This window comes from Pseudomonas sp. NY15374 (assembly GCF_048068255.1).
Taxonomy (GTDB): Bacteria; Pseudomonadota; Gammaproteobacteria; order Pseudomonadales; family Pseudomonadaceae; genus Aquipseudomonas; species Aquipseudomonas machongensis.
This window is the reverse complement of the sequence record NZ_JBLUPZ010000012.1, coordinates 56,747-114,417: the sequence shown is the minus strand read 5'-3', so window position 1 is coordinate 114,417 and position 57,671 is coordinate 56,747. Positions and strand designations below refer to the sequence as shown.

40 protein-coding genes (2 of these 40 running past the window's edge) are annotated in these 57,671 nt (G+C 63.8%); 12 read left to right on the top strand and 28 right to left on the bottom strand.

The annotated features are described in order from the left end of the window. The 24 genes from ACNFHO_RS22680 to hmpA all read right to left on the bottom strand — a co-directional run. On the bottom strand, positions 1-1,264 hold the 5' portion of the coding sequence (locus tag ACNFHO_RS22680; protein WP_416767414.1) for a pyridoxal phosphate-dependent decarboxylase family protein. 116 nt of this gene lie to the left of the window's left edge; the window shows 1,264 of its 1,380 coding nt (coding positions 1-1,264); the start codon lies at positions 1,262-1,264; its stop codon lies beyond the left edge, outside the window. 2 nt (positions 1,265-1,266) lie between these two features. Further along, on the bottom strand, positions 1,267-2,082 hold the full coding sequence (locus ACNFHO_RS22675) for an ABC transporter substrate-binding protein (protein WP_416767412.1): 816 nt from the start codon (positions 2,080-2,082) through the stop codon (positions 1,267-1,269). Continuing rightward, positions 2,083-4,086, bottom strand: a complete 2,004-nt coding sequence (locus ACNFHO_RS22670; RefSeq protein WP_416767411.1) for a class I tRNA ligase family protein — start codon at positions 4,084-4,086, stop codon at positions 2,083-2,085. Positions 4,087-4,096: 10 nt separating this feature from the next. Beyond that, positions 4,097-5,161 (bottom strand): NAD(P)/FAD-dependent oxidoreductase, encoded by a 1,065-nt coding sequence (locus ACNFHO_RS22665; RefSeq protein ID WP_063546089.1) that lies wholly within the window; start codon positions 5,159-5,161, stop codon positions 4,097-4,099. Beyond that, positions 5,145-6,464: a lysine N(6)-hydroxylase/L-ornithine N(5)-oxygenase family protein gene (locus ACNFHO_RS22660; protein WP_112899149.1), complete on the bottom strand. Its 1,320-nt coding sequence runs from the start codon at positions 6,462-6,464 to the stop codon at positions 5,145-5,147. The genes ACNFHO_RS22665 and ACNFHO_RS22660 overlap by 17 nt, the downstream gene beginning before the upstream one ends. Positions 6,465-6,568: 104 nt before the next feature. Then, on the bottom strand, positions 6,569-7,564 hold the full coding sequence (locus ACNFHO_RS22655) for a hypothetical protein (protein WP_416767409.1): 996 nt from the start codon (positions 7,562-7,564) through the stop codon (positions 6,569-6,571). Further along, positions 7,561-8,289, bottom strand: a complete 729-nt coding sequence (locus tag ACNFHO_RS22650; protein WP_414154244.1) for an SDR family oxidoreductase — start codon at positions 8,287-8,289, stop codon at positions 7,561-7,563. The genes ACNFHO_RS22655 and ACNFHO_RS22650 overlap by 4 nt, the downstream gene beginning before the upstream one ends. Before the next feature lie 14 nt (positions 8,290-8,303). Then, positions 8,304-9,005 carry an SDR family oxidoreductase gene (locus ACNFHO_RS22645; RefSeq protein WP_063546093.1) on the bottom strand — a complete coding sequence of 234 codons (702 nt, stop codon included), beginning with the start codon at positions 9,003-9,005 and terminating at the stop codon, positions 8,304-8,306. Then, positions 9,002-9,736, bottom strand: coding sequence for an HAD family hydrolase (locus ACNFHO_RS22640; RefSeq protein WP_112899151.1), 735 nt, complete (start codon positions 9,734-9,736; stop codon positions 9,002-9,004). Before ACNFHO_RS22640 ends, ACNFHO_RS22645 begins: the two co-directional genes overlap by 4 nt. A gap of 9 nt (positions 9,737-9,745) precedes the next feature. Further along, entirely contained in the window at positions 9,746-10,768 is a 1,023-nt protein-coding gene (locus ACNFHO_RS22635; protein ID WP_112899152.1) for a homocitrate synthase, read from the bottom strand. Next, positions 10,765-11,145 (bottom strand): L-rhamnose mutarotase, encoded by a 381-nt coding sequence (locus ACNFHO_RS22630; protein ID WP_416767407.1) that lies wholly within the window; start codon positions 11,143-11,145, stop codon positions 10,765-10,767. The genes ACNFHO_RS22635 and ACNFHO_RS22630 overlap by 4 nt, the downstream gene beginning before the upstream one ends. A gap of 14 nt (positions 11,146-11,159) precedes the next feature. Continuing rightward, positions 11,160-12,071 carry a dihydrodipicolinate synthase family protein gene (locus tag ACNFHO_RS22625; protein WP_063546097.1) on the bottom strand — a complete coding sequence of 304 codons (912 nt, stop codon included), beginning with the start codon at positions 12,069-12,071 and terminating at the stop codon, positions 11,160-11,162. A gap of 15 nt (positions 12,072-12,086) precedes the next feature. Continuing rightward, on the bottom strand, positions 12,087-12,236 hold the full coding sequence (locus ACNFHO_RS22620; RefSeq protein WP_162714425.1) for a hypothetical protein: 150 nt from the start codon (positions 12,234-12,236) through the stop codon (positions 12,087-12,089). Positions 12,237-12,717: 481 nt separating this feature from the next. After that, a complete protein-coding gene (locus ACNFHO_RS22615; RefSeq protein ID WP_416767406.1) occupies positions 12,718-26,703 on the bottom strand; it encodes an autotransporter-associated beta strand repeat-containing protein in 13,986 nt (4,661 codons plus the stop codon). A gap of 311 nt (positions 26,704-27,014) precedes the next feature. Further along, positions 27,015-27,398: a YkgJ family cysteine cluster protein gene (locus ACNFHO_RS22610; RefSeq protein WP_054892519.1), complete on the bottom strand. Its 384-nt coding sequence runs from the start codon at positions 27,396-27,398 to the stop codon at positions 27,015-27,017. A gap of 197 nt (positions 27,399-27,595) precedes the next feature. Then, positions 27,596-28,804 (bottom strand): alanine transaminase, encoded by a 1,209-nt coding sequence (gene alaC / locus ACNFHO_RS22605; RefSeq protein ID WP_054892518.1) that lies wholly within the window; start codon positions 28,802-28,804, stop codon positions 27,596-27,598. A 163-nt stretch (positions 28,805-28,967) separates the two neighbouring features. Next, positions 28,968-30,095 (bottom strand): hypothetical protein, encoded by a 1,128-nt coding sequence (locus tag ACNFHO_RS22600; protein ID WP_153774772.1) that lies wholly within the window; start codon positions 30,093-30,095, stop codon positions 28,968-28,970. Between the two features lie 120 nt (positions 30,096-30,215). After that, entirely contained in the window at positions 30,216-31,103 is an 888-nt protein-coding gene (gene cyoE, locus ACNFHO_RS22595) for a heme o synthase (RefSeq protein WP_054892516.1), read from the bottom strand. An 11-nt stretch (positions 31,104-31,114) separates the two neighbouring features. Beyond that, a complete protein-coding gene (cyoD, locus tag ACNFHO_RS22590; protein WP_054892515.1) occupies positions 31,115-31,447 on the bottom strand; it encodes a cytochrome o ubiquinol oxidase subunit IV in 333 nt (110 codons plus the stop codon). Beyond that, positions 31,447-32,070 (bottom strand): cytochrome o ubiquinol oxidase subunit III, encoded by a 624-nt coding sequence (locus ACNFHO_RS22585; RefSeq protein WP_054892514.1) that lies wholly within the window; start codon positions 32,068-32,070, stop codon positions 31,447-31,449. Before ACNFHO_RS22585 ends, cyoD begins: the two co-directional genes overlap by 1 nt. A gap of 3 nt (positions 32,071-32,073) precedes the next feature. Then, positions 32,074-34,092, bottom strand: a complete 2,019-nt coding sequence (cyoB, locus tag ACNFHO_RS22580; RefSeq protein WP_063546100.1) for a cytochrome o ubiquinol oxidase subunit I — start codon at positions 34,090-34,092, stop codon at positions 32,074-32,076. Positions 34,093-34,095: 3 nt separating this feature from the next. After that, a complete protein-coding gene (gene cyoA / locus ACNFHO_RS22575; protein ID WP_054892512.1) occupies positions 34,096-35,040 on the bottom strand; it encodes a ubiquinol oxidase subunit II in 945 nt (314 codons plus the stop codon). 556 nt (positions 35,041-35,596) lie between these two features. Beyond that, on the bottom strand, positions 35,597-36,103 hold the full coding sequence (locus ACNFHO_RS22570; protein WP_054892511.1) for a disulfide bond formation protein B: 507 nt from the start codon (positions 36,101-36,103) through the stop codon (positions 35,597-35,599). Positions 36,104-36,455: 352 nt separating this feature from the next. Next, positions 36,456-37,634 (bottom strand): NO-inducible flavohemoprotein, encoded by a 1,179-nt coding sequence (gene hmpA / locus ACNFHO_RS22565; RefSeq protein ID WP_416767404.1) that lies wholly within the window; start codon positions 37,632-37,634, stop codon positions 36,456-36,458. A 155-nt stretch (positions 37,635-37,789) separates the two neighbouring features. Here hmpA and norR point away from each other — a divergent pair, with 155 nt between their 5' ends. From norR to ACNFHO_RS22510, 11 genes are all read left to right on the top strand, one after another. Then, entirely contained in the window at positions 37,790-39,334 is a 1,545-nt protein-coding gene (gene norR / locus ACNFHO_RS22560) for a nitric oxide reductase transcriptional regulator NorR (protein ID WP_414154248.1), read from the top strand. A gap of 110 nt (positions 39,335-39,444) precedes the next feature. Next, a complete protein-coding gene (locus ACNFHO_RS22555; RefSeq protein WP_416767403.1) occupies positions 39,445-40,344 on the top strand; it encodes a chemotaxis protein in 900 nt (299 codons plus the stop codon). Positions 40,345-40,434: 90 nt separating this feature from the next. Then, on the top strand, positions 40,435-40,746 hold the full coding sequence (locus ACNFHO_RS22550; protein ID WP_112899157.1) for a hypothetical protein: 312 nt from the start codon (positions 40,435-40,437) through the stop codon (positions 40,744-40,746). Further along, positions 40,743-41,477, top strand: a complete 735-nt coding sequence (locus ACNFHO_RS22545) for a YkgJ family cysteine cluster protein (RefSeq protein ID WP_416767402.1) — start codon at positions 40,743-40,745, stop codon at positions 41,475-41,477. The genes ACNFHO_RS22550 and ACNFHO_RS22545 overlap by 4 nt, the downstream gene beginning before the upstream one ends. Positions 41,478-41,924: 447 nt before the next feature. Next, positions 41,925-43,088 carry an efflux RND transporter periplasmic adaptor subunit gene (locus ACNFHO_RS22540; RefSeq protein WP_416767400.1) on the top strand — a complete coding sequence of 388 codons (1,164 nt, stop codon included), beginning with the start codon at positions 41,925-41,927 and terminating at the stop codon, positions 43,086-43,088. Then, positions 43,085-46,174 (top strand): multidrug efflux RND transporter permease subunit, encoded by a 3,090-nt coding sequence (locus tag ACNFHO_RS22535; protein WP_416767398.1) that lies wholly within the window; start codon positions 43,085-43,087, stop codon positions 46,172-46,174. Before ACNFHO_RS22540 ends, ACNFHO_RS22535 begins: the two co-directional genes overlap by 4 nt. Positions 46,175-46,183: 9 nt before the next feature. Continuing rightward, positions 46,184-46,858 carry a heavy metal response regulator transcription factor gene (locus tag ACNFHO_RS22530; protein WP_416767397.1) on the top strand — a complete coding sequence of 225 codons (675 nt, stop codon included), beginning with the start codon at positions 46,184-46,186 and terminating at the stop codon, positions 46,856-46,858. After that, positions 46,833-48,245, top strand: coding sequence for a heavy metal sensor histidine kinase (locus ACNFHO_RS22525; RefSeq protein WP_416767396.1), 1,413 nt, complete (start codon positions 46,833-46,835; stop codon positions 48,243-48,245). Before ACNFHO_RS22530 ends, ACNFHO_RS22525 begins: the two co-directional genes overlap by 26 nt. Positions 48,246-48,374: 129 nt before the next feature. Next, positions 48,375-48,599, top strand: coding sequence for a hypothetical protein (locus ACNFHO_RS22520; RefSeq protein WP_054892501.1), 225 nt, complete (start codon positions 48,375-48,377; stop codon positions 48,597-48,599). A 204-nt stretch (positions 48,600-48,803) separates the two neighbouring features. Further along, positions 48,804-50,135 carry an OprD family porin gene (locus ACNFHO_RS22515; RefSeq protein ID WP_416767394.1) on the top strand — a complete coding sequence of 444 codons (1,332 nt, stop codon included), beginning with the start codon at positions 48,804-48,806 and terminating at the stop codon, positions 50,133-50,135. 215 nt (positions 50,136-50,350) lie between these two features. After that, on the top strand, positions 50,351-51,856 hold the full coding sequence (locus tag ACNFHO_RS22510; protein WP_112899619.1) for a diguanylate cyclase: 1,506 nt from the start codon (positions 50,351-50,353) through the stop codon (positions 51,854-51,856). Here ACNFHO_RS22510 and ACNFHO_RS22505 read toward each other — a convergent pair. After that, positions 51,853-52,329 (bottom strand): ferritin-like domain-containing protein, encoded by a 477-nt coding sequence (locus ACNFHO_RS22505; RefSeq protein WP_416767393.1) that lies wholly within the window; start codon positions 52,327-52,329, stop codon positions 51,853-51,855. The two genes, ACNFHO_RS22510 and ACNFHO_RS22505, sit on opposite strands and share 4 nt — an antisense overlap. 224 nt (positions 52,330-52,553) lie before the next feature. Here ACNFHO_RS22505 and ACNFHO_RS22500 point away from each other — a divergent pair, with 224 nt between their 5' ends. Then, positions 52,554-52,769, top strand: coding sequence for a DUF3820 family protein (locus ACNFHO_RS22500; protein WP_054892498.1), 216 nt, complete (start codon positions 52,554-52,556; stop codon positions 52,767-52,769). A 61-nt stretch (positions 52,770-52,830) separates the two neighbouring features. On the opposite strand, the gene ACNFHO_RS22495 is transcribed toward ACNFHO_RS22500, so the two are convergent. The 3 genes in view from ACNFHO_RS22495 to ptsP are tightly spaced (at most 1 nt apart) and all read right to left on the bottom strand, a layout consistent with a single transcriptional unit that may run on beyond the window. Beyond that, positions 52,831-54,558, bottom strand: a complete 1,728-nt coding sequence (locus ACNFHO_RS22495) for a fructose-specific PTS transporter subunit EIIC (RefSeq protein ID WP_416767392.1) — start codon at positions 54,556-54,558, stop codon at positions 52,831-52,833. Continuing rightward, positions 54,555-55,505 (bottom strand): 1-phosphofructokinase, encoded by a 951-nt coding sequence (gene pfkB, locus ACNFHO_RS22490; protein WP_416767391.1) that lies wholly within the window; start codon positions 55,503-55,505, stop codon positions 54,555-54,557. Before pfkB ends, ACNFHO_RS22495 begins: the two co-directional genes overlap by 4 nt. A 1-nt stretch (position 55,506) precedes the next feature. Then, on the bottom strand, positions 55,507-57,671 hold the 3' portion of the coding sequence (ptsP, locus tag ACNFHO_RS22485; RefSeq protein ID WP_416767389.1) for a phosphoenolpyruvate--protein phosphotransferase. Its footprint extends 688 nt past the window's final position; only the last 2,165 of its 2,853 coding nucleotides appear in the window; its start codon lies off the right edge, out of view; it ends in the stop codon at positions 55,507-55,509.

Genomic DNA, 57,671 nt, shown 5'->3' with positions numbered 1-57,671 from the left:
CCTGCAAGCACCGTTGCGCCCAATCGTCGTAGTCCGGTGCCTGCCAGCCCAGACGCCTAAACAGGATGACACTCAGCCCTGACGCCTCGATCAACTCCAGTCGTGGATGCTCGGCGATACACGCCCGCAACCGCTCGGTGAGGGCCAGGACCTGCTCCAGGGTGTCCTGATAAGCACGGGTACCATGTACCGCCAACGAAAACCAAAGCGGTACCCCCCGGGCGCGCCGGGACAGATGAAACGCGTAGTGCATCGGGTTGCAGGCTTGCGAGGCGTTGATCCGATCAAGGTACACGGCATCCTGGGTGAAGGCGGCGGGCACTTCCTCGGGCGCGGCGTACAGCAACGCACAACAGTCGTAGGGGACGAACAGGCCCTTGTGCGGATCGATGATCAGCGAGTCGGCGAGCTCGATCCCCTGAAAGCGATCTCGCACACTCGCAGCGCAGAGAAATGCTCCGCCGTAGGCCGCATCCACATGCAACCATATCTGCTGCTGGCGTGCGATGCGCCCAATCCCTGACAGCTCGTCGATCTGCCCGGTATTGGTCGAGCCCGCCACCGCCACCACCGCCACCACGTGTTCAGAACGCCCCTCGGCGGCCAGTGCGGCCAAGGACTGCGCCAAGTTCGCGGCAGTCATCCGGCCAAGCGCATCGGCGGCCACTGTCACCACCTCGAGGTCCAGCAGGCCGGCACTCACGACGATGGAAGAATGCGCTCCCTCGGTGGCCAGCAACACTCCGTCACGCCCTCCTCCCCGTGCCCGATAGCGTTGCCGAGCCGCAACCAGCGCAGAGAAGTTGCCAGCCGTTCCGCCACTGACGAAGCAGCCTGCGGCCTGGGCAGGCAAACCGGCAAGATCGGCCAGCCAGCGCAGGGCCTGGTTCTCGGCCCAGATCAAACCCGCCCCGCCCAGCCAGCCCGAGCCAATCATGCCGCTGGCCGACAGCAGCCCATCCATCAATGCCGCTTCCGGTGTCGGCGCCGAGCCGATGTAGGCCAGATAACCTGGGTGATCAGTGGGCACACCCTGACGGCTGAGCACTTCAGTGAAGAGCTTCAGCGATGCCTGCAAGCCGAGGCCCTGTGCCGTGATGCAGGCACCGACCTGGGTTTGCAGGGTCGCAGCCGAGGCGGGTGCCGCCATCGGCGCACGCTGGCCGAGCAGCGCCTGACGCATCGCCTCCAGCATCAGCTCAAGCGATTCATGCGTCAGGCCGGCGTCGCCGATGCCGGGCAGTGCGGGGGTTGGTGCGCGCATGTTCAGGACATCCTTGTAAGCAGAGAGGCGACGCTTCGATAATCGCGCCGCACCAGGGTAAAACCGGCATGCCGGTGCTCGCCGCCCTGGAAGTCGGGGTGGCTGCGCAGGTACTCGGCAACGCTTCGTCCCTGGGCGATGGCGGTCTCGACGTGACCGAGCGCCAGGCGTACGCACGTGCCGAAGTCCGGAGTAGCGTGTGGGCACAGCGTCGACAACTCGTAGCCCTCGAGCAGCACATCGAACTCATCGATCACACAGTCGTCAGGCAGCAGGTACAGAGTGTCGGAGCGGCCATGTAGGCGGATCTGCTGTGCAACCTTGACGTGTGAGCCCATCAACGCATGGATCGGCGGCCCGGCGCGCGGCTGCGGCACCTGACCAACGCCAGCCCGCAGCGACTGTGCCAGGCGCTCGCCGTAGACCGAGCCATCCGACCAGACCTCTTCGAGGTACCCTGATGCACTGGCAAGGTACTCCAGCATCGCTGCGACCTGCTGCCTCTCGCTTGCACACAGCCGGTACGCACCGACGGCCTGACACAGGTCTGGCGCCGTGGCGGCGGGCAGCAACAAGGGCACGCCCGCCGCCTGATACAAAGCACCCGCGACACGCGCGCACTCGCTGTTGAAATGCCCGACCACCGCACTCACACCGGCCTCCAGCAAACGCCGGGCAGCGACCAACGCCAAGGCCGGATCGGCGCCATCGTCCGCCCAGCACACTCGCAGCGTCGTGCCACTGGCGGCCCGGCGCAACCACCGACCATAGGCCGCACGCGGGCCGGTGAATGGACCTACTATGCCGACCTGTTCCACTCAGGCACGCTCCGGCATCAACCGTTCCAGCGTCTTGGCGCACATCGTCGGTAGCCGCAAGCCACCTTGGCAGGGGAGCACCTGGGTTGCATCGAAGAATGCGCAAGCCTTGGCGGCATCCTGCTCAGGGGCTTCCAGGCCGAGCCATTCGGCCAACTGCTGGGCGAGGTCAGGTGCCAACGGCGCCAGCGCATGGGCCAGCCAACGTGCAGTCAAGGCCTGAAGCGCCACAGCAGTGCGGGCATGATTGGACCAAGGCCCCTGCCCTGTATCCACCAGGTAGACCTGGGCCAGGCCGAAACGCGCCACACGGTCGATCACCTGGGCCACTTGCTCGGCCATGCGCCGTGGCGAGAAGCTATCGAGCGACGCCGCCTGGCGATAGCTCTGCATCCATTGGCACAGTTCGTCGTAGTAGGCCTTGTGGTCTGCCAACCAAGCGCCCGGCTCCGGCACCTTGCCTGCCTGTCGCGCCAGGCTGCGCTGCAGGCTCTCGGTCCAGCCGGACAACTGCTGGGCGAACAAGGTGTTGATCCGCTCGCTGATCCGGGCCACGGTGAAGTCGCTGCGAACACCCTCGGGACGGGTCAGCATCAGCGCCATGCGGGCGTAGTCGCGTCCCGCCTCGGCCAGGAAGTCCTTGCCCCAGATCAGGTGGCGACGGCTGGTAGAGAACTTGCTGCCATCGAGGTCAAGCAGTTCGTTGACCACGTGATGACCCGGCGGTGTGAGCCCCAGCGCCAGATACACCGCGGGGAACAACAGCGTGTGGTAGTAGGCGTTGTCGAAGCCATAGCAGTGAACGATATCCATCGCCCCCGAATAGCACTGGGCGGCTCGCGCCAAACGATCCTGGCCGGCGACCGGCAACTCGCCGGCAGCCCACAGGTAACCGAAGGCCATTTCGAACCACACATACAGGATCTGGTCCTGGAACCCTGGCAGGCGGTGCCGTATACCCCAGTCGCTGCGGTGGCTGATGCAGATATCGGGCAGGCCCTGGACAAGCATGGAATGGCACAGCTGATAGACATGTGCCGGCATGCTCGCCGTCTGTACATACTGGGCCAGTTCATCGGCCAGCGCGCTCAGGCGGAAGAACAGGCGCGGCTCGATCTTCAGCTGGGGCTGGCGGCCATCGCGCTTGATCCGTGGCTGGGACAGGTCGATGCACTGGTTAGGCCGGCCACAGGCTTCGCAGGCGTTGCCATCGCTGCTCTCGCCGCAATGCGGGCAGCCGCCATGAATGAACGCCTCGTGCAAGGCATCACCGCGGTCGTCGACGAATACCGGGGTGTCCTTGGCATAGATCAGGCCTTTGTCATGCAGGCGTTGCAGGTACCGATGCACGAAATCGGCATAGGCACCCTGGTTGTCCGGGGTGATGAAAAGGTCCATGTCGATGCCGAACATGCCCCAGGTGTGGCGGATCGCTTCGGCATAGTGCTCGGCGCAGTCGACGGCTGTGCGGCCTTCCTTCGCCGCGCAGGTGACCACATAGGTCTGGTTGTCATCCCGGCCACTGCCATAGAACGCCTTTGCCCCTGCACCTGCCAGAACGCGCTTGAGCACGTCGCCCGCAACATAGGGGCCGCTGAGATGGCCAAGATGCAGGTCGCCATTGGGCGTGGGAGGAGTGGCGAAAATCAGTGTGTCGCGCACAGGCTGCACGGCCACCGGGTTCGCGGTACCGGCATCCCAGTACAGCGAGTGAAACTGCAGGGGTGCGTCTTCACTGAGGTTGTGCACGGTGTGCGATTCGAAGCGCTGGCAATGAACGGCGTCACCCGCGGTTACTTGCAGCGATTCGTTCGCGGTACGCACAACGCCATGCCCGGCGGTGAACACGAAGATTTCATCTTCGAAATGATTGTGCGCCTGGCTCTGCTCGCCTGGCGCCAAGGTACAACCCATCAGGTTGAGGTTCGAGCCTGGCAACTCGACGGCACGGGCGTGGACATTGTAGAAGCGCTTGGCAGGGGAAAACATGTTGATCTTCTTCACGGTCGTCTCTCTATCCTTGAGTGATTTCACGAGCGAGGGTCATGGCAGCGTAAGGCGCCATCTTGAAGCCACCGCCGCTGAAGCCTGAGGCCAGCAATACCCCATCCGGCAGGCCAGGCTGCTGGCCGAGCACGGCGATCGGTTGGGTGCTGTAGCAGTCGCTGTGGCACAACGCGCCATCCATCTGGGCATGGCGTAACCACGGGAAACGCAGTTGGCCGCGCTCGCGGGTACGCTGCACATGCGCAGGATCGGCCGGGGCGTAGGCGTGGCTGGCCGGTACCCGCTGCCCAGTAGGATGGCCCACATAGAACCCCTGGGTCAGCGGGCACCAACGGCCGTTCAGATCGTGCTCGTCGTCGATAAAGCACGGCGCCGTCAGCAATGCTGCCTCACCTTTGAAACGGGTGACCTGGATGTGCTGGTTCCACAGGCCAAACGCCTGCCCGAACTGCGTCTGCACAAATTCTGCAGTCGCGTTCCCCATCGCCAGCACCACATGCGTGGCTGCATGCTCGCCGGCAGTGGTCTGCACGCCGACTACCCGTCCCCCGGCGCCATCGAGGTTCAGGCCCTGCACGCGCACGGCATCACGGTAGACACCACCGTTGGCAATCCCCGCGCCGACCAGGTATTCCAGGGTAGGACGTGCCTGCATATAGCCCGAGCCCGGTTCAAACAGCGCTTGCTCGGCGCTGATCGCAAAGCCTGGATAATGCGCCGCCAGTTGCTCTGGCCCGACCAGCTCGGCAGGCACGTCGTGCTCGGTGAGCCAGTCGTGCATGCGCGCCAGGGCTGCGGGCTCGGCGAAATGCAGGTAGCCGGTGCGGGCGAATGGCACCTGCGCCGTGTCCGCCAACTGCCGGTAGAAGTGATACCCCTGCGCCGCAGCAGCAGTGGCTGCTGCGTGACTGTGAGCGACCCGCACGATACACCCGGAAGCGCCGGTGATGCCGCACCCCAGCGGCTTCTCGTCGATCAGAAGGCAGCGCTTGCCCATATCGCCGAAGATCTTGAAACAGGTGGCGCCGATGATCCCGGCGCCGACGATGATCACGTCAAACGGCTTGCTCATACTGCCTCCGCGTCAGGCTGGCACAAAGGTCGTCGACAATTTCGCCCGCGCGAATGGCCATGTTGGAGATCAATGTGGCGCTCAGGCCATGCGAAGACTCGGCAATGCCAGTGGAGTAAAGCAGCGGCGCCGCTTCACCCTTGAAGGTCAGCCGATAGTGGCGCGACAGCCAGGCGCCGCCTTCGTCCTTGATCAATCGCGCGGCAAGCCCGCTGCACAGCAGGTCGGCGATGTTGCGTGGGCGAAATCCCGTTGCGCAGATCAGGTAGTCGCAGGCGATGCTCTGCACCTCACCACTGAGCTGTCGGCTGAACGTCACTTGCAGCTCATTCCCATGAGTGCTCGCCATCTGGAAACGACTCAGACGCTCCAGCACCAGGCGTTGCTGGCCGGTGACTTCATCGTCATACCACTGCCGGTAGAGCTTCTCGATCAGCGCCAGGTCCACGGCGGCGTAATTGGTAGAGGCGTGGACTCGCAGGACATGCTGGCGCACGTGGGGTGGCGCGGCATGGAAATCGTCGACGGCGTCGGCGTCGAAGATCTGGTTGACGAAGGGGCTGTCGTCGGCAGGCGTATAGCCGTAGCGACCGAGGATTGCTGTCACCCGCAACGATGGGTAGGTCTCCAGCAGGTACTCCACCGCCTCGGCGGCGCTTTGCCCTCCTCCGACTACTACACAATGCCCGTCAGCCTTGGGCGGGGTTTCCTGCAAGTGCTTCAGCAAATGATGAACATGGGTAATGCGTGCGTCGGCGTGCAGGCCTTCCGGCAAGCGCGGCTCCAACCCCAGAGAGTGCACCACGGACCGGGTCAGCAGCGAGGTGGTGGTATCACCTACGCGCATCTCGATGCGCAACAGTGCTGCACCGTCGTCGCTGACACCGCCTTCGACGATGCGTATCACCTGGTGCCCGTAGTACACCTGATCACTGAACTCGGCCGCGCACCAGCTCAGATAGTCATGGAACTCCACGCGGGCAGGGAAGAAGTCCTTGCGGTTGCAGAACGCTGCAATCCTGCCCTTGCTGTGCAGGTAATTGACAAAGGTGAAGTGGCTGCGCGGGTTGCGGAAGCTGACCAGATCCTTGAGGAAGGACACCTGCATCGTCGCATTCTTGAACAGCATGCCCTTGTGCCAGGCAAAGCCGGGGGCGCTGTCGACGAACGCGACATCCAGTTGCGGTGCCATTTCCTGGAGTGCGATGGCGAGTGCGATGTTCGAAGGGCCGAACCCGATGCCCACCACATCGTGAACCTTGCGCTCGCAAGGGCTTCTGGCCAAGTCTGTTGCAAAACTCATGTGAACTCCCTGTCTACAGAATTTCGGGCTGAGCGAGGCCACGGGAAGGTCATTACGCGATGACAGTCCCGGGGGCCGGTTGGTTTTGCCTGAACGGTTGAGGGCTAGCCGAAGACGAAGGCGTCCGTCAGGTTGAGCGCCTGAAGCTGCGCGATATCTGCCTCCAATGCCTCGGCGCTGCTGTTACGCAGGAACACCGTGCAGCCATAGGTGGTACCGTCGGTGGTGGTCTGCACCCACTGGCCTGTCGGCGGCGCCAGGAAATAGTGGCTGAAGCTCGACAGCGCCCGCACCTGTTGATCGAAACGCATCGCCAGGACACGCCCAGGCCGGGTGATCACGAACGAGTAGTCGGCCACCGCCTGCGCAGCGCTCGCGACGTCAACTACCGGGCGCTTCTGCCAGAGATCCTGCTGGCTGGGCCAACCGCCAAGCTGGCATAGCTCAGGTAGTGGCGTACTGGCCAGCCGTGGCGCCAGCTTGACCAGACGCGACCCCTGCGCAGTGATCACCACTTCAGCGTGCAGTGGCCCGTACAGCAGGCCCAGGCCAGAGGCCAGCCGCGCTAGACGCGGCACCAGATCAGCAGGCAAGGCAGCGGGGGGCAAACTGGTTACCGCGGTGAGAATGCGCCGCGCCAGCCAGTCCTGGGTGTGGCAACGCCACGCGTCACTGACCTGGAATTGCCCTTCCTCCAGTACCCCATTGATGAACACCGTGTAACCGGCTTCATGGCGGTGGACCAGCAAAGGCCCTGGCATAACCTGCAACACCGCTTCGGCAGCCGCGATGCCGTGCTCGCCCAGCAACACGGCGCAGCCCCGAGAGTGCGGTGAAATCGCCGGACGCACGACCCAATCGCCTTGCGTATATCCCGACAGCTCGGCGCAGGAGCCAAGCACCTGAGCGCTGAACGCCAGCCCTGGGTCGAGACGACTGAGCGCGCGATACTGCTCGCACTTGTCGTAGAACACCGCAGGGTCGCAATCGGCGCGAAAGTACCCGGCTTCGATATTTTCCGGCATCACCTCACGCAGTTGCAGGTCATCGCTGGCCAGCCGGTACGCGGCGCGCGCAGGCGAATCGTAGGCCGGTTTCATTCGCCCAGTTCCGCACGGGTCGGGCCGCGAAAGTGCACGGCGTCGATATGGCAGTTGCGCGGCTGGGTCAGCACGAAGCGCATGGTTTCCCAGATGGAGCGGCCATTGAGCAACCGACCGGCAGGATCAACCGTTTCCTCGAGTCCGGTCACCTCGAAGTCTGGCGGATAGAATCCGGTGACGCGGATGTTCTCGGCAGCCAGATGGTGGGTCATGTTCAGGCAGAAGCCGCTCAGGCCATGCTTGGCGGCAAAGAACGCCGGATGCGCCACCGAATTGGTGAACTGTGGCACACCGCACACCGATACCATGGCCACGATATCTGCCGCAGCAGAACGTCGCAGGCTTGGCAGCAACGCACGCGTCAGGGTGATCGAGCCGGTGAGCCCGGAATTGATGGTGCTGACAATGTCCTCGTCGCTGTCATCCTCGCCGAGCGGGCCTTCAAGCCACTGCGCAGCGCTGAGCACCAGGATATCCACAGGTCGCGCATCGGCTTGCAGCGCTTGGACGAAGTCCCGTACCGAGGCAGGATCGGCGATATCACAGGCATACGCACGCGCCGAGCCACCCTCGCCCTGGATGATCTCGCAGGTGGCCTGAGCGCTTTGCAACTGGCGCGCGCACAGGTCGACATGGGCGCCCTCGCGGGACAGCCAGACCGACACGGCCTGTCCAAAGTCACGGCCACCACCGGTGACCACCACACGTTTGTCTTTCAGCATCGTTGCGACTCCTGTCAAAGGCCCGGATGTGGAACCGTGCGGCTACCTGAGGCATTTTCCTGGTAAAGCTGCCCGACGATGTAGTCGGCAGCATGTTCGGCCCACAACTGCGGTGCGATATAGTTTTGGTGTTCATCAGGCAAGCACACCGAGAGCATCTGGGTATTGACCCCGTTACCCGGATCCAGAGCGATGGCGTTCACACCGTTGGGCAGGTCTGCAGCGAGTGAACCGATCAACCCTTCTACAGCGAACTTGCTCGCGCAATACGGCCCCAACCCCCAAGAGGCCGAACGCCCCCAGCCGGAGCTGATGGCGATGAACAAGCCCTGGCCGCGGTCGAGCATCATCGGCAGGAAGGCATGCATCGTATTGACCACACCCAGCACGTTCACATCCAGTACCCGTGCCCATTCCTGCTCGGCGATTTCCCAGGCCGGTTGCCGTGGGTTGATGACCCCGGCGTTGCACACCACGATGTCCACCCCGCCGTCACGCATGACAGTCCTGGCGAACTCGCGCATCTCGTGAGCCTCGGTCACCGAGGCGTTGAACAGCGCCGGATTGTCAGTGGATGCAGACTGCGCCTCGGCCGACAGCTGACAGCCGAAGACCTGGTGTCCACGGGACGCCAGCGCCTGGCTGAGAGCTTTGCCCAGCCCACGGCTGACGCCAGTGACGACGATGCGTAATGGCCGATGTCGATGGTCGCTCATGAGTCCTCCTGGATAGTCTGTGCGACAAGATTGAAGCGCGTGATCGGTGCATCCGGCTGCAGGTTCTCGACCTCCCCCGCCCAATGCCCGACGGGCCAGCACTGGCTCAGGGCATCACGCTTGACCAGGGCGTGGCCACTGACAAACAGAAACGGCACATTGCAGACGATGGCAGCTTCGGCATCGGCGATCGCGTCACCGAGAAACACCGTTTCGCCGGGTGTGCAGTCGTACTGTTCAAGCAATGTGCGGATCGCTGCTGCCTTGGCCACCGGGGAGCCGATGATGCGCGCCAGATAGTGGTCCATGCCGTTGGCTGCCAGGGCCAGGTTGATTTCCTTTTCATTGCCACCGCTGATCACCACGCATTTCACCGCGCAGTCCGCCAGTTGCTGCAACAGCGTTGCGGCACCGGCCACCGGTGGCGCCGCGCTGTAGTGTTGTTGCAGGTAGTGCTCGTAACGGGCAATGCTGGCGCTGACGAAGTCCGCTTCGGCGGCCGTGCCGGCCAACGACTCGAAAGCCTCGAAGTGCCAACGCCGGGAACGCCCGAAGTTGAGCTTGAAACTGACCTTGCAGCGCTCGCGCAGTGCCGACGGATAGGCGGCCAGGGCGTGTTCGACGGCTGCCAGCTTCACACCGTTGGAGTCCAGCAACACACCATCGCAGTCGAAGAACACGAGTTTGCTGCCTGCCAGCCTGTCACCCAGCCTGGCCTGATTGATTCGCATGGCCCGCACTCACATGTAGTGGTTGAGAATACTCGGGTCGTACTTCCCTGCCCCCGCGTGCCCGGCGATGCGCCCGAGAATATCGATGCGCTCGAGTGCCGAAAGCGGCGCACCTTCGAACAACTTCTGCGCATAGGTCGGGTGCACGTTGTGTTTTGCCTGGCAGCGGTAGGTCGGCGAGTAGCCCCAGCTGGCCTCTTGTCGCAGCGGCTCGATGTGCTCGGCGAGAAACCGCTCGCAGGACGCCATTTCCTGCTGGCCGGGCTTGAGCAAGGCCAAGGTCTCGGTCGGCGCATTGCCCGCACCGCGACCGATGCCGGCGAAGGTTCCGTCGACGTAACGAGCTCCGGCTTGCAATGCCGCATGTGTGTTGGCAACTGCCAGCCCATAATTGTCATGGGCATGAAAACCGAGCGGCAGGTCAGTCAGTTCGCCGGCCTGGCGCAGCACGCGGTGCACCTGCTCCGGCAGCATGCGTCCGAAGCTGTCGGCAAAGTAGAACGCCTGTATCGGTACCTGGCCGAGGCCGCGCAGATCGTGCGCCAGTTGCTCGGGCGAAAGCTCGGCGACCTGCATCAGATTGATCATCACGGCAAGGTCGCTTTCAGCCAGTACCTGGGCGAGTGCGAAGCTGGCATCCAACTGACTGCTCATCGCGGCGATGCGCAAGACCTCGATGCGAAACGGCGCACGAGCCACTGCCGAGAGAATGACCTGGGCGACCTCATGGGTCGGCAGATCGAGGATACGCCACGCATCGATCATCACCGCTGCACGCAGCGTCCCCGGCTTGACCAGTTCGCGCTGCTGCTCGCTCAGCGACTCGGGGAGCGCCTTGTAAGACCCCATAGCTACCGGAGTGCCCGGTGCGGCGAGGTTCAGATAGCCCAGTTCGACCATGTCCACGCCCATGGCGTGACAGGTATCGAAGTACTGTCGCGCCATGGCATCGGAAAACCGCCAATCGGTCTGGAAGCCGCCGTCACGCAAGGTGCAATCCATCAGCACGAATGACTGTTTTCGCCCGGTCATTTCTGCCCACTCACCTGTTCGATCGCCCAGTCGTACACCTGCTCCAGACGCCACCAGTTCAGCCCGGTCTGGTTGCCGGCGATGCGTTTGAGAAGCGGGCTTTCGGCGCCATGCATGCGGTCGTCCCAGGCCTGGATGACCGGGTGGACCGACAAGGCGTGGGTGAAATCGCGCAGCGGATCGAACGCCTCGTGCGCCTCGACCTGCATGAACAAGGTATTGGGTGGCAGCAGGTAGATCGACATACGTTGCAGGCCGATTTCACGCAGCACGCCGTGTTCGCCAGCAATTTGCGACGGCACATCCTGGTGCAGCATCTTGTAGGCCTCAACGGCTTGTTCGCTGCTCAGTTGAATCGAAAAACCAAAACGCTTCATGAGTAATATCCTTATTACTGGCTGACGAATTCGAGAAGTTGGTCGTAGACTTTCTCGACTTCCCGAAGAGTTTCCGGGTCCATGGTGAAGTCCACCGGTGGGCGGATCAAAGTGTTGCTCATCAATTGACGGCGTTTGAGCAAGTGCTTGGACAACTGCAGGTAGCAGTCGATGCTTGCCATCATGTGGCACATCAGGTAGGAGAGCGGATAGCCGATGGCTCGGGCCAGACGTTCGTCACCTGCTTGCAGGGCGCGCCACAAGGCCACGGTGATCTCGGCGATCTCGGTGGCCGGGATCACCCCGGCCAAGCCGCGTCGATAAGTGTCGACCAGCATCATGCCGCCATCACCTTCGAAAATCCGCGCCTGCCCTGCAGTGGCATCACGAAGCAGCGAGACCTTCGGTGCAGTCGGCGCCGACTCGGGTTTGAACTGGACCTTCTCGGGGCCGAACGCCTTGAGCAGGCGTGCCTGCACATCGATCGACAGCGGGCGTTTGGCCAGGGACTTGGCATGATGCACCAGCACCGGCACCTGTACGCTCTCGATGACGTTGGCGAAGTACGTATACATCTGCTCGTCATCCAGCGCCCACATCGACGGGTGCATCACCAGCAAGGCATCACAGCCGGCGCGCTCAGCTTGACGCGAATACTCCACAGCCTGGGCAATGCTTTCGCCGCCCGTACTCATGATCGACAGGCCCCTGCCCGCGGTCTGCTCGGCAATCAGTTCCGCAAGGCTGAAACGCTCGGCGGTGGTCAGTCGGGAAACTTCGGAAATCTGCCCGATCACCACACCATCGCAGCCGGTATGCAGAATGTGCTCGATCTGCAGGCGCAGGGCGGAGGTGTCCAGGGACAGGTCGCTGTTGTAAGGCAGGATGGCGACCGGAAGGACGCCTTGAAGAGGGCGTTGCGTCATGTTTGATACTCCTTATCAAATGTTGACGTAGACAACAGAAACAGCACAGCGAAGTACCTGAAGGGCAACTTCGAAAGCCTCACGACAGGCCTTCACCCATCGATAAAGTGCATGTTCAACGCCAGAAAACCGCGCCGAAAGTTTCAATACGTTGTCGATTTCCATGGCGACATACCGACGACTACCTAATAAAGGTGCAACATCCAAAAAGTTGCAAATCGGCATGACTGGAAGTCGGTGGCAATTAAATGGCTCGTCCTGAATATTGTCGAATTGGTATTTGTATCAACCTGTTACCGACGCTGGAAAAAGAAAAAAATGCATATTAATACGCGGTGCATCTGTTTCTACTTATTACAAAAATGTAACAAGAGTTAATAAATCCTCGCCCTGGCAAAGTGGCGCGCCAGTGGGGTCAACGACCCTCTTGGCGTGACCATCCACCCAATTAAAGCAGCGTAATAATCGGCACACACCAACTGGATAGCTCTATTTGAATGCCCGGCCCGCCCGAATCAATTCAAACAGGACATGTAAAATTCGCCTGTGATTTTTCGCCTCTTGACGCCCTGCACAGTTTCGCTCTGACAAAAAAAAGCGCCGTTCTTGCGAACGGCGCCTGTAGTACCCCAACTGCAATGTCGCGTCAGAAGCCCATGCTGAAGCTCAACACCACACCGTGGTCGCGGTTCTCGCTGGACAGTTGCCCGGAGTACCCCACCCCCAGCTTGCCGCTCTGGCCGACAGCCAGGTCGACACCCGCCTCGACCACCGCAGCGTCGCGGGCGATCGGTACGCCTTCGGTGCTGAAGCCAGCGCCACCGGCGATGAAGCGAGCATCGGCATCGGGCTTGGTGTCGCCGAAGGCATGCCGCCAGCCAACCGACAGCCGTGGTGTGATCTCGCTGCCGCTGTCCAGCTTGATGCGCTTGCCGGCGCGCACCCCGACGGTGGAGAAGGTCACATCCTGATCGACGCTGGCCTTCAGGCGGCCGTCGCCCCCCTTCTCACGGGCACTGTCGCTGTCGTAGTTGACATAGGCCAGACCTGCGAACGGTTCCAGGGCGATACCGCCAGCGTCGATGGCGTAACCCACCTCGCCGAACACCTGGGCGCTGCGAGCCTTGTACTTGGCTTTCAGGCGGTCGTCGTAGCTGCCCACCTGGACATCGCGCTTGGTGTCGATGTCATGCCAGGTGTAGCTGGCGCCCAGGCGTGCGGCGAAGGCATCCATCTGGTAACCCAGGTAGGTGGCCAGGTGGTAGCTGTCGACGCTGGCGTCCGACTGACGACGGTGAGCATCGATGCTGCTGCGGGTGTATCCGGCAGCGATACCGACTTTCCACTGATCGTCCAGGGCGCGGTCGACACCGAGCATGAAGCCCGACAGGTCACGGTCGACGCTGGCATGGCTGCTGCTGCCGTCGTAGTCACCCCAGCCGCCAATGGCGCGGATCCAGCCCACGGCCTGGCCCTGGCAACCTTCGCTGGTCAGTTGCTGGTTGGCGGTTGGCGCCAGGGTACGGCGTGGATCGTCCTCGCGGCTGCAATCCGGTTGACGCATACGGTCGTTGACCGCGTCGCGGATGTAGCGCGAATCCTCGATCAGCACGGTCGCGGTGCTGGCGTGGATTTCCCCGGACAGGCTGTCGAACGCCGACTGCGCGGCCTGACGGTCCAGCGGCAGGATGTTGTCGCGCAGGCTGGTCGGCGCACCGGCGCTTTCCAGGGCCGTGGCGACACCACGTTGGTTGCTGGAGGCCGCGACATCGGCGAACGCGTTGCCGTTGCGGCTGACCGATAGGGTCACCTGGTTGGCACCGTAGTCGAGCGAGCTGTTGAGGAATGCCGAGTTCATCAGGTTGTTGCTGGCGAAGGTGCCGTTGATGCCGCCAGTTGCACTGACCACGGTGTACTGCCCGTTGCCACCGGCGAGGTTGGCCACCGTCAGGCTGCCGCCCAGGTTGGCCGTGCCGCCGACATTCAGGTAGTTCACCGGCGCGGTGCCCAGGTCGATGACGAGGTTGCCGTCGCTGGCGTTGGTGAAGTTGCCGCTGACATTGAGGTTGCCCGCAGGCCCTGGCAGCACAGTGCCGTGGTTGGTCAGGCTGGCGACAGTACCGTTGCCGGTGAGCGCCGCGCCGTTGGCCACGGTGACCTGGGCGCCAAGGTTGGTGCCTGGGTTGTCGGCATTGCCGACTTGAAGCGTGCCCTGGTTGACGTTGAAGGCCCCGCTGAACGGCTGGTTGCCAGTCAGCAACAGGCTGCCCGCCCCTTGTTTGGTGGTGGTGCCGGTACCGCTGAGGGTGCCGTTGAAGGTGCCGTTGGTGCCCTGCGCGAACACCAGGTTGGCGTTGTTGGTGATGCTGCCCTGCAGGCTGGTGGTGTTACCGGCCAAGGTACCGCCGCTGACAATGGTGCCACCGGTGTAGGTGTTGGCTCCGGTCAGCAACAGCGTGCCAGCGTCGAGTTTTTCGATACCGCCAGTGCCTACCAGTGGCGCGCTGATCACGGCGCTGGCACCTGCGTTGACCCGTACCGGGGCCAGGCTGCCATCGGCACCGTTGACCGGGGTCAGGCTGCCGCCTGTGCCCGGCACCACCTGGTAGCCGTCGCTGAGGAACTGCATGCCGCTGAACGCCTGGTTGCCGACCACGGTGACGGTGCCAGGCTGGCCACCGAATACAGCGAAGGCATCGCTCCAGGTTTCGCCGGTGGTGCCGTTGGAGTTGGTCCAGTTGGTACCAGGGCCCCAGGTGCCGCTGCCGCCACCGATGCTGCCATCCGGGTTGGTCTTGCCACCGTTCCAGAACTGCAACTGGTCGCCCGCGCCTTGCACCACCAGGTTGATCTGGTTGGCGATGGCGGTCTGCAGGCTCAGGTCGCCCAGCGCCACGCTGCCGGGGATGGCGCCGAAGACCAGACCGTTGTTGGTCAGTGCGCCGCCATAGTTGAACAGCTGGTAGACGCCGGTGCCGAAGCCGCCGGCATTGGTGATGTTCAGCGTACCGTCGAGCACCAGGTTGCCGTCGACCTTGACTACCGTAGTGGACGCCGCTGGCGCCCCGAGCGAGAAGTCCAGGGCGCTGCCGGAGCTCAGGTTCAGGCTGCCTACCGTCAGCGGTGTGCTGCTCTGGCCCGCGGCCAGGGTGGCACCGTCGGCGATCTGCACAGCCCCGGCATAGGTGCCGCTGCCGCCCAGGCGAGCGCCGGTAGCGACCTGTACCGTGGCGCTGTCCAGGCGTCCGTTGACCAGCAGGCTGCCGGCATTGACGGTGGTGGCGCCGGTCAAGCCGTTGACACCGGTCAGCAGCAGTTCACCACTGCCGTTCTTGGTCAGCGTACCGCTACCAGTGAGGTTGCCGGTGTAGCTGCCGTTGGCGTTCTGCTCGAAGGTCAGCGCCGCGTTGTTGAGGATCGCACCCTGCAGGCTGGTGGTGTTGCCGACCACGCTGCCCGCGTTGATCTGGGTGCCGCCGCTGTAGCTGTTGCTGCCGCCCAGGGTCAGCAGGCCTGCGCCATTCTTGACCAGCCCGCCAGCACCGCTGATATCGCCGTTGAGGGTCAGCGCGTTGCTGCCGCCGATGGCCAGTGCGCCGTTGAGGACTGCGGCGTTGGCCAGGGTGACAGCAGTGTTGCTGTCCAGGGTGGTGCCCGCTGCGGCGGTCAGCGTGCCGCTACCCAGCGCACTGTCGTTGCCGACCACCAGGGTGCCGCCGTTGAGCGCGGTGCCGCCGCTGTAGCCGTTGGCAGCATTGAGCACCAGCGTGCCGGCATCGTACTTGGCGACGTTGCCGGTGCCGTTGAGGGCAACGTTGAGGGTTGCCGTGACGCCGCTATCGACCCGCAGGTTGGTAGTGCCGCTGGTGCTGGTGAGCAGTTCGCCGCCTGCGCCTGCGTTGAGCACGTAGCCATCGGTGATGAATTGCAGGCCAGTGATGCTGTGGCTGCCGTTGACGGTGACGGTCCCGGCAGTGCCTTGGAACACTGCGAAGGTGTCGTTCCAGGTGCTGTTGAGTACGCCGTTGGCATCGGTCCAGTTGCTGTTGGTGGCATCCCAGACACCGCTGCCACCCTCGATCACACCGTTTGCGACAGTGTTGCTACCGTCCCAGAACAGCACGTTGCTGGCACCACCAACCACCAGGTTGACCTGATTGGCCACGGCGGTCTGCACGGTGAGGTCGGTCACTGGAACGGGCGTGGTGCCAAAGGCCAGGCCGTTGTTGATCAGACTGCCGCCGTAGGCGAACAGGCGGTAGACGCCTGCACCGAAGCCGCCGATGTCGGTGACGTTGAGCGTGCCACCGAGGGTCAGGTTGTTGGCGACGTTGACCAGCGGCGAATTGCCGCCGGTCGGCGTGCCAAGCGCTGCATTGAAGTTCGAACCGGCATCCAGCGCCAGATTGCTCGCGTTCAGGGTCGCGCCGCTGGCAGCAGCGAGGCTACCGCCGCTGGCGACCGTCACCGCCCCACCGAGGTTGCCCGCACCCGACAGCGTCGCACCACTGGCAACGTTGACCGCGCTGCTGGCGAGCGAACCATCCACCTTCAAGCCACCGGCCTGCACGTTGGTATTGCCGGTATGGCTGTTGCTGCTGCTCAGGGCCAGGGTGGCGGCGCCGAGTTTGTTGAGCGTGCCGGTGCCGCTGATGTTGCCATCGAACACGCCGCCTTCGACGTTGAGGCTGTTGCCTGCAGCAATCTGGATCGCGCCGGTGCCACCGATCTCGCCCAGGGTTGTGTTGCCGTCAAGGTTGAGGCTCGCGCCGGTACTGACGTTCAACTCGCTCTGGGTACCCAGCGCGGTGGTGCCGATAGTGCTCAGGCTGCCAGAAAGGATGTTGAGGATACCGCTGAAGGTGTTGTTGCCCGACAGGGTGAGATCGGCCAGGCCGTTCTTGTTCAGCACGCCGTTGCCACTGAGCACACCGGCCAGTTGCAGGTCGTTGCTGCCCAGCACGTTGAGGACGCCGCTGACATTGACCGGATTGGCCAGCGTCACCGCAGTGCTGCTGTCGAGGTTGGCATTGCCGGTCACGTCCAGGCCACCTGTGCCGAGCGCGCCGTTGTTGCCGACCACCAGAGTGCCGGCCTGCAGCTCGGTGCCGCCGCTGAAGGTATTGGCGCCCAGCAGGCTGAACCGCGCGATGCCGGACTTGACCAGACGGCCAGCGCCAGCGACGGTGCCGCCGAGGCTCAAGTCATTGCTGCCGAGCACGTTGAGGTTGCCGGCGACGTTGACGTTGTTGGCCAGCGTCACAGCCTGGCTGCTGTCCAGGCTGGTGCCTGCCGCCGCACTAAGCACGCCGGTACCCAGTGCGGTGTTGGAGCCTACCACCAGGGTGCCGCCGTTCAGTGCGGTGCCGCCGCTGTAGCTGTTGTTGCCGGACAACGCCAGGTGCGCATTACCGTCCTTGACCAGGCTGCCGGCGCCACCGACGTTGCCAGTGAGCGCCAGGTCGTTGTTGCCGGTCAGGTTCAGCGGGCCGGCGAGGGTGATCGCATTGGCCAGGCTCACGCTCTTGTTGGTGTCCAGGGTGGTACCGCTGGCAGTGTCCAGCAGGCCGGTGCCGAGCGCGGTGTTGCTGCCCAGCACCAGGGTGCCACCACTGAGCTGGGTGCCGCCGCTGTAGCTGTTGTTGCCGTTGAGCACCAGGGTGCCGGTGTCGAGCTTGTTCAGTTTGCCGACACCGCCCAGGCCAACCTCGAGAGTCGCGATCACGCCGGGATCGACCCGCACGCTGGTATCGCCACCGCTGCCGTTGACCAGGTCGAGCAGGCCGGCGGTCCCGGCCAGCAGGCGATAGCCGTTGCTGACGAACTGCATGCCATTGACGCTCTGGCTGCCGTCGACGGTGACGTCACCTGCCGTGCCCTGGAACACCGCGAAGGTGCTGCCCCAGGTGGTGTTGACGGTGCCGTTGAGGTCGGTCCAGTTGGTGTTGCCGGCGTTCCACACGCCGGTGCCACCATCGACCTGGCCGTTCGGGGCAGTCTGGCTGCCGTCCCAGAACTGGATGTTCAGGCCGCTGGAGCTGACGAGCAGGTTGATCTGGTTGGCCAGCGCGGTCTGCAGCGACACATCGCCAAGGCTCACGCCCAGCGGCAGGGTGCCGAAGTCCAGGCCGTTGTCGGTCAGCGCACCGGCGTAGTCGAACAAGCGGTACACGCCGTTGCCGAAGCCACCGATATTGCTGACGTTGAGGGTGCCGTCGAGGGTCAGGTTGCCGCCGACATTGAACAGCGCGGTGCCGCCAGTGCTTGGCGAAGCCAGGCCGACATCGACGATCGATCCGCTGTTGAGCACCAGCGAACCGAGGCCCAGGGTGGCGCCGCTCTGGCCTGCCAGGTGGCCGCCGTTGTCGATCACCACCGAGGCATTGGCAGAGCCGCTGCCGGTGAGGGTTGCGCCGCTGGCGACGGTCAGCAGGTTACTGCCCAGGCTGCCATCGACTTTCAGGGTGCCAGCGTTGACCTGCGTGTTGTCAGCCAGATTGCTGGTACCGGTGAGGGTCAGGGTACCGGTGCCATCTTTGGCCAGGCCGCCCGAGCCATTGAGGGCACCCGCGAAGGTCGTACTGACGTTGTTGCTGCCCAGGCTCAGGGTGCTGCCAACGCCGACATCGACGTTGCCGCTGCCGGTGAGGGCACCAAGGCTGGTGTTGCCATTGAGGTTGAGCTGGCCACTGGCACCGATGTTGAGGGTGTCGACGTTGGCCAGCACGCCGCTGCCGAGCGTAGTGAGCGAGCCGGCCTGGATATCGACGTTGCCGGTGAAGGTCTTGACGCCGACCAGGGTCAGATCGTCGGCACCGGCCTTGACCAGGTTACCTGTGCCGCCCAGGTCGCCACTGAGGATCAGGGCATTGGCGGCGTCGACGGTCAGGTTGGCGCCGTTGCTCAGGGCGATGGTATTGCCCAGTGCCATCGGCGCGCTGTTGGCAAGGGTGGCGTCGGCGGTCACGTCGAGGGTGCCGGTGCCCAGGGCGCCGCTGCTGCCGAGGGTCAGGCGCCCGGCATTGAGCTGGGTGCCGCCTTGGTAGCCGTTGTTACCGTTGAGCGTGAGGTTGCCGCTGCCGTTCTTGGTCAGCCCGGCGGCCCCGTTGATCACTCCGTTGAGGGTCAGGTCGTTGGTGCCGGCGACGGTGAGGCCAGCGTTGAGGGTGACGTTATTGGCCAATGTGGTACTGGCGACGCCGCTGCTCAGGGTGGAGGCCCCCGCGACGGTGAGGCCGCCCTGCCCCAGCGCGTTGTCGTTACCCACCACCAGTTGCCCGGCGCCCAGGGTGGTGCCGCCCAGGTAGCTGTTGGCGCCATTGAGGGTCAGGGTACTGGCACCAGCCTTGTTCAGGCCACCGACACCGTCGACCACGCCGTTGAGAGTCAGGTCGGCGGTGCCTGGCAGGTTGAGCGCGCCGCCCAGGTGCACATTGTTGGCCAATGCGACGTTCACGCTGGCATCGAGGGAGGTGTTGGCAGCAGTGCTCAGATCCCCGGTACCCAGCGCGGTATTGCTGCCGACGGTCAGCGTGCCGGCGTTAAGGGTGGTGCCGCCGCTGTAGGTGTTGTTGCCATTGAGGGTCAGGCCGGCGGCGCCGTTCTTCACCAGTGCGTTGGCGCCGGAAACCACACCGTTGAGGGTGAGGGCCTGACTGCCACCGAGGGTAAGATTGCCACCGGTCAGGTTGACCGCGTTGACCAGAGCCAGGGCCTGGCTGGCGTCGAGGGCTGCGGCACCTGTGACGTTCAGGGCGCCACTGCCCAGGGCACTGGCGTTACCCAGCAGCAGGCTGCCGGCCTGCAGCGAGGTGCCGCCGGTGTAGTTGTTGGCGCCGTTGAGCACCAGTTGACCGGTGCTGGTCTTGTTCAGGCTGCCGCCGCCGCTGATGACCCCGTCGAGGGTCAGCGTCTGGGCGTTGTTGACGCCCAAGGTGGCGCCCGTGCCCAGGCCGATGGCGTTGGCCACTTGCAGGGCGCCGGTGGTGGCCAGGGTGCTGTTGCCGGTCACCGAGAGGTTGCCAGCGCCCAGCGCGCTGCCGTTGCCCAGGGTCAGGGTGCCTGCGGCGAGCGTGGTGGTGCCTTGGTAGGTGTTGGCGGCACCGAGGGTCAGGTTGCCGGTGCCGGTCTTGGTCAGCCCGCCGGTACCGCTGATCACGCCGCTCAGGGCCAGGTCGTTGTTACCAGGCAGGGTCAGGGTGTCGTTGAGCGTGACCTGATTGGCCACGATCAGGGCGCCGGTGGTGGCCAGGTTGCTGGCGCCGCCGACGGTCAGGTTGCCGAGGCCCAGTGCCGAGTTATTGCCCAGGGTCAGGGTGCCGGCGTTGAGGGTCACGCCACCGGACAGGGTGTTGGGGCCACTCAAGGTGAGGTTGCCGGCGCCATTCTTGGTCAGGCTGCCAGCGCCCGTGACCAGCCCACCCAGGCCCAGGTCGTTGCTGCCGGCGATGGTGAGGTTGCCGCCCAGATTGACGGTGTTGCCGATAGTGAGCGCCGTATTGCTATCGAGCGTGGTGCCCGCAGCCGCGTTGAGCTGGCCGAGGCCGAGCGCGCTTGCGCTGCCGAGCACCAAGGTGCCCGCGTTGAGGTTGGCGTTGCCCAGGTTGCCATTGGTGCCATTGAGGGTGAGTGTGCCGCTGCCGGTCTTGGTCAGGCCGCCGACGCCAATGATGTTGCCGCCTAGCACCAGGTCCTGCGCGCCGGCGAGCGTCAGGTTGCCCGCCAGGTTGAGGGCGTTTGCCAGGGTCACGTTGGCGCCTGCGCTCAGGGTAGTGCCACCTGTGGCATTCAGCGCGCCAGTGCCCAGGGCGGTGTTGCTGCCGACCACCAGGGTTCCGCCATTGAGGCTGGTAACACCCTGCTGGCTGTTGCTGCCGTTCAGGGTGAGCACGCCGGTGCCGGTCTTGATCAGCCCACCGGTGCCGCTGAGTGCGCCGTTGAGCGTGAGGTTGCCAGTGCCTGGCACGGTCAGGTTGGCGTTCAGCGCAACGGTGTTGGCCAACGCCACGTTACCCGTGGTGGCGAGGGTGGAGGCACCAGTGACGTTCAGGCCGCCCGTGCCGAGGGCCAGGTCGTTACCCAGGGTCAGGGTGCCAGCGGCAAGGGTGGTGCCGCCGCTGTAGGTGTTGGCATTGCCCAGCGTCAGGTTGGCACCGCCGTTCTTGACCAGGCTGCCGGCGCCCGAAACCACACCAGACAGGCCGAGGTCGGCGCTGCCAGCGATGGTCAGGGCGCCGCTCAGGGCCAGGGCGTTGCCAAGGGTGACTGCGGTGTTGCTGTCCAGCGTGGTGCCCGTTGCGGCGCTGGCCGCGCCAGTACCCAGGGCGGTGTTGGTGCCTACCACCAGGGTGCCGCCGTTGAGCAGGGTCCCACCGGTGTAGCTGTTGGCGCCGTTCAGCACCAGGGTTCCGGTGTCGAGCTTGGCCAGTTGGCCGCTGCCGGAGAGGCCGACGTTGATCGTCGCAGTAGCGCCCGGATCGACACGCACGGCGAATGCACCGTTGCTGCCATTGACCAGGTTCAGGCCACCGGTACCGATCAGGCGATAGCCGTTGGTGACAAATTGCAGACCGGTGGCAGCCTGGGTGCCCACCACGTTGACATCGCCAGCGGTGCCCTGAAACACGGCGAAATCGCTGGCCCAGCTGCCGTTGAGCACACCGTTGATGTCGGTCCAGTTGGTATTGCTGCCGTCCCAGGTGCCGGCGCCACCGTCGATGACGCCGTTCGGCACGCTTTGCGAACCGTCCCAGAACTGCACGTTACCGGTGGCACCGCCCACCAGCAGGTTGATCTGCGCGCCGATGGCGGTCTGCACCTGGACATCGCCCGGCAGTACGCTACCCGGCAACGCGCCAACGAGCAGGCCGTTGTCGACCAGCGCGCCGGTGTAGTCGAACAGCCGATAGATACCGGTGCCGAAACCACCGAGGTCGGTGACGTTGAGGGTGCCATCGAGGGTCAGGTTGCCGTTGACGTTGACCAAGGCAGTGCCGCCCGTGGAGGGCGAGCCGAGGCCGAAGTCGAGGATCGAGCCGCTGTGCAGGGTCAGCGCACCGGTGTTGAGGGTCGCGCCGCTGTTGGCCAGCAGGTGCGCCCCGTTGGCGATGTCCACAGGGCCGATCACGCTGCCGGTGCCGCCCAGGCTAGCGCCGACATTGACCTGTACGCCGGAGCTGGCGAGCGAACCGCTGACATTGAGCAGGCCGCCATTGACCGTGGTGGCGCCGCCAAGCACGTTCACGCCGGACAGTTCCAGAGCACCGGTGCCAGTCTTGATCAGGCCACCGCTACCGGCCAGGGCGCCGCTGAATACGCTATTGAGGTTGTTGCCGCCGACCGTCAGGTCACTGCCCCCCGCCACGCTCACCGCGCCGGCACCGCTCAACCCGCCGACCGTGGTGCTGGCCCCAAGGTTGAGGTTGGCGCCAGCGCCGACATTGACCGCCGAGGCGTTGCCCAGCGCACCGGTACCAACGGTGGTCAGGGTGCCGCCGAGCAAGTCGACGGCGCCGCTGAAGGTGTTGTTGCCGGTCAGCGTGAGGTCGGCCAGGCCATTCTTGATCAAGCCTCCGGTACCGCTGATGATGCCGCCAAGGGTCAGGTTGTTGCTGCCGCCGAGGGTCAGGTTGGCGTTGAGCGCAATGTCGTTGCCCAGGGTAGCGACCGCGCTGTTGTCCAGGCTGGCGGCGCCGGCCACGGTCAGGGCGCCGGTCCCCAGGGCGTTGCCGTTGCCTATCACCAGGCCACCCGCGTTGAGCGTGGTGCCACCGGCATAGGTGTTGACCCCGTTCAAGGTCACAGTGGCGCTGCCGTTCTTGACCAACTGCCCTGCCCCACTGACCACACCGCCGAGGGTCAGCGCGTTACTGCCGGTGAGGGTAAGGTCGGCGTTCAGGCCAATGTTGTTGCCCAGGCTCAGTGCAGCGCTGCTGTCCAGGCTCGCGGCGCCACCGACGGTAAGATCGCCGGTGCCGATGGCACTGCCATTACCCAGCACCAGGGCGCCACCGTTGAGCAGCGTGCCACCGGCATAGGTGTTCAGCCCGCCGAGGGTGAGCGTGCTGGTGCCGTTCTTGATCAGCCGGCCGGTGCCGTCGACCAGACCGGTGAGGTTGAGGTTGTTGCTGCCGGCCAGGGTGAGGTCGGCATCCAGGGTGACGGCGTTGCCAACGGTCAGCGCAGCCGAGGTATCCAGGCTACCGGCCCCCGCCACGGTCAGCTTGCCGACGCCCAGTGCGGCGCCATTGCCCAGCACCAGGCCACCGGCATTGAGGGTCGTGCCGCCCAGGTAGGTGTTGGGACCGGAAAGCGTCAGCGTGGCGGCACCGTTCTTGACCAGACTACCGGCACCGGCGATCACGCCACCAAGGCCGAGGTTGGCGGTGCCGTCGAGGGTCAGGGCACCGGCCAGGTTCACGGCGTTGCCGAGGTTGACTGCGGCGTTGGCGTCCAGGTGGGTACCGGCAGCGGCATTCAGCGCGCCAGAGCCCAAGGCCGTGTTGCTGCCAACCACAAGGGTACCGGCGTTGAGGTTGGTGGCGCCGATCTGGGTGTTGGCACCGTTGAGGGTCAGGGTAGCGCTGCCGTTCTTGGTCAGGCCACCGACACCGGCAATTACGCCTCCGAGGGTCAGGTTGTTGCTGCCGGCGAGGTTGAGGTTGCCGGCCAGGTTAAGCGCGTTGCCCAGGGTCAGCCCGGCCACCGACGAATCCAGCGTGGTGTTGGCGGCGGCGTTGAGTGCGCCGGTGCCCAGGGCGGTGGCGCTGCCGACCACCAGCGTGCCGGCGTTGAGCGCGGTGGCACCGCTCTGGGTGTTGTTGCCGCTCAGGGTCAGGGTGCTCGCCCCATTCTTGATCAGGCCACCAGTACCGCTCAGGTTGCCTGCAAGGCTCAGGTTGTTGGCGCCGGCCAGGGTCAGGTTGGCGCCGAGATTGACGCCATTGTTCAGGGTCATCGCCGCGCTGTTGGCGAGTGTGGATGCGCCGCCCACGGTCAGCGCGCCGGTGCCCAGCGCCGCAGCGCTGGCCAGGGTCAGGGTGCCGGCGTTGAGGGTCAGGCCACCTGTGAAGGTATTGGTGCCACCGAGGGTGAGGTTGCTGGTGCCATTCTTGACCAATGCTCCAGTGCCGCTGACCACCCCGCCCAGGGTGGTGGCGTTGCTACCCAGCACGCTCAAGGTGTTGGCACCCAGGTTGATGGCGTTGCCCAGGTTGACGGCCACGCCCGCGTCGAGGCTGGCATTGCCGCCCAGGCTGAGGGCACCGGTGCCCAGCGCGTTGTTGTTACCGACGGTCAGCACCCCGGCGTTGAGGGTGGTGCCACCGCTGAAGGTGTTGGCGCCGTTGAGGGTCAGGCCGGCGGCGCCGTTCTTGACCAGCCCGCCAGTGCCGCTGATCACTCCACCCAAGGTGGTGGCACTGGTGCCCAGCAGGTTGAGGGTATTGGCGCCCAGGCTGATGGCATTGCCCAGGCTGACCCCGGTGCTGGCATCGAGGCTGGCGTTGCCACCCAGGGTCAGGGCACCGCCGCCCAGGGCGTTGTTGTTACCCACGGTGAGTTTGCCGGTATTGAGGGTCAGGCCGCCGCTGAAGGTGTTGTTGCCGTTGAGCGCCAGGTCGGCGGCGCCGTTCTTGACCAGTGCACCGGTGCCGCTGATCACCCCGCCCAGGGTAGTGGCGCTGGTGCCCAACAGGTTGAGGGTGTTGGCGCCGAGGTTGATTGCGTTACCCAGGCTGACTGCGGTGCTGGCGTCGAGGCTGGCGTTGCCACCCAGGGTCAGGGCGCCGGTGCCGAGCGCGGCGTTGGCGCCGACGGTGAGCTTGCCGGCGTTGAGCGTGGTGCCACCGCTGAAGGTGTTGGTGCCGTTCAGGTTCAGGTCGGCGGCGCCGTTCTTGATCAAGCTGCCACCCGCGCCGGCGATCACGCCGCCCAGCGTAAGGGCGTTGTTGCCCGTCAGGGTCAGGGCGTTGGCACCGAGGTTGACCGCGTTGGCCAGCGTCATGGCGGCCGTGGTGTCCAGCACGCCGCTGCCGGTCAGGGTCAGCGCGCCAATGCCCAGGGCAGCGCTGTTGCCGAGGGTGAGCGTGCCGCCGCCGAGGCTGGTGCCGCCGGAGAAGGTATTGGCGCCGTTGAGGGTCAGGTTACTGGTGCCGCTCTTGACCAGCGAGCCCGTGCCGCTGAGCACGCCCCCGAGGGTCAGGGCGTTGCTGCCGGGCAAGGTCAGCGCCGCGTTCAGCGCCACGGCATTATTCAATACCAGCGGCACGCTGCCTTGCAGGCTGCTTGCACCACTGACGGTGAGCGCACCACTGCCGAGCGCCGCAGCGCTGGTCAGGTTGAGGCCGCCAGCGGCCAGGGTGGTACCACCGCTATAGGTGTTGGTGGCCCCAAGGGTGAGCAGGCCGGCGCCAGTCTTGGTCAAGCCGCCAACGCCGGAGATGACCCCATTGAGGGCCATGTCGGTAGCACCGCCGACGTTGATGCCGGCGTTGAGCGTCAGGGCGTTGGCCAGGCTCAGACCTGCGACAGTACCGGCAAGCCCGCCACCGTTGACGGTGATGCCGCCGGTACCAAAGGCGCTGGCATTGTCGAAGTTGACCAAACCGCCATTGAGGGTGGTCTGGGTGGTGCCGTTGAGCACCTGGCCGATCAGGCTCCAGGTCCCGCTGTCGACGATCAGGCGGTTGAAGTTGATGTAGTTGTTGGCGTTGATCGTGCCGGAACCGGTGGTTCCGCTACCGCCACCAATGGCATTCTGCAAGGCCAGGGTGTTGGTGCCACCGGCACCGCCATCGATCTTGCCGGCGGCTGCGAAGCCCAGATTGGGATTACTGGTGACCAGCAGTGCAACGCTGATACCAAGCCCGGCACCGACACTCGAACCGGTAATGGCATTGAAGCGGTTGGTGCTGTTGGCCCCCATCGACAAGCTGCCGGTCAAGGTGCCGGCGTTGGTAAAGGTGTTGCCCGCAGCAGAAGCCTCGAACGCTGCCCGTCCAAGGATGGTGCCGGTGTTGGTGAAGTTAACCGTACTCCCGCCGGTCACAGCGATGACCGGCGTGTCCTCGCTGAGCAGCGTGAGGCCAAGCAACGCCGAGGAACCGATGCTGCCGGCGTTGGTGATGGTAGTGGTACCGCCCACACCATTGCGCGCGTCCAGCGCCATGCCCGTAAGGTTAAGGAGGTTGGCGCCAAGCAAGGCACCCGTGCCCTTGATTACCCCCGAGGCGTTGTTGTTGATATTGAGCGTGCTGCCGGTACCAGTATTGCCGATCAGCACAGCACTGGACTGGATGCTCAACAACCCCAGCAACGTAGGGTCGATGGTGCCGGAGTTGTTCAACGTATTGTTGTTGCCCGCCAGTGACAGCGACGTGCCTCCCACGCCCAACAGCGTACCCAGGCTGGCGCCAGGGTTCACGTTGACCGTCAGGCCGCTACCGCCATTGCTATAGCTCGGCGCCAGCGGGTTGGCAGCACCGCTGCAAGTGATGATGGACCCGGCCGCGCTGCACGCAGCCAGGGCCTGCTCGCTCGAAAGACCGAAGGCCAGCCCTCCGACAGCCAGGCTCACAGCGAGCGACAAATGGGAGAGACGGGTAGGCAAAACGGAGGCGACGCTTCTGTCCACGGAGAGCTCCTTCGTGGATCAGGTGGTTCGGTCCTTGAACGCTCGCACTGCAATGTTGCCGGCTAGTCGAACACGCGACGACGAAACACCTGACCAATGGCTACATGATTCCTTGTTGGGAATGTGTAGCCGCTGGCGAGCAGGCGTGAGGCTCCGCCGGGGCGGTCAAATGGTGTTAATACTTTTTCAAGGCAGCCCGTATTTCGCGGGCTACAGCGGTGCGCCGCTTGGATCCAACCGACGAACGGTCGTGTCCGGCAGGCAAAACGTGATGGGCTTGGCCGTTTCGCAAATGATCCGGCCGTTCACTTTCAAGCGACCTCTGCCCCATCGTCAGGCCAGTGCGGCTCGTTGGCACCGGGAGGTGTCAGTGGTGGCAGGCCATAGGCGGCACGGGCGTCATCACAGCTGGGATTGTGCACCCCGTTCTCCCACGAAGCGTCGAACTCGCGGCAGGGGGTGGAACGATTCTCGTAGATGGTGCACCCGACCTTGTTGCCGATCTCGCCGTCCAGGCTGATACAGCGGCAAGGCTTGGCGTCTGTGCCGATCATCGCCACACGGGTCGGATTGATCTGCACCACCAGATCGTCGGGCACCAACCCGCCCGAAGACTGGCATTCACCCCAGAAGAAAGACACACGAAAGTAGCCGCAGCAGGCGCCGCAGGTCAGGCAAGGGTTCTGTTCGGACATGATGGCCAGGAAGGGAAGTTGTTGTTATCGAGCGGGCGCTCGCGGCGCCATTTTTAATCCAAGCACGAGCGGCTGGATAGAGGGGAAATGAAAAAAAGACGGCCGCTGGTCGCGACCCTCGAGCGCCATGTTGCCAGTGGCAGGTAAAGCCGCAAACGGCCTGCCATCGCAGACCTGCTTGCGGCTTGAGCCTGGGTTTACTTGCTGGTCAGACCGTCGGCGCGGAACATCTGACGGATGCCGCGGATGGCCTGGCGGATGCGATCCTGGTTCTCGATCAGGGCAAAACGCACATGGTCATCGCCATAGTCGCCAAACCCGATACCGGGCGAGACACAAACCTTGGCCTCGGCCAGCAACTTCTTGGAGAACTCCAGCGAGCCGAGGTGCGCATAAGCTTCGGGGATCTTGGCCCAGACGTACATCGAGGCTTTCGGGTTCTCGACCATCCAGCCCAGCTCATGCAGCCCCTTGACCAACAGGTTGCGGCGTTGCCGGTACTGCTCCGCGATGTCGCGTACGCACTGCTGGTCGCCTTCCAGCGCAGCGATTGCCGCCACTTGCAGCGGAGTGAAGGTGCCGTAGTCGTGGTAGCTCTTGATCCGCGCCAAGGCGCTGACCAGCTCGGGGTTGCCGACCATGAAACCGATCCGCCAGCCCGCCATGTTGTAGCTCTTGGACAGGGTGAAGAATTCCACCGCGATATCCTTGGCGCCGGGCACCTGCATGATCGAGGGGGCCTTCCAGCCGTCGTAGACGATGTCGGCGTAAGCGAGGTCGTGCACCACCAGCACGTCGTACTGCTTGGCCAGGGCGACCACACGCTCGAAGAAGTCCAACTCCACGCATTGTGCAGTCGGGTTGGACGGGAAGCCCAGGATCATCATCTTCGGCTTGGGGATCGATTCGCGGATCGCCCGCTCCAGCTCATTGAAGAAGTCCACGCCCGGTACCAGCGGCACCGAGCGAACCTGAGCACCGGCAATCACCGCCCCGTAGATGTGAATCGGGTAGCTTGGGTTGGGCACCAGCACCGTGTCGCCATGGTCGAGTGTGGCGAGCATCAGGTGCGCGAGGCCCTCTTTCGAGCCGATGGTGACGATGGCTTCGCTGTCCGGGTCGATCTCGACCTCGTAGCGTTCCTTGTACCAGTTGGAGATGGCGCGGCGCAGACGCGGGATGCCGCGCGAGGTGGAGTAGCCGTGGGTATCTTCACGCTGGGCGACCTGCACCAGCTTCTCGACGATATGTGGCGGGGTCGCGCCATCCGGGTTGCCCATGCTCAGGTCGATGATGTCTTCGCCGCGACGGCGTGCCGCCATCTTGAGCTCGGCAGTGATGTTGAAGACGTAGGGGGGGAGACGATCGATGCGCGCAAAGCGGCGCGGCGAACCTGGGTTGGCCATGCTTTCCTCGAGAGACGTAAGCGCCCGGAACCGTCCGAGCGACGTTGGCCACTGCGGTGGCCGAGGCAGAAAATAGTCTGGTTGCCCTGGCGTTGTAAAGGGGCTACCGACAGATTGGCAGCCCCGCCAGCGAGACTCGCTCGTTGGCGGGTAAGCGTGTAACTCAGCGCAAAGCCTTGTAGGCGTTCAAGTCGAAGCGCTGGATGCTCAACCCATCGCTGGGGTCCATGTGCTCGCCACGCACCTGGGTGAACTCCGTGGCAATGCTGCCGCGGTGAACCATACGTTCATCGGCAGTGCCTTCGGTCAGTACGGTATAGGACTTCTTGCGCATGGCGCGGTAGAGCTCATCGTTCGCGTCGATGGTCTTGTGATAGGTCATCAGCGCCGCATCGCTCAAATCCAGACACTTGTCCAACGTTACACCCCAACGCTTCAGGCAAACCTCGGCGAAGTGCCGTACGATCATCCCCGGTTCAGGCAGTGCCTTGCCGGAACCTGCGCCGTCTATCGAAGCATTGCCCACCAGCGTTGCATGACGGCCCGGCATCGGGAGAACGCTCATACGCGTACCGTATGCAGTGACAGGCACCACACAGGCGAAACCTTTGGATCGCTCGTCTCGTGCGTAGAACCCCACGTACTCCTTCACGTTGGCTCCCAGTTGCACACGCTCAGACTGCACGTTACCCACGCCGGGCACCGGATCGATGGCAAAGATGTTGACCTTTACATCGCACAGCTCCGGGTCTTGCGCCATGGCGTTGGCAAGCATGTGACAACTGATTCCGCCCCTGCTCCACCCCACCAGGTTGACCGTGGTCGGGATCAGCGGTTTGCGCAGTTGCTTGATCAACTGCTCCTGCAAAGCCTGAGGGGTCACCGCGCGATCGCCGTAGTCGTAAGTGCGCCAGAACCACGAGCCGCCGGCCTCGGCATCAGGAATGGGAATGCCTGCACTCTTCAGGTTCTGGTATTGCTGCTCGGTGAGCTTGGTGCGGGCCCAGGTACTCTTGCCCTTGATGACCTGCAGGGCGTGCTGCACATTCTCATCCCAACCCTTGCCGAACAGGGTGCCGGTCACTTTGTAGTAGTCGCCGTCATCGACGAACAGGGCATCGTCCTGCAGGTTGCCACTGCCTGGGCCATCGACTGTGATCCAATCGACGAATTCCCTGCCGGAGTGATTGCTCGCCAGCGTGGCGATCAGCTCACCATTCCAGAAGTTGGGGTTCTTGTCATCGAAACGATGGGACCCGGTGCCACAGAAATAGACGGTAAAAACACTCATTTGGATGCCTCCTGATGGTTTGGAGGCCCAAACTAGTGTGTTCGAACGCCTGCACGCAGACGGAAAATCTGCCAACAAAAAACCCGGCCAAAGGCCGGGTTCTTGTAAAGCGCGAAGGCTTCAGCGTGCGTAGGTCATCAGCACGTCGGCAGCGGTCTGGCTGTCCACCGACATCATCACGCTCAGCGCGGTAACGGTCAGGATGGAGAAGCCGAACACCTTGCGTGCCCACTTGCTGTCGTCCTCGGCCTTGTAGCCACCCCAGGCCATGTACAACCAGTACAGACCCATGGCAGCCGCAACGGCCAGGTAACCCAGACCGGCATACCCACCCAGCGTCAGCATCAGCGTGGCGAGCACGAAGGCCAGCACGTACAGCACGATCTGCTTCTTCGCCGCCAGGATACCGCGAGCCACCGGCAGGACCGGGATGTTGGCAGCGCTGTAATCCTTGAAGCGGAAGATGGCGATGGCAAAGCTGTGCGGCATCTGCCACAAGCTGAACATCACCAGCAGCGTGACCGCTGCCAGGTCGAAGCTGTTGCTCACTGCGCAATAGCCGATCACCGGAGGCATGGCACCGGACAGGCTGCCGACCAGGGTGCCGTGCACCGATTTGCGCTTGAGCCACAGGCTGTAGAAGCCTACGTAGACCACGAAGCCGATCAACGCGCAGAACGCCGACAGCGGGTTGGCCTGGACATACAGCAGGCTGAAGCCCGCCACCCCAAGCAGGGTGGCGTAGATCAGTGCGAGGGGCAGCGACATACCGCCCTGGACCATGACGCGGTTCTTGGTACGTTCCATCTTCTGGTCGATGTCACGGTCGATGCAGTTGTTGAACACGCAACCGGACGCAACCACGAGCGAAGTACCTACTACCACCGCCAGGAACAGGGCGAAGTCCACATGGCCCTTCGCGGCAAGGAAGAAACCGCCTGCCACGGAAAGCACGTTACCGAAAATGATCCCCGGTTTGGTGATTTGGATAAAGTGCTTCACGGACATGCAGTCTTACCTCACTTGGCCAACATTTCGTAGTGGATGCTGAACATGATCCACAGCGACAGGCCTACCAGCAGTGCGATTACCAGAGCGGTGAACAGGAACGTCGAGACAGTGGAACGCTGCTCTTTCGAGCGGTCCATGTGCAGGAAGTACACCAGGTGCACCACGACCTGGATGACGGCCATGGCCACCACGATCAGGACGGTCAGGTTCTTCGGCAGGGTCGGATACATCACCAGGCCGAACGGGATCGCGGTCAGGATGATCGACAGGATGAAGCCGATCATGTAGGACTTCACGCTGCCGTGGTTACCTTCGTGGTGAGTGTCGTGTGCGTTAGCCATTACAGAACCCCCAGCAGGTAGACGACGGTGAAGACGCAGATCCAGACCACGTCCAGGAAGTGCCAGAACAGGCTCAGGCAGCTCATGCGGGTCTTGGCAGTCGGCGTGATGCCGTGCTTGTTGATCTGGTACATCAGGATGGCCATCCAGATCAGACCCGAGGTCACGTGCAGGCCGTGGGTACCGACCAGCGCGAAGAACGCCGACAGGAAACCACTGCGCTGCGGGCCGTAGCCTTCAACGATCAGGTGATGGAACTCGTAGATTTCCATCGCGATGAAGCCTGCACCGAACAGGAAGGTCACTGCCAACCAGCCCAGTACGCCTGCCTTGTTACCGGCGAACATCTTCAGCATGGCGAAGCCGAAGGTGATCGAGGACAGCAGCAGGAATGCGGTTTCGACCAGCACGAAGTCGAGCTGGAAGATGTCATGACCCGACGGGCCGCCGGCAAAACTGCCGGACAGCACCGCGTAGGTGGCGAAGAGCGACGCAAACAGGATGCAGTCGGTCATCAGGTACAGCCAGAAACCGAAGACGGTCATCTGGCCCGAGTCGTGGTGGTGATCGTCGTGCCCATGGTCGTGACCATGTGCATCGCCGTGAATTACTTGACTGGACATTGATTACACCCGTTCAAAGGTTTCGACACGTGCGCCACCGGTAGGTACACCGGCAAGCTGCAGGGCCCGCTGGCGTTCGCCTTCGATGCGCGCCACTTCTTCGGCAGGGACCATGTAGCCCTGGTCGTCACGCGCAGCGTGGCGAACGAAGACCGCGATGGTTGCTACCAGGCTCGCACCCACCAGCCACCAGATGTGCCAGATGAAAGCGAAGCCGAAGATGGTCAGGAACAGACCCATGAACAGACCGGTAGCGGTGTTGTTCGGCATGTGGATCGCTTCGTACTTGGCCGGCACCTTGTAGGCGACACCGGCTTCCTTGGCTTCTTGCCAGGCGTCCAGGCCGACCTTCTCGGGCATGTGGGCGAAGTTGTAGAACGGAGGTGGCGACGAAGTCGACCATTCCAGGGTACGGCCACCCCATGGATCGCCGGTGACGTCCAGGTTCTGGTTGCGGTCGCGAACCGATACGTACAGCTGGATCAGCTGGCAGGCGATACCGAACAGGATCAGCACTGCACCGACCACGGCCACGTACAGGTAGGGTTCCCACAGTGGGTTGTCGGAGTGGTTCAGACGACGGGTCATACCCATGAAGCCCAGCGCGTACAGCGGCATGAAGGCCACGTAGAAACCGGACAGCCAGAACCAGAATGCCGCCTTGCCCCACTTCTCGTTGAGGGTGAAACCGAAGGCTTTCGGGAACCAGAAGGCGAAGCCGGCAATGTAGCCGAACACCGCGCCGCCGATGATCACGTTGTGGAAGTGGGCGATAACGAACAGGCTGTTGTGCAGCACGAAGTCAGCACCTGGAACGGCCAGCAGTACGCCGGTCATGCCACCGATGGAGAAGGTGACCATGAAGCCCAGGGTCCAGAGCATCGGCGGAGTGAAACGCACGCGGCCCTGATACATGGTGAACAGCCAGTTGAACAGCTTCACACCGGTCGGAATGGAGATCAGCATCGTCGCCAGGCCGAAGAAGGTGTTGACGCTGGCGCCTGCACCCATGGTGAAGAAGTGGTGCAGCCAGACCGCGAAGCCCAGTACGGCAATGGCACCCGATGCGTAGATCATCGCGTGGTGGCCGAACAGACGCTTGCTGGAGAAGGTCGAGGTCACTTCCGAGAACACGCCGAACGCCGGCAGGATCAGGATGTACACCTCAGGGTGACCCCAGGCCCAGAACAGGTTGACGTACATCATCGGGTTCCCACCAAGCTCGTTGGTGAAGATGTGGAAGTCCAGATAACGGTCAACGGTCAGCAGGGCGAGTGCGGCGGTCAGGATCGGGAAGGAAGCGACGATCAGCACGTTGGCCCAGGTGCAGGTCCAGGTGAAGATCGGCATGTCCATCAGCTTCATGCCAGGTGCGCGCATCTTCAGAACGGTGACCAGGAAGTTCACGCCTGTGAGTGTCGTACCCAAGCCTGATAGCTGTAGCGCCCAGATGTAGTAGTCAACCCCTACGCCCGGACTGTACTGGATCCCCGACAATGGCGGATAGGCAACCCAACCGGTCTTGGCGAATTCGCCGACGCCCAGGGAGATGTTGACCAGCAGCACACCTGCCAGCAGCAGGTAGAAGCTCAGGGAGTTCAGGAACGGGAAGGCAACGTCACGTGCACCGATCTGCAGAGGCAGGGCCAGGTTCATCAGGCCGGTGAAGAACGGCATCGCCATGAAGATGATCATGATCACACCGTGGGCGGTGAAGATCTGGTCATAGTGTTCAGGCGGCAGGTAGCCTTCGGAGCCGCCGGTAGCGGCAGCCAACTGGGTACGCATCATGATGGCGTCGGCGAAGCCGCGCAGCAGCATGACCATCGCGACGATGATGTACATCACCCCGATCTTCTTGTGGTCGACCGTGGTCAGCCACTCGGTCCACAAGTAGGACCACTTGCGGAAATAGGTGAGGGCACCAACGACGGCGAGGCCCCCGAGCGCGACAATGGCAAGCGTCACCATGACTATCGGCTCGTGATAGGGAATCGCCTCCAGGCTTAATTTACCGAACATCTCTTACTCCTCTGCACCGGCAGCTGGTTGCATACTCGTTTCCACACCCTTGGTAGTGGCCAGGTCTTTGCTGCCTGCTTCTTCGTGGCTCGGACGACCACGGTTCATGCCTTCGTACTTGTCGACGATGAGCTGGAACGTGTCAGGCGAAGCCTCGCTGTACAGCTCGACTGGGTTGTTTTCGCTTGGTTTGGCCAAGGCGTCGTATTCGGCCTTGTCCAGCTTCTTCGGCGAAGCCTTCACTTGCGCGACCCATGCATCGAAGTCGGCTTGCGAAGTGGCGGTTGCCTTGAATTTCATACCGGTGAAGCCAGCACCGCTGTAGTTCGCGGAGATACCGTCGAACTCGCCATTTTCGTTGGCGATCAGGTGCAGCTTGGTGGTCATGCCAGCCATCGCGTAGATCTGGCCGCCCAGCGCAGGGATGAAGAACGAGTTCATCACGGCGTCGGAGGTCACGCGGAAGTTGACCGGAGTGTTAGCCGGGAAGACGATCTTGTTGACCGTGGCAATGCCCTGCTCCGGGTAGATGAACAGCCATTTCCAGTCCAGGGCGACCACGTCGATCTGCACCGGCTTCACATCGGAATCCAGCGGACGATAAGGGTCGAGCTTGTGGGTGGAGTGGTAGGTGACGTAGCCCAGGGCGATGATGATCAGGATCGGGATGATCCACACCGCAGCTTCGATCTTGGTCGAGTGCGACCAGTCGGGGGTGTAGGTGGCAGCCTTGTTGGAAGCACGGTACTTCCAGGCGAAGACCAGGGTCATGATGATGACTGGCACCACGACCAGCAGCATCAGGCCGGTAGCGATGAGGATCAGGTTCTTTTGCTCAATGCCGACCTGGCCCTTCGGGTCGAGCAGGGTCCAGTTGCACCCACTGAGTAAAAGCATGCCTAAAAAGGGCAATATGCCAAACAGTCTGGGGTAACGCTTTTTACTCATCTCACGACCTCTAGATCAGCTTGCTTCAATGCAATGTGTTTTGTTCGCCAACACTTCGTCCTGCCAAGCGTTAGCATTTCGAGCTCGAACCCGCGCCTGCCTGGGATCCGACTGCTGGATCTGGGCGTTGAGCGTATGGACGAGCTTGGGGTTTTCTTAGGCTAAAGGCCTGTACTTCAGACCAATTCCATTTGGTGCGGGAAAACGCGGAGGGGTGTCCGCCCGGATCGCCGTTGGGCGAAACTTGTCGAAGTCAGCAAAAGGAGCGCTGGGGCTTCCTTCAATCCTGCGACTCGCAAGCAGTGCCGAACGGAAATTGGGGGCGATTGTAGATAGGTCGCCCCCCCTTGACTATGACTTATTGAGCAACAGTCTTTTACAGGATTTGTAATAATCCTGCCTGAAAAATCAACTTCGCGACAGTTTGTCGCACCCGGCTTGATAGCCCTGAAACCCTTGTACTACAAGGGCTCAACGTTGATCAGGATCAGTCTCTGGGGAAATTTTGCCGGTTATCTCACCGTGCAATAGACCTGCATCAAATCGGGACTTTTGTCTAAGCCCGGCGCCGATTCCGATAGATGCCCAGCGGCACGAGGATGGCAGTGAGGACGAACGCCACCAGCGCCCATTGCGCCAGCGACAGACCCAGGATGGGCGGGTACGGTGTGGTGCAGAAACCGTCGACCTGGAATGCCAGGGGCCAGAGTCGCGCCAGGGGCAGGTCGTCGACGATCGGCTGCAGTACATCGACACCGCAACTGGCGTACGGGTTGGCGAGTATATACACATGGTTGCCGGCCGCAACGATTCCGCCAATTGCGCTGAGCACGACCAACGCCTCGAAGAAGGTCAGGCTCCGTCGTCCGGGCATGGCTGCGGCAATGAACGCGAACAGCGCGATCAGCAGCAAGGCATAGCGCTGCAGGATACATAACGGGCAAGGTGCCTCGCCTAGCACGACCTGCATGTACAGCGCGCCGCCGATCAGCGAGAGGCAGATTACCCCCAACAGCACGAGGAAGCGCCGTTCCCGATTCAGGCGCAGGGTTTGTTCGTTCATTGCCGATTCCTTGGATGGATAGGTGGCAGCGTGTTCCGCCTGCCTGGGCGCAAGTCTACACGCAGGGATGGTCTCTTAGCGTGTCGAGGAAGCGGCGAGACAGCGCTGCGCAGGGCTATCCGGAGATGCTGTGACCGGCGTTGGCAACATCGGTTCAACCTTGGCCGGTAAAAAAAAGCGGCTGCCCGGGCGTCGCGCAGGGACCAGCCCCTCGACACCCGGGAGTGAAGGATACAGTGATTAAAGGAGGATTAAAGATGAAAGCTGCGGGGCGCTGTTCATCCTTCCTTATATATGGACAGGCCAACCCCTTCGCGGGCTTGCCCGCGAAGACGCCAGCCTGGTCAGTAGATCATTCCAGAGCAGCCGCCGGCCCGAAGAACTCGTAGCGGCTCTGCGCATCCGGAACCCCCAGGGCCTTGAGGTGACGACGGATCGCCGCCATGAAGCCCTTCGGTCCAAGGAAGTAGGCATCCACGTCACGCGCTCGCGGCAGCCACTCGGCCAGCAGATCCTGGGTCAGCAGGCCGACCGCATTGGCGTCACGGCTGCCGTCGTCCTCGGCATAGCAATAGAAGCGTTGCAGTTGCGGATGCTGCGCCGCCAGGCTGTCGATCCAGTCACGGAAAGCATGCACCGAACCGTTGCGTGCGCAGTGGATGAAGTGCACCGGACGCTCGGTCTTCAGCGCAGCCTCGAGCATCGCCAGGGTCGGGGTGATGCCGACACCCCCACTGATCAGCACCAGCGGCTTGTCGCCAGGTGCCAGGGTGAAGTCGCCAGACGGCGGGAACAGCTTGAGCGTGTCGCCGACTTGCAGTTGATCGTGCAGATGATTCGACACCTTGCCCCCGGCCTCGCGCTTGACACTGATGCGGTACTGTTCGCCATCGCACAATGCCGAGAGCGAATAGTTACGGCGCTGTTCGGCACCGTCGATGAACAGTTGCAGGCCGATGTACTGACCAGGCTCGGCCTTGAGTACCGGCTTGCCATCGATGGGCGCGAAGTAGAACGAGACGATCTCGCTGCTTTCCTGCTCACGACGCACCACACGAAAATCCCGGGCACCACGCCAGCCGCCGTCAGCCTCTTCCTTGGCCTTGTACAGGCCCTCTTCGGCACCGATAAGAATATCGGCCAGCTGGCCATAGGCCGCGCCCCAGGCAGCGATCACTTCCGGGGTGGCGATGTCCTTGCCCAGCACTTCCTCGATGGCGCGCAGCAGGCAACTGCCAACGATCGGGTAATGTTCGGGCAGGATCTGCAAGGCCACATGCTTGTTGATGATCTGGCCAACCAGGCCACCCAGTTGTTCCAGCCGGTCGATATGACGGGCATACATGAGCACGCCGTTGGCCAGCGCACGAGGCTGGTCACCGCTGGCCTGGTGCGCCTGGTTGAACAGCGGACGCACTTCGGGATACTCGCTGAGCATCATCTTGTAGAAGTGGGTGGTCAGCGCCTCGCCACCGCTTTCGAGCAGTGGGACAGTGGCCCTGATGATTGCACGTTGTTCGGCATTGAGCATTGCAGTGACTCCCTGAGCCTTGGGCTACGAATGGTTACCCAGCCCACTTCAGCAATCGTGCCAACTCCAAAGCCCAATGAAACCGAGGCCTGCAAGCAATCCATGTCAAAAAGACCTACTCCGGTATATAGTCATGATGACCAACAGGAGTCCAAATGACTACAAAGCCCCTGCTCACCGCCCTCCTCCCCCTCGTCAGCGACCTGTCTCGCGACCTGCCCGACCAGGAGCGCTATCGTCGCCTGCTGCAGGCCATGCGCGGTTTGCTGCCTTGCGATGCGGCCGCCTTGCTGCGGCTTGACGGCGAATGGCTGGTGCCGCTGGCGGTCGATGGCCTGTCGCCGGACACCCTGGGACGGCGTTTCCGTGTCAGCGAACACCCCCGCTTCAAGATTCTGCTCAGCCGCAGCGAGCCCACCCGCTTCGCCAGCGACAGCGACCTGCCCGACCCTTATGACGGCCTGGTCAACGCCCACGATGCAGACCTGGAAGTGCACGACTGCATGGGCTGCCCGCTGATGGTCGATGAACGACCCTGGGGCCTGGTCACACTTGACGCCCTCACTCCCGGCCAGTTCCAGAGCCTCGAGCTCGAAGCACTGCAGGCTTTCGCCAGCCTCGCCGCCGCGACCGTCACCGTGGCCGAGCGTATCGAGGGCCTGGCCCTGCGTGCCGAGGACGAGCACCTGCGCGCCGAGGTCTATCGCCAGGCCAGCGGGCAGGACAAAGAATTGATCGGCCAGAGCAAGGCCCACAAGCGGCTGCTCGAGGAAATCCGCCTGGTCGGGGGCAGCGACCTGACCGTGTTGATCACCGGTGAAACCGGCGTGGGCAAGGAGCTTGTGGCCCAGGCCCTGCACCGCGCAAGCAATCGCGCCGACAAGCCCTTGGTCAGCCTCAACTGCGCCGCCTTGCCCGACACCCTGGTGGAAAGCGAACTGTTCGGCCACGTGCGCGGCGCGTTCACCGGCGCCCACGGCGAGCGACGCGGCAAGTTCGAGCTGGCCAACGGCGGCACGCTGTTCCTCGACGAAGTGGGCGAGTTGCCGCTGGCCGTGCAGGCCAAGCTGCTGCGGGTGCTGCAAAGCGGGCAACTGCAACGCCTGGGCTCTGACCGCGAACACCGGGTCGATGTGCGCCTGATCGCGGCGACCAACCGCGATCTTGCCGAAGAGGTACGCAATGGCAACTACCGCGCCGACTTCTACCATCGCCTGAGCGTCTATCCACTGCTGGTGCCGCCACTGCGCGAGCGCGGGCGTGACGTGCTGATGATCGCGGGTTATTTCCTCGAGCAGAACCGTTCGCGCCTGGGGCTCAACAGCCTGCGCCTGAGCGCCGGTGCCCAGTCGGCATTGCTGGCCTATGACTGGCCGGGCAACGTGCGCGAGCTGGAGCACCTGATCGGGCGATCGGCGCTCAAGGCCCTCGGCTCACACCCGCAGCGTCCACGCATCCTCACGCTGGAAGCGCCCGACCTCGACCTGCGCCCAACCGTTGCCATACCCGCTGCCAGTGTCCCCGTATCGCCCACGGATCTACCACAAGGCGGGCTGCGCGAGGCGCTGGACGACTACCAGCGACAACTGATCGAGGCTTGCCTGACGCGCCATCAGGGCAACTGGGCTGCTGCCGCCCGCGAACTGGGGCTGGACCGGGCGAACCTGAGCCGACTGGCCAAGCGCCTGGGGTTGCGCTGACGGCAGCCCCACAGGACCCGCGCCAACCATCAGGATGAGGGCCTAAAGCCTGGCTACTCCAGGCCGATAACCCGACATCTCTCCTTTCCAGACATACCTGAAGGTTACCCATGGCCACGCAAAATGCCCGCGCGGACTCGCTGTCCCTGCTGCTGTTCACCCTGCGCAGCGGCAAGCTGATGGCTATCAACCTGCTCAAGGTCAGCGAGATCATCCCCTGCCCGCCCCTGACCAAGCTTCCCGAGTCGCATCCCCACGTCAAAGGCGTAGCGACCCTGCGCGGCAACTCGCTGTCGGTGATCGACCTGTCGCGGGCGATCGGCGAAATGCCGTTGGCCGACCCGGATGGCGGCTGCCTGATCGTCACCGACATCAGCCGCACCCGCCAGGGCCTGCACGTGCAGGCGGTCAGCCGCATCGTCCATTGCCTGAGCACCGACATCAAGCCACCGCCCTACGGCTCGGGCAACCGCTCCTTCATCACTGGCGTGACCCGGGTCGACAATACGCTGGTACAGGTGCTCGACATCGAGAAAGTCATCCACGGCATCGCCCCGCCGGAACCTGAAACGCATCCCGGCGAACTCAGCGCAGAAGACGCCAGCCTGCTGGCCGCCGCCAACATCCTGGTGGTGGACGACAGCCAGGTGGCGCTGCAGCAATCGGTGCACACCCTTCGCCACCTCGGCGTCGAATGCCATACCGCGCGCAGCGCCAAGGATGCGATCAACGTCCTGCTGGAGCTGCAGGGCACCGCCCAGGAAATCAACATCGTGGTGTCGGACATCGAAATGTCCGAGATGGACGGCTACGCCTTCACCCGCACCGTGCGCGAGACCCCGGACTTCAAGCACCTCTACGTGCTGCTGCACACCTCGCTGGACAGCGCCATGAGCGCCGAAAAAGCCAAGGCCGCAGGCGCCAACGCGATTCTCACCAAGTTTTCCTCGCCCGAGCTGACCGACTGCCTCGTCGTCGCGGCGCGAGCGGTCGGGTTCGCCGAGAGCTGATACATCTGGCGACACAATGCCTTCACTTGATGGTGGGGAGGACTCGGGCATAATCACTCCCCTTCCGAGGTTTTCTTGCCGGTACCGCTTATGACCCTTCTTCGCACTGCCCTGATTGCCCTCGCCATGACCAGTGGTCTTGCCCAGGCCTCCAGCCCCGACGCCTGGAACGAGTACCGCCAGCAGATGGTCAAGCGCTGCCTGGCCGCCAGCCAGTTCAAGGACGCCCACGCCCTGGGCAAGCCCGCCGAATTCGACGACCGCACCGCCTACAGCGCCCTGCTGATCGAAGGCGTGTACAAGCCGAAATCCATGAAGAACCAGACAGGCACCGAACTGTGCCTGTACGACCGCGCCCAGCAGCAAGCCTACGTCACCGAATGGAAGCCAGGCGCCAAGTGAGCGACGGCATTCGTTTCGCTTGCACCGGCTGCGGCAAGTGCTGCACCGGCCACCACGTACCCCTCACGCTCGCCGAGTCCCGCCAGTGGGCTGCCAGTGGCGGTCAGGTCGTGGTGCTGATCGAAGGCTTCATCACCGATGGCCCGGGCATGCCGGTCGAGCAACGCGATCATGTGCTGCGCCGTTCGCTCGCCGTGCCTTGCGGGAGCGCCGAGGTGCGGGTCTCGGTGACCTTCGCGGCCTTCAATCCAGGGCGCTGTCGCAACCTGGATGCCAACAACCTGTGCGGCATCTATGAAACACGCCCGCTGGTCTGTCGTATCTATCCGGCCGAGATCAACCCGCACCTGCCTCTGCGCGTCGAAGCCAAGGATTGCCCACCCGAAGCCTGGCAACAAGGCCCGCAACTGATCGTCGGCAACAGGGCCGTCGATCCGCAACTGGCCGCACTGATCGAAGCCTCGCGCCAGGCCGACCGCGACGACATCGCCGCCAAGGTTGCCGTCTGCCAGGCGCTGGGCATGACCACCAGCGCGCTCAAGGGCAACGGTTTTACCGCCTGGCTGCCAGACATGCCTGCGTTTCTCGCGGCGCTGGATCAGGTAAGCGATCGAGCGCACGTGCCATGGACTGTCCATGTGCAAGATGCCGAACTGGCCGACGGGCTGCAGGGGCATGGGCTGCTGACGACCGGCGAAGCGCCGGTGTACTACGCCTTTATCGGGTTCTGAGTGCGTGTGGAGCAACTGTCTGGCTCAAAATCTAGAAGCCAGCCCAATCCCTGTGGGAGCGGGCTTGCCCCGCGAACACGGGCGTAGCCCGTGCCAGGCAGCGCGGTGTCTTTTTCGCGGGTAAACCCGCTCCCACAGGGATTGGGCTGACCTTCAGATTTTGAACCAGACAGTTGCTCTTACAGGTATCGCACTGGGCTGGAATCTGCGGCACCTCACCTCCAACGTTGGCGTTCGACTCCAGGGCAAATCCCGGATGAGCACTGGTCCAGCTCAATTCCTTGGCAACTGGCCATCAATGATTGGAAACTGTCAGCGCTGTCAGCCAGACGTCACGTTGCCGACCCGATCGGCGGGCTATAAGCAGAAAAGAATCTGACAAAAGTCTGGAACCGAAAGACGCCAGCACGGTTTCCAGCCCTCCCCCACTGACCGGTATCAGCCTCGATGCGACGTCCCTCCTGCCCCCTCGTCCTCGCCGCCCTGGCCATCCTCTTGCTGATCGCGGTGGCCGGTTGGCTGCGCCTGCGCCAGGACACGCCTGCCCCACGCGCACAAAACGCCGTGCCGGTGAGGGTGATCAGCGTCACCCAGCAGGACGTGCCGCGCTTTGCCAGCGCGATCGGCTCGGTGCTTTCGCTGCACAGCGTCGATGTACGCCCGCAGGTCGAGGGCATCCTCACCCAAGTGCTGGTCAAGGAGGGCCAGTGGGTCAAGGAAGGCGACCTGCTTGCCACCCTCGACGACCGTGCGATTCGCGCCAGCCTCGAGCAGGCCCGCGCCCAACTCGGCCAGAGCCAGGCACAGTTGCAGGTGGCCGATGTCGACCTCAAGCGCTACCGCCTGTTGAGCAGCGACGACGGTGTCTCGAAGCAGACCCTCGACCAGCAACAGGCGCTGGTGAATCAACTCCAGGCCACGGTCAAGGGCAACCAGGCGGCCATCGCCAATGCCGAAGTACAGCTGTCGTACACCCAGATCCGCTCACCAGTAACCGGTCGCGTCGGCATTCGCAATGTCGACCCCGGCAACCTGGTGCGCAGCAGCGACACCCAAGGTCTGTTCAGCGTCACCCAGATCGACCCGATCGCCGTCGAGTTCGCCCTGCCCCAGCAGATGCTGCCGACTCTGCAGACGCTGCTCAAAGCGCCCTCGCCGGCGGTGGTCGAGGCTTACATGGACGCCGACGGCGAACGCAGCCTGCTCGGCCAGGGCCATCTGGCGCTGATCGATAACCAGATCTCGGCCAACACCGGCACGGTGCGCATCAAGGCCGAATTCGACAACAAGGATGGCCTGCTGTGGCCCGGCCAACTGGTGACCATCCGCCTGCGCACCGCTGTCGATGAGCAGGCGCTGGTGGTGCCGCCGCCGGTGGTGCAGCGCGGCGTCGATGGTCATTTCGTCTACCGCCTCGATGGCGACAAGGTCGCCAGCGTTCCGGTCAAGGTGCTCTATCAGGACAGCGACTTGAACATCGTCGCCGGGGTCAAGGCCGGTGATCGCCTGGTGCTCGACGGCCAGTCGCGCCTCAAGCCCGGGGCACGGGTCGAGGTCGCCCCCGACGTGCCCGCCAGCCCCGAAGTGGCTGACCGCCGGAGCCAGCCATGATCACCCGCAAAGGCGTTTCGGCCTGGTGCATCGACCACCCCATCGCCACCCTGCTGCTGACCTTCGCCCTGGTGCTGCTGGGGGCCATCGCCTTTCCGCGCCTGCCGGTGGCGCCGTTACCCGAGGCAGATTTCCCGACCATCCAGGTCACCGCACAGCTTCCCGGCGCGAGCCCGGAAACCATGGCGTCGTCGGTGGCGACGCCGCTGGAGGTACAGTTCAGCGCCATCCCCGGCATGACCCAGATGACCAGCAGCAGCGCCCTGGGCTCAACCACGCTGATTCTGCAGTTCACCCTCGACAAGAACATCGACACCGCCGCCCAGGAAGTCCAGGCCGCGATCAACACTGCCACTGCGCGCCTGCCGCAGGACCTGCCCAGCCCACCGACCTGGCGCAAGGTCAACCCGGCCGACAGCCCCGTGCTGGTGCTGACCGTCAGCTCCGAGCAGATGCCTGGCAACGAGCTCAGCGACTACACCGAAACCCTGCTGGCGCGCCAGCTCAGCCAGATCGACGGGGTCGGCCTGATCAATATCACCGGCCAACTGCGCCCCGCGATTCGCGTGCAGGCGCAGCCCGAGAAGCTCGCGGCCATCGGCCTGACCTTGGCCGATATCCGCCAGGCCATCCAGCAGACCAGCCTGAATCTGGCCAAGGGCGCGCTGTACGGCGAACACAGTGTCTCGACCATCGCCGCCAACGATCAGTTGTTCCACCCCGAAGACTACGCCCAGCTCATCGTCAGCTACCGCAACGGCGCCCCGGTGCGCCTGCAGGACGTAGCCAAGGTGATCGAAGGCGCCGAGAACGCCTATGTCAAATCCTGGTCCGGGGACAAACCTGGGCTGAACCTGGTGATTTTCCGCCAGCCCGGCGCCAACATCGTCGACACCGTCGATCGCGTGCTCGACGCCCTGCCCCGCTTGCAGGAAATGCTGCCGGCCTCGGTCGAGGTGTCGGTACTCAACGACCGTACCCAGACCATCCGCGCCTCGCTGCATGAAGTGGAACTGACGCTGATGATCGCGGTGATACTGGTGATCGGGGTGATGGCGTTGTTCCTGCGCCAGTGGTCGGCAACCCTGGTCGTCTCCAGCGTGCTGGGGGTGTCGCTGATCGCCAGTTGCGCACTGATGTACGTGGCAGGCTTCAGCCTCAACAACCTCACCCTGGTGGCCATCGTCATCGCCGTGGGCTTCGTGGTCGACGACGCCATCGTGGTGGTGGAAAACATCCACCGTCACCTGGAAGCCGGCGATGACAGCCGCACGGCGGCGATAAAGGGCGCCGGGGAGATCGGCTTCACGGTGATCTCGATCAGCTTCTCGCTGATCGCCGCGTTCATTCCGCTGCTGTTCATGGGCGGCGTGGTCGGGCGATTGTTCAAGGAATTCGCCCTGACGGCCACTTCGACCATCCTGATTTCGGTGGTGGTATCACTGACCTTGGCCCCGACCCTCTGTGCCTTGTTCATGCGCAAACCGCCGCAGGAACACCACGATGGCTTTGGCCAGCGCCTGGTGCGCTGGTACGAAAAGGGCCTGGACCGCGCCCTCGCCCACCAACGCCTGACGCTGGGTGTGTTCGGCCTGACCCTGGCGTTGGCAGTGATCGGCTATGTCGCCATCCCCAAGGGTTTCTTCCCGCTGCAGGACACCGGCTTCATCCTCGGCACCAGCGAGGCCGCAGCCGACGTGTCGTATCCGGCGATGATCGAGAAGCACAAGGCCCTGGCAAAGATCATCGAAGCCGACCCTGCGGTGCGCGCCTTCTCCCATTCCGTCGGGGTCACCGGCAGCAACCAGACCATCGCCAACGGCCGTTTCTGGATCAGTCTCAAGCCCCGCGGCGAGCGCGATGTATCGGCCAGCGAACTGATCGACCGCCTGCGCCCGAAACTCGCCCAGGTGCCCGGCATTGTCCTGTACCTGCGCGCAGGCCAGGACATCAACCTCAGCTCCGGCCCGTCGCGCACCCAGTACCAGTACGTGCTCAAGAGCAACGATGGCGTGGCCCTGAACCTGTGGACCCAGCGCCTGACCGAACGCCTGCGGGAAAACCCGGCATTGCGTGACCTGTCCAACGACCTGCAACTGGGCGCCAGCGTCACCCACATCGACATCGACCGCCAGGCCGCCGCACGCTTCGGCCTGACCACCACCGACGTCGACCAGGCGCTGTACGACGCCTTCGGCCAGCGCCAGATCAGCGAGTTCCAGACCGAGACCAACCAGTACAAGGTGATCCTCGAACTCGATGCCCGCCAGCGCGGCAAGGCCGAGAGCTTGAACTACTTCTACCTGCGCTCGCCGTTGTCGGGCGAGATGGTGCCGCTGTCGGCCCTGGCGCATGTCGCACCGCCCAGCACCGGCCCGCTGTCGATCGCCCACGACGGCCTGTTCCCGGCCGCCAACCTGTCGTTCAACCTCGCCCCCGGCGTGGCCCTGGGTGATGCGGTGCGCATCCTCGAACAGACCCAGCGCGAGCTGGGCATGCCCGACGCCATCGTCGGCAGTTTCCAGGGCGCGGCACAGGCGTTCCAGAGTTCGCTGTCGAGCCAGCCGTGGCTGATCCTCGCCGCACTGGTGGCGGTGTACATCATCCTCGGTGTGCTCTACGAGAGCTTCGTGCACCCGCTGACGATCATCTCCACCCTGCCCTCGGCGGGGCTTGGTGCCCTGATCCTGCTCTGGGCCATGGGCCAGGACTTCACCATCATGGGCCTGATCGGCATCGTGCTGCTGATCGGTATCGTCAAGAAGAATGGCATCCTGCTCATCGACTTCGCCCTCGATGCCCAGCGCACGCAGGGCATGACACCCGAGCAGGCGATCCACCAGGCCTGCCTGACGCGCTTCCGACCGATCATCATGACCACCCTCGCTGCCCTGCTCGGCGCTGTGCCGCTGATGTTCGGCTTCGGAGCCGGTGCCGAGCTGCGCCAGCCGCTGGGCATCGCGGTGGTCGGCGGCCTGCTGGTCAGCCAGGCGCTGACGCTGTTCACCACCCCCGTCATATACTTGGCCCTGGAACGTGTGTTCCACCGCCGCACGGTCGCCAACGCGGCCGCGACTGCCAGTTGAGACAAACCCATGCGTGTGCTGATCGTCGAAGACGAAGAAAAAACCGCCGACTACCTGCATCGTGGCCTGGCCGAGCAGGGCTTCACCGTCGACCTGGCCCGTGATGGTATCGACGGCCTGCACCTGGCGCTCGAAGGCGACTACGCGGTGATCGTGCTCGACGTCATGCTCCCGGGTCTGGATGGCTACGGCGTGCTGCGCGCCCTGCGTGCGCGCAAGCAGACGCCGGTGATCATGCTCACCGCCCGCGAGCGGGTCGAGGACCGCATTCATGGCCTGCGCGAAGGTGCCGACGATTACCTGGGCAAGCCGTTCTCCTTTCTCGAACTGGTCGCCCGCCTGCAGGCCCTGACCCGTCGCAGCACCAGCCACGAGCCGCTGCAGATCCAGGTCGCCGACCTGTGGATCGACCTGATGGCGCGCAAGGCCAGCCGCGCGGGCCAGCGTCTGGAGCTGACCGCCAAGGAGTTCTCGTTGCTCAGCGTGCTGGCCCGGCGCCAGGGCGAGATCCTGTCCAAGACCGCCATCGCCGAGCTGGTCTGGGACATCAATTTCGACAGCGACGCCAATGTTGTCGAGGTCGCGATCAAGCGCCTGCGCGCCAAGCTCGACGGGCCGTTCGACAACAAGCTGCTACACACCATCCGAGGCATGGGCTATGTCCTGGAAAACCGTGCGGGCTAACTCCCTGGCCCTGCGCCTGTCGCTGCTGTTCACGCTGGTGGCGCTGGCGGTGTTCGTGCTGATCGGCAGTGCGTTGTACCGCCAGGTCGATCGCAGCCTCGACCTGCTGCCGGCGGCCGAGCTGGATGCGCGTTTCAGCGTGCTGGAGTCCACCCTCAACCGCTTCGGCACCCTGGAACACTGGGCGAAGATCCACAACAAACTCAATCTGCTGGCCGAAGAAGACCGGCGTATCCGCTTCTGGGTGGTCAGCGATGATCCGCGCTTCGAGTACGGCCACCCCAACGAACAGTTGCGCCGCTTCGCCCAGGGCCCGGAAGGTATGCGCGACCTGCGCCTGCCCGACAACCCCTACCCGTTCAAGATCCTGGTCAGCCAACTGCCGGCACTGGGTGAACGGCCGGCGGTACGTTTCATGATCGGTATCGACACCCAAACCTTCTGGCAGGCCCAGCACAGCCTGCTAGTGGCCATTGTCGGCCTGGCCGTGCTCGGTGTGCTGCTGGCCTCGCTGCTGGCCTACTGGGTCGCACGCATCGGCCTGCGTCCGCTGCTGGCGCTGTCAGCCGAGGCCCAGGCGCTGGCCCCACCGCGCCTGGACGGACGCCTGCGCACCCAGGACCTGCCGCCGGAGCTGGCGCAGTTTGCCAAGGCCTTCAACGCCGCGCTCGACCGGGTCAGCCAGGCCTATTCGCGGCTCGAAGCCTTCAACGCCGACGTTGCCCACGAACTGCGCTCGCCGCTGACCAACCTGATCGGACAGACCCAAGTGGCCCTGACCCGCGGGCGCAGCGCCGAGCACTACTTCGAGGTGCTGCAATCGAACCTGGAAGAGCTGGAGCGCCTGCGCAGCATCATCAACGACATGCTGTTTCTCGCCAGCGCCGATCAGGGCAGCAAGGCCACCGCCCTGACCCAGGCCTCGCTGGCCGAGGAAGTGGCCACGACCCTCGACTACCTGGACTACATCCTCGAAGACGCCCAGGTCAGCGTCACGGTCAGCGGTGATGCCCAGGCCCCGATCGAGAAGGCCCAACTGCGCCGCGCGCTCATCAACCTGCTGAACAACGCGGTACAACACACTGCGCCCGGGCAGGTGATCCAGGTACGGATCAATGTCGATAAGGAGCGGGTCAGCATCGCCGTAAGCAACCCCGGCCCGGCTATCGATGAAGCGCACCTGCCGCTACTGTTCGAACGCTTCTATCGGGTGGACGCCGCGCGCAGCAACAGCGGCGGTGGTAACCATGGGTTGGGGTTGGCGATCGTCAAGGCCATTGCGCTGATGCATGGCGGCAGTGTTTTTGTACGCAGCGAAGGGGGCGCCAATACTTTCGGCATCAACCTGCCGAGCGCTCAACTACGCGGTTTCAGGGTAAAAGTCTGAAGACCCACGCAGGCATTCTTACTTTTTGCGCAAGAGTGATTATCCTCTGCGGTGCTGTTTCAAGTGCCTCTTCAGGACTAACTTAGCGCTGTCTTCACTCACACTTGCCACGCAAGAAGGTTGTTTCAAATGTCCAACAGTATGGGTATTGCCAGCGTCTTCGTCCTGTCTTCCCTGTTGTTGTCGCCCCTGGCCATGGCTGAGGAATCGCCGGCCTTCGTCGCCCGTAACGCAGAGATCGCCGCCACCCTGCAACAGTCGCAGGACGCCTATGCCGCGCAGCACCAAGGTGCAGTAAAAGACGCGCAACAGACAGCTTCCAAAGTCACGACCGATGACAATGCCGACAGCTGATCGGCAGCCGGAACACGCCCTGTTTTCCCCCGGCTACGCCATGGGCAGTGCCTGTGTCGATATGTTAGCTTTTTAAAGCCGCTGCGCATCAGCGGCTTTTTTTATGCGCTTTAATTATCAGCCGGTTTGTAACGTCCCTCATAAGAAACTGCAATTCCGACAATTAGAAACTGCCTCACTGTTAGACCAAAGGAGCATTTACTCGTGTCCCTCGCTTTCCGTTTCACGCCTCTGTTCGTTGCATTGGCCGCAACGATTCCCCATGCCGCCCAGGCGGACGACGAAAAAGCTGATGGTTTCATCGAGGGTTCGTCGCTGAACCTGCACTTTCGCAACGCCTACTTCAACCGCAACCAACTCAACCAGGGTGTGCGCGACAATCGCGAGTGGGGCCAGGGCGCCGTCGCCCGCTTCGAGTCGGGCTATACGCCCGGTGTGATCGGTTTCGGTGTCGATGCCCACGCCATGCTGGGCCTGAAGCTCGATGGCGGTGGCGGCCACGCTGGCACCAGCATCCTGCCGACTCACCAGAAGAACGAAGACGAACTGGGCGCCGCGCCGCATTCGTTCTCCACCGCAGGCGCCGCGGTCAAGCTCAAGGGCTTCGACACTGAACTGAAAGCCGGTGACCTGTTCCTCACCAATCCAGTGATCGCCGGTGGCGAGACGCGCATGCTGCCGCAGACCTTCCGTGGTGTGGCACTGACCAACACCAGCGTCGAAGGGTTGCTGCTCGAAGGCGGCCAGGTGAGCTTCACCAAGCCCTACAACCAGAGCGGCCACCGCCGCATCGACACCTACTACAGCCAGCAGACCGACGACCAGCGCAGCAAGCACCTGTCGTGGGCGGGCGCCGCGTGGAACGGCACCGAGAACATCACCGCCAACCTCTATGCCGCCGAACTGAAAGACATCTGGAACCAGTACTACGCCGACTTCGACTACACCTACGCGGTCAATGATCTGGTCAGCCTCAACCCGGGCGTGCACTTCTATCACACCCAGGACACTGGCCAGTCGAAACTGGGCAAGATCGACAACAACACCTACAGCCTGCACTTCACCGTGGCGGCCGGTCATCACAGCGTCACTGCCGCCTACCAGCGGGTCAACGGCAATACGCCGTTCGACTACATCAACCTGGGCGACAGCATCTACCTCGACAACTCGCGCATGTACTCGGACTTCAACGGCCCTAACGAGCGCTCCTGGAAGCTTCAGTACGACTATGACTTCGCCGGGCTCGGCATCCCGGGGCTGACCTCGTCGCTGTCGTATTCGCGCGGCAAGCTGGACCTCACCAAGGCCGATCCGAACAGCGTCGGCTATGGCCACTGGTACAGCGAGGACGGCAAGGATGCGCGCCACTGGGAACGCGACCTGGACGTGAAGTACGTGTTCCAGGAAGGCCGGTTCAAGGACCTGTCGGTGCTGCTGCGCTATGCCAGCCACCGTGGCAGCCAGGGGTATTCGGCTGTGGATAACGACAACGACGAGTTGCGTGTGATCGTCGACTATCCGCTGAACGTGTTCTGATCGGCCCTCTCTCAGCGGATGGCACCGGCGTTGCCGGTGATCGCGGGACGAGCCCGCTCCTACAGTCCTGTAGGAGCGGGCTCGTCCCGCAAAGCCGCTGATGCATTTCCGACGGACTAATCTTGTCCGACAATTGCCACTTCCCTAGAATATCGCCGCCGCTTTATAGCCCAACCCTCACGGAAAGAGGGGCCTATGCAGTAGCGAGCCCGATGTTGCACACCCGATCCCCGCGCCCCATCCTCCCCAGGCCTCACCCCGAGCTGATCCTCAACCTGGGCAGTTGCCTCGCCGTGCTCGCGATTGTAGGTATCGTCAGCTATCTGCTCGGTCGCGAACGGGACAGTGTCGAACAGTCCTCCATCCGCGCCTCGAGCAACATCGTCCAGCTCATCGAAAGTGACATCCTGCGCAACGCCGAGCTCTATGACCAGTCGCTCAAGGGACTGATCTGGGCAGTCGGGCGCAGCGAGCTGCCGAAGGTGCCTGGCCCGTTGCGCCAACGCCTGCTGTTCAACCAGGCCTTCGTCGACCGCAGCCGCGGCGATGTGCTGTGGCTCGACGCCCAAGGCGATGTGGTGGGCGACTCCACCAGCATCATTCCACGCCAGGCGAACTTCGCCGGCACGGGGGTGTTCAAGGCCCACCAGGCCAACGCCAACCTCGGTCTGCTGGTCGGCCCACCGTTCAAGGCGCGGCTTGGCGATCTGGACTGGTGCATCAGTTTCAGCCGGCGCATCCCCGGCCCCAACGGTGAGTTCGCAGGCCTGGCCACCGGCGCCCTGCGCCTGTCATATTTCAACGAACTCTTCCAGCGCCTGGACATCGGCGAGCACAGCAGCATCAACCTGCTCAACACCAGCGGTCAGTTGCTCGCTCGCGAGCCGACCCGGCCACAAGACCCAGCGATCGGCAGCGACTTCAGCCAGCAACCCAATTTCCAGCGCATTCTCCAGGAGCACAGTGGCAGCTTCAGCGCGCACTCGAACCTGTTCGACGAGCGGCGCATGTATACGTTTGCGCGCGTGGGCGAACTGCCGCTGATCGTGCTGGTGGCGCACTCTTCTTCCGAAGTTTTCCAAGCCTGGCGGCGCACGGCGCTGATCGTCGGCCTGGCCACGGGAGTACTGTGCCTGGGCATACTCTGGCTGACCGTGCTGCTGGGGCGCGAACTGCGTCGGCGCCACGATGCCGAGCAAGGCCTGGCCACGCTGGCAGCCACCGACAGCCTTACGGGCCTGGCAAACCGACGTCGCCTCGATCAAGTACTGCGCCAGGAATGGGCGCGCGCGCAACGCAACCGCTCGGCGCTGGCGGTACTGATGGTGGATGTGGATCACTTCAAGGCGTTCAACCAGCGCCATGGTCATGCCGGCGGTGATCATGCCCTGCGTGAGGTGGCGCGCACCATCAATCGCTGCATTCGCAGGCCGGCCGACCTGGCAGCGCGTTATGGTGGCGAGGAGTTTCAGGTGGTGCTGCCGGAAACCGAACTGGCCGGCGCGTTGCTGCTGGCCGAACGCATTCGCCTGAGTGTCGAGGCGATGCCGCGATTCGGTGCCGATGAGCGACCGATCACGGTCAGCATTGGCATCGGCCTTTACCAACCCGGCACCCAGCACGACCTTACAGCAGTGCTGGGTGCCGCGGATGAAGCCCTTTACCGGGCCAAGGCGGGGGGCCGTAACCGGGTAGAAGGGCCTGTCACGCCTGTTGCTTAGGAGCGGGCGCGGGCAGCGTCACGCAGGACTTTCACCTGGTCGTGATTGCGCTGTACGCCTTGCAGCTGCTTCTCCACCAGCGCATAGGTTTGATCACTGGCGCCGCGGCCGAGTTTGACCAGCTTCTCGCGAGCCTCTTTGTAGGCCTTCAGCGCGTGGTCCTCGCCCCGCTCCACTTCGTTGAGCACCGCTTCTTCATCCTTGCCGGTCACCATCGACTTGAGGTTGACCCAGCCACGATGCAGATCGCCGCTGAAGCTGCTGGAGGTTTCCGGGTCGCCACCGAGACGGCGTACTTCGCTCTGCAACTCGCCTGCGGCACTGGCGCACTCGCCGGCACGCTGGACGAAGAAGGCCTTCAGTTCAGGATTCTTGACGTCATCGGCCGACTCCTTGAAACCCTTCTCGCCATCCTTGCTGTACTCGATCAGGTTGTTCAGCACGTCGATCACGTCTTTGTTGGGGTTGCTCATGGGGTAACTCCTTGGCAGGTGATAGTCCCTATGACAGGAGCAGTCTTCATGCCAAGCCTGGAAAATATAAAAAATCCTTGAAAATCATATATTTATTTTTTTAGCGCAACGGTAAGGAAGCGGTGTTCTGCATGATTGCCGCTTGCGCGCTCGTGCAGATTGCAGGGTGGATGCGCGCAGCGATTGCTGTATGGTCGGCGTTTTCAGCGCACCAGGTTCACCGAATGAAACCCGAATCCCTGCAACTGCTGGTCACACGGACCATGCCCTTCGGCAAATACCAAGGCCGGATCATCGCCGATCTGCCGGGCGACTACCTGGCCTGGTTCGCGCGCAAGGGCTTTCCGCCCGGAGAGCTGGGCGGGTTGCTGGCATTGATGCATGAGATCGATCACAACGGTCTGGGGGAGTTGCTGGTGCCCTTGCGGCACAAACGTTGAGATCGGTGGTGGAGGCCTCGCTGGCACGCCTGCGAAGCCTCCACCATTGCCCCCAGGGCGATCACTTGGCCGGGGCCACCACCATCTCCACTCGCTCAGCCTTCTTGATCAGCGCGTACACCACCGCCGTCACCAGGCTTCCGGCAAGGATCGCCAGCAGGTACAGCAGCGCATGGTTCATCGCGTTGGGGATCAGCAGCACGAACAGGCCACCGTGCGGCGCCATCAGCTTGCAGCCGAAATACATCGACAGCGCCCCGGTCAGCGCACCGCCGGCGATGCTCGCCGGAATCACCCGCAACGGGTCCTTCGCAGCAAAGGGAATCGCGCCTTCGGAGATGAAGCAAAGCCCCAGTACCAATGCCGCCTTGCCTGCCTCGCGCTCGCTCTGGGCGAACTTGCGCCGGGCCAGGAAGGTCGCGATTCCCAGGCCGATCGGCGGCACCATTCCAGCGGCCATGGTCGCCGCCATCGGCGCGTAGCTCGACGAGGCCAGCAAGCCCACCGAGAAGGCATAGGCCGCCTTGTTGATCGGCCCGCCGAGATCGATGCACATCATCCCACCCAACAGCAATCCGAGCAGGATCGCGTTGGTGGTACCCATGCTGTCGAGAAAGCGCGTGAGCCCCTCGAGCATGGCCGCCACCGGATGACCGACCACGTAGATCATCACCAGCCCGGTGAACAGGCTGGCCAGCAGCGGAATGATCAGGATCGGCTTGAGCGCTTCGAGGCTGGCGGGCAGACGCGCCCAGCGGCTGATGGCCTTGGCGCTATAGCCGGCAAGAAAGCCCGCGACGATACCGCCAATGAACCCCGCACCCAGGGTGCTGGCCAGCAGGCCACCGATCATGCCAGGGGCCAGGCCCGGACGGTCGGCGATGGACCAGGCGATATACCCCGCCAGCATCGGCACCATCAGTTTGAATGCCGCCTCGCCACCGATCTGCATCAAGGCCGCAGGCAAGGTGCCTGGCTCCTTGAACGCCTCGATGCCGAAGACGAACGACAGGGCGATCAGCAGCCCGCCCGCCACCACCATCGGCAGCATGAACGACACACCGGTCAACAGGTGCTTGTAGACCCCGGCCTTTTCACTTTTCGCGGGTGTATCGGCCGTGCCTCCGGCGCTTTCCTGCTTGCCGTCGGCCAGCGCTTTGTCGAGGGTCGCCCGCGCCTGCTTGAGGGCGATGCCGGTGCCGCATCGATAGATGCGCTTGCCCGCAAAGCGTGCCGTCGGCACCTCGATGTCGGCAGCCAGCAGCACCACGTCCGCCTGGGCAATGGCATCGGCCGACAATGGGTTGCGGGCGCCCACCGAGCCCTGGGTTTCGACATTGAAACCGTAGCCCAGCTCCCGGGCGGCCTGCTGCAGGGCTTCGGCCGCCATGAAGGTATGGGCCACCCCGGTCGGACAAGCGGTGACCGCCACGATACGCGGCGCAGCGCTGCGACCAGGCGTATCGGCGACGCTCGCCTCGAGCACCTTGGCGTTGGCCGCGGCCTCATCGAGGAAACCTTCGCGATCAGCCAGCGCCTGGGCGGGGGTGCTTTGGTACACAGGCTTGCCGACGAAACGGCTCAGATCCACCGAACCGGTACTGACCACCAGCACCCAGTCAGCCTCGGCGATCTGCGCAGGGCTCAGGTGCCGCTCGGGGTGCTCGGCATCCCACACCTCGACACTGGTACTCCAGCCCCGACGTTGGGCCGCGGCGGCCAGCAAGCGTGCACTCAATACACTCGACACCTGGCCATTCGGGCAGGCGGTGACGATCGCAATGTTCATCGGCGAGCCTCTTGTTGTTGTTCTGTCAGTTGCACGGCAGCTTCAAGGCGCGACAGCTGTTCGCGGTCGTCGATGCCGAAGCCCACCTGAGTCACCGCCTGGGCGGCGATGGCAGTGGCGCGGCGCAAGGTCTGCCCGGTACTCTCGGCCTGCAGCAGGCCATGAACCATGCCCGCCACCAGCGAGTCGCCCGCGCCCACGGTACTGGCGATGCTCACCTTGGGCGGCTGGGCATGCAGGGCCAGGTCAGCGGCGAACCAGTTGACCCCGTGCTCGCCCTGGGACACCACCACGTGGGTGACGCCGCCGTCGAGCAGGCGCTGGGCGGCATCACGCTGCTCGGCAAAAGCCTGCACGGTGATGCCGAACAGCTCGCCGAGCTCATCGGTATTGGGCTTGACCAACCAAGGCGTACTTTGCAGACCGGCGCGCAAGGCATCGCCGCTGGTGTCCAACGCCACCTTCAGGCCCTGGGCGACCAGCTGGCCCAGCAACTGGCAGAACCACTGCGCGCTGACGCCACGTGGCAAGCTGCCCGCCACCACCACCACGTCATGCCCAGCCGCCCGTTGCGCCAGGTACTCGAGCAACTCGGCCTGGGCCGCGTCGTCGACCTGAGGGCCCAGGCCATTGACATCGGTGACCCGGCCATCGGCCTCGACCAGCTTGATGTTGGTGCGGGTTTCGCCTGGCACGCGAACGAACCCGTCGTCGAAGCCGCGACGAGCAATCAGCGCTTCGAAAGGTTGCAGGTTATCGCGCCCCAGAAAACCGCTGACCGTCACCTGATGCCCAAGGTCAGCCAGCACCTGGGCAACGTTCAGGCCCTTGCCGGCGGCGTGGCTGCACTGTTCATGAGTGCGATTGACCTCGCCTGCGCGCAGCTGCTCGAGGGTTACCGTGAGGTCGATCGCAGGGTTGAGGGTCAGGGTGAGAATCTTGGCCATTTCAGTCACGCTCCACCAGCGCCCGTACCGCCTCGGCGCTGTCCTGTTGCAGGGCCTCGCGCGCCAGGGCGCGGGCCGTCGAGTAATCGGCCTGGCGCACCAGGGCCTTGACTTCGGCGACACTGCGCGCCGCGACGCTCAGTTCGTCCACCGCCAGCCCCAGCAGCACTGGCACAGCCTGCGGATCGGCCGCCAGCTCACCGCACACGCCTACCCACTTGCCTTCGGCATGGGCGGCGCGCACGGTCATGTCGATCAGTTGCAGCACGGCCGGGTGCAGACCATCGGCCTGGGCCGACAGGCTCGGATGGCCACGGTCGATGGCCAGGGCGTACTGGGTCAGGTCGTTGGTACCGATGCTGAAGAAGTCCACCTCCCGGGCCAGTTGCGGGGCCAGCAGCGCAGCCGACGGCACCTCGACCATGATCCCCACCTGCAGGTCATTGACCGGGATCTCCTCACGCAGCCGCTCGACCATGGCCTTGGCCGCGCGCCACTCGTGCATCTGGCCGACCATCGGGAACATGATCCGCAGTGGCCGGTCGTCGGCCGCCCGCAGCAGGGCGCGCAACTGCTCCTCCATGACCTGCGGACGCTGCAGGGTCAGGCGCACGCCACGTACGCCGAGGAAAGGGTTGTCTTCGTCGGCGATCGGCCAGTAGGGCAAGGGTTTGTCACCGCCCACATCGAGGGTGCGCACCACCAGCGGGCGCCCCTGCAGGCCATCGAGCACGCGGCGATACTCCGCTTCCTGGGTGGCGACATCCGGCAGTTGCGGATGGGCCATGAAGATCAGTTCGGTGCGCAACAGGCCGACACCTTCGGCGCCAAGCTCCACCACCTTGTCGATGCCACTGCTGTCACCGATGTTGGCGAAGACTTCGACGGCATGGCCATCGCGGGTCACGGCCGGCTCATGGCGATTCGCCCAGGCGGCCTGCAGACGCTGCTCACGCTGATCGCGTTCGGCCAACGCACGCTGCAGCTCATCGGCAGCTGGCGCAACGCTGACCTTGCCGCGCTGGCCGTCAAGCAACAGCGGCGTGCCCGCCTCCACCCGCAGGATCGCCGCCCCGACACCGACGACCGCCGGAATGCCCAGGGCACGGGCGACGATGGCACTGTGTGCGGTGGCCCCTCCTTGCGCGGTCACGATGCCAGCAACCCGCGCCGGGTCGAGACGCGCCACATCGGACGGCCCGACTTCAGCCATCACCAGCACATAGGGCTGTTGCGGCTCGGCCTGCTCGGCGACGCCACACAGCTGCGCCAGCACCCTTCGGCCAATGTCGCGCAGGTCGGCGGCACGTTCGGCGAGCAACGCATCGCGCAGCGCCTCCTGCTGGCTGGCGGCCGCCTCGATCACCGCCATCCACGCCGCTGCGGCACTTTCGCCCTGGGCCAGGCGCAGATCCACCTCATCGCCCAGTGCCGGGTCGGCGAGCATCTCCTGGTGTGTGATGAAGATCTCACCGATGGCCTTGTCGCTGCGCTGCACCAGTGTCTGCAGCTCGGCATCGACCGCCGCCAGGGCAGCGCGCAGCCTGGCACGCTCCTGGGCGCAGGATTCGCCGCGCAGCGGATAATCGAACTGGCGCTCAATCCTTACATGGGCCGGCCCGCTGGCGATGCCTGGCGCTGCACCGACGCCCTGGACCTGGCTACCGGGCAGCGGCGCTTGCAAGGTGTCGCGCACCACCTCGGCGACCGGCAGGGCAAGCGCTGGCAACGGTTCGACGTCCTCGCCCAGGCCCTGTTCGATGGCTTCCAGCAACACCGGCAGGGCATCACTGGCGATGGCCGGCTCGGCGATAAGCTCCAGTTCCTGCCCACGCCGGGCCCCTAGTGACAGCAGGCGGCTCAGGCTTTTCACCGACACGCCGGGATGGCCGCTGTCGGTCAGGCGGATGCGGATTTCACCCTCGAAGCCCTTGGCCAGTTGCGCCAGCACCTTCGCCGGGCGGGCATGCAGGCCATGGGGGTTGGCCAGTATCACGCGCACGCTGGGCCAGTCGGGCGGCGCCTCGCCGCCCAGCACCTGCAACACATCGCGACTGCTGGTGGCCTGGTAGAGGGTCTGCCCACGCCCTTCGATCAGCACCTGACAAAGACGCTCGAGCAAGGCCTGATGCGCAGCACCAAGGCTGGCCAGGCAGAACAGGCCGT

What these genes read in the sequence shown, in the direction of transcription:
- alaC (WP_054892518.1), bottom strand. Translation starts at nt 28,804, where the DNA reads ATGGCCAACCCAGGTTCGCCGCGCCGCTTTGCGCGCATCGATCGTCTC.
- cyoD (WP_054892515.1), bottom strand. Translation starts at nt 31,447, where the DNA reads ATGGCTAACGCACACGACACTCACCACGAAGGTAACCACGGCAGCGTG.
- ACNFHO_RS22555 (WP_416767403.1), top strand. Translation starts at nt 39,445, where the DNA reads ATGGCCACGCAAAATGCCCGCGCGGACTCGCTGTCCCTGCTGCTGTTC.
- ACNFHO_RS22500 (WP_054892498.1), top strand. Translation starts at nt 52,554, where the DNA reads ATGAAACCCGAATCCCTGCAACTGCTGGTCACACGGACCATGCCCTTC.
- ACNFHO_RS22620 (WP_162714425.1), bottom strand. Translation starts at nt 12,236, where the DNA reads ATGGAAATCGACAACGTATTGAAACTTTCGGCGCGGTTTTCTGGCGTT.
- ACNFHO_RS22505 (WP_416767393.1), bottom strand. Translation starts at nt 52,329, where the DNA reads ATGAGCAACCCCAACAAAGACGTGATCGACGTGCTGAACAACCTGATC.
- ACNFHO_RS22570 (WP_054892511.1), bottom strand. Translation starts at nt 36,103, where the DNA reads ATGAACGAACAAACCCTGCGCCTGAATCGGGAACGGCGCTTCCTCGTG.
- ACNFHO_RS22650 (WP_414154244.1), bottom strand. Translation starts at nt 8,289, where the DNA reads ATGCTGAAAGACAAACGTGTGGTGGTCACCGGTGGTGGCCGTGACTTT.
- cyoE (WP_054892516.1), bottom strand. Translation starts at nt 31,103, where the DNA reads ATGTCCGTGAAGCACTTTATCCAAATCACCAAACCGGGGATCATTTTC.
- ACNFHO_RS22520 (WP_054892501.1), top strand. Translation starts at nt 48,375, where the DNA reads ATGTCCAACAGTATGGGTATTGCCAGCGTCTTCGTCCTGTCTTCCCTG.
- ACNFHO_RS22625 (WP_063546097.1), bottom strand. Translation starts at nt 12,071, where the DNA reads ATGACGCAACGCCCTCTTCAAGGCGTCCTTCCGGTCGCCATCCTGCCT.
- hmpA (WP_416767404.1), bottom strand. Translation starts at nt 37,634, where the DNA reads ATGCTCAATGCCGAACAACGTGCAATCATCAGGGCCACTGTCCCACTG.
- ACNFHO_RS22525 (WP_416767396.1), top strand. Translation starts at nt 46,833, where the DNA reads ATGTCCTGGAAAACCGTGCGGGCTAACTCCCTGGCCCTGCGCCTGTCG.
- ACNFHO_RS22540 (WP_416767400.1), top strand. Translation starts at nt 41,925, where the DNA reads ATGCGACGTCCCTCCTGCCCCCTCGTCCTCGCCGCCCTGGCCATCCTC.
- ACNFHO_RS22550 (WP_112899157.1), top strand. Translation starts at nt 40,435, where the DNA reads ATGACCCTTCTTCGCACTGCCCTGATTGCCCTCGCCATGACCAGTGGT.
- ACNFHO_RS22535 (WP_416767398.1), top strand. Translation starts at nt 43,085, where the DNA reads ATGATCACCCGCAAAGGCGTTTCGGCCTGGTGCATCGACCACCCCATC.
- ACNFHO_RS22600 (WP_153774772.1), bottom strand. Translation starts at nt 30,095, where the DNA reads ATGAGTGTTTTTACCGTCTATTTCTGTGGCACCGGGTCCCATCGTTTC.
- pfkB (WP_416767391.1), bottom strand. Translation starts at nt 55,505, where the DNA reads ATGGCCAAGATTCTCACCCTGACCCTCAACCCTGCGATCGACCTCACG.
- ACNFHO_RS22645 (WP_063546093.1), bottom strand. Translation starts at nt 9,005, where the DNA reads ATGAGCGACCATCGACATCGGCCATTACGCATCGTCGTCACTGGCGTC.
- ACNFHO_RS22660 (WP_112899149.1), bottom strand. Translation starts at nt 6,464, where the DNA reads ATGAGTTTTGCAACAGACTTGGCCAGAAGCCCTTGCGAGCGCAAGGTT.
- ACNFHO_RS22640 (WP_112899151.1), bottom strand. Translation starts at nt 9,736, where the DNA reads ATGCGAATCAATCAGGCCAGGCTGGGTGACAGGCTGGCAGGCAGCAAA.
- ACNFHO_RS22665 (WP_063546089.1), bottom strand. Translation starts at nt 5,161, where the DNA reads ATGAGCAAGCCGTTTGACGTGATCATCGTCGGCGCCGGGATCATCGGC.
- ACNFHO_RS22655 (WP_416767409.1), bottom strand. Translation starts at nt 7,564, where the DNA reads ATGAAACCGGCCTACGATTCGCCTGCGCGCGCCGCGTACCGGCTGGCC.
- cyoA (WP_054892512.1), bottom strand. Translation starts at nt 35,040, where the DNA reads ATGAGTAAAAAGCGTTACCCCAGACTGTTTGGCATATTGCCCTTTTTA.
- ACNFHO_RS22635 (WP_112899152.1), bottom strand. Translation starts at nt 10,768, where the DNA reads ATGACCGGGCGAAAACAGTCATTCGTGCTGATGGATTGCACCTTGCGT.
- cyoB (WP_063546100.1), bottom strand. Translation starts at nt 34,092, where the DNA reads ATGTTCGGTAAATTAAGCCTGGAGGCGATTCCCTATCACGAGCCGATA.
- ACNFHO_RS22585 (WP_054892514.1), bottom strand. Translation starts at nt 32,070, where the DNA reads ATGTCCAGTCAAGTAATTCACGGCGATGCACATGGTCACGACCATGGG.
- ACNFHO_RS22530 (WP_416767397.1), top strand. Translation starts at nt 46,184, where the DNA reads ATGCGTGTGCTGATCGTCGAAGACGAAGAAAAAACCGCCGACTACCTG.
- ACNFHO_RS22630 (WP_416767407.1), bottom strand. Translation starts at nt 11,145, where the DNA reads ATGAAGCGTTTTGGTTTTTCGATTCAACTGAGCAGCGAACAAGCCGTT.
- norR (WP_414154248.1), top strand. Translation starts at nt 37,790, where the DNA reads ATGACTACAAAGCCCCTGCTCACCGCCCTCCTCCCCCTCGTCAGCGAC.
- ACNFHO_RS22610 (WP_054892519.1), bottom strand. Translation starts at nt 27,398, where the DNA reads ATGTCCGAACAGAACCCTTGCCTGACCTGCGGCGCCTGCTGCGGCTAC.
- ACNFHO_RS22495 (WP_416767392.1), bottom strand. Translation starts at nt 54,558, where the DNA reads ATGAACATTGCGATCGTCACCGCCTGCCCGAATGGCCAGGTGTCGAGT.